Raw genomic sequence first — 50880 nt, 5'->3', positions numbered from 1 at the left:
GAGGTTCTCGGCTGCGTCAGCGATGACCGCCGAGATTCATTAATCAGCGTTTCCCTAGCGTGCTGCCGTCTAGCTGGAGCAGTTCGAGATCCTTCGATGGGAGGGAAAGAGCGAGTGTCTTGTCAACCACGATGCCTGCGGCATAAAGGCGGGGCATGGTAACTTCGTCAATTACCAACGTCCCCTTAACGCGGCTTCCTTCAAAGGAAGGAGCTTTTTCAAAACCGCCTCGCTGGAATTTCAATGAGCCGTTACTCGTGACATCCCCAAAGCTCGCGTTATCAAAATAGAAGCAGTCGAATTCCATGTTCCCCGGAATTGTGCGACCTGTAAGGTCCAGATTGCCCGTTATTCTTACGCCCGCCAGCTTAAAGCCTTTATCCGCGATGCGCTCGCGGTACGGGCTTTGTGTAAGTAGCGCAGCCAGGAACTGGCCTGAGATGGCGTCCACGTAGCCGCACTCACGCGGAAGAACTGTTTTCACTAGGCGGCCGGAAAACGATTGCATCGCGCCGCTTACTACCGCTGCACCCCCAAAATCCGGAATGTCGGCAAAGCCCGGGAGGTACCGCTCAAAGCAGCGTACGTACGCATCGCCGCGAACCGTCTGGAGGGCAAGTTCCGGTGGGCTGGTAATTTTGAATCCAAGTTGGAACAGGCCGGTTCCGACAGCGCGCTGACGCTGTGAATTTCGGTGGGTGAACTCGCCTCGGAAGCTCTGTTCGCCGCATGGGCGCGGGTAGGCGGATTGTCCCGTTTGGCAAATCGAACCCCAAACTTGGCGCTCGGTCGCTGTCCAGTTTGACGCATATTGCTGGCACATGTCCTGACCCACGGACGCGGAAGCGTGTGCAAGATTGAACTGTCCGCTCCCGAAGAGCCAGAACAGCCCCAAAACCACGCAAAGCCGGAACGTGCGCATCGGGTCCTCCTGCATCGACGGGTGCTGTAACCGAGTACTGTTACGAACAATAGCGCAGGCTGGTGTACTGCGAGCGACTAGACGACGTCGCCTCCCGTCAAGGAAGACGATTGCAGAGAGCCGCTTTTGCTGACCTTTCATATCGCTATCGTTACGCTTCCATTTTGACGAGAGGTCGTGTTGTGACTACGCTGAGATTCGACGATGGCTTAAGGAGAAAGCGAATGGATTCCATACCTGGCGTGAGCATGTGGGCCATTTTCATGAATGGCGTTCGGGGTCACTTGACTATTGAGTCGCTTAGTAACGGGGTTGTCATCGGAACGATTGGTGATTCTGAGAACGTTACGCAACCTCTGGAGCCCGTATCAGGCGCGACCACCCCCACCTGGAAACAGAATGCGAAGCAGTTTCAATTTGCAAGAACACTTCAGGATGGCGAAGTTCAGACATTTACTGGATATCTGGATGACTTTGACGCCGCGGTCAGTGACGATGTACGAGTGGACGGACAGACCCCGCGCGCTACATTAGCCGGAACGTTCACAGCAAGCAGATACGAAGACCGGGCGGAATTTGGCTGGTTTGCTTTCTTGTTGAGGCTTGGCTAAAGACGGGACGCTGCCGCCGGGTCGGCGACGCTCATGTGCCGGGAACCGGACTTCACTCATTGGCTTACGCGGTAGTCGCATCCGCCCGCTGGATGCACGCCCTCCAAGAGAAACTCCGGCCGATGTGAATGGACCCCGCCTCACGACGGGTCGTTGCCGCGGTACCCAGAATCAGCGCGAACGAAACCAGGCAAGCCAGGAAGCAGAGGGAATTTCCGAGCATGTGCTCCCGGTGAATGCAGGTGAGTGCTTCTACGAAGAAGCACCTTCCAGCACGTTCATCCAGTCCATAACGGGACCTCCTGCCTATGTCCTCGAGGTATAGCGAGCGGGACAGACAGGCGCGCGCCGAACTGTCGGGTCGATAGGCGCGGTTGCCTAAAACAGAGGAACTTCCAAGCCTTGGTACACGTTGTACCCCAAAGTAGTCGTGCGCGCCGAACACTTGGTATGGTTTCTGTGGTTTTCAACTGTTGCACCAAGCCAACCTTTCTCTCTGAGACGGCGCTTTGCACCAGGCAATGCGCACCTCAGCCTGCGGCAGCTCGTCGCTCCATCTCGTTTGATAGTTGGCTCTCGCGGAGGCTACCCGTCTGCACGTGCATATTCATTTCTGGTACGCTTGACTTTACGTCGAGAACATCAAGAAATTCCGCCGAGGGTGACGATGGCAATTCAGGGGTTTGACGAGGCGACATTCACGGATGTCGTGAAGTCATGGCTGCACGTCAGCAAGCCGATAAGTAGTCTAGAATATCTGATGGGCCGTGAACAACAGCGCGAACAGATCAAGCGCGCATTGGTCTTTGATGGCAGGCATATTTTCATCTATGGCGACCGGGGGGTTGGCAAAACGTCCCTCGCGCGCACCGCCGCATTCGAGAACTGTGGGGACTTCGATCCGATATTAGTCGGTTGCCAGCCCAGTACAACATTCCAGCAAATCATCAGCAACATCGGCGGCGTTGTTCAAGAGATAACGACTCAGGCAAAGCCGGTTTCCCGAACACACCGGTTGAAGCTCGGCGGCAAAATTTCTCCTACTATGGCCGCTGAAGTCGGGTACGAATACGAAGTAAAGTACGATGCAGCTGTTGATCTCGGGACAACCTTCGATCTGAACCAGGCGGTTTCCTATTTGCGCGGCGTTTCAAAGAAGGCTTCCAGTAAGCTTCTTGTGGTCGTCGACGAATTTGACCGAATCGAAAAGGCCGACGAACGCAAGCTTTTTGCGGATTTCGTGAAACAGGTAAGCGACCAAGAGGCTCCCGTTCAGTTCATCTTCTGTGGGGTTGGTAGCTCACTTGAGGAGTTGTTAGCCGCCCACGAATCCAGTCAGCGGTATTTCGAGGGAATCCCACTTTCACGACTGATGTTCGGCAGCAGGTACGAGATTATTGAGAAGTCTGCTGGCGCTCTAGGAATAGAAATCCCCGAGAATATTAAATTCCGCATCGCTGCCATCAGCGATGGCTTCCCCCACTACATCCACCTGATCTGTAGCAACATGTACTGGGAGATATTTCAGGACGAGTCTGAACTGGTAGAGACAAACTCCGAGCACTATTTCGCTGCAATACGAAGCTCTGTTGCCAGCATGGAAGGCAAGCTTAGGCCCGGCTACGATCGCGCGATCGCCAGGGATGATAAGAACTTCGAGTTAGCGTTGTGGGCCGCGGCAGATCACTCGGATCTGCAACGAAGCCTTGCGTCAATATTTGAGTCCTACAAGCGCATCGCCGAAGTGGTGCAAATGCCCGTGGTAGGCTCGAAGGAGCTGACCAATTATCTCGGCCGCCTGCGTACACCCGCTCACAACAAAATTCTGAAACTTTTCAGGAGAGGATGGTATGAGTTTTCCGAGAATGTGATACGGGGTTACGTGCGGCTTCGCGCCGAGGACGCGGGTTGTCCGCTTGCACTCGAGTTCGACGCACCCACGCTCACGCCCTCTGCAACCGTTGGGATTTCTAGGGTTAAACAACGTCCGCTGCCGATACCTCGCTCTTCATTTGGACGCGGACCACGCTGGTGAGATATGTATTCTGCATGCCTGCAGAGCCCGCCTACGAACCCAACGGGCTGTCGGATGCGGAGCTCGATCTCAGCGGCCTGGTAGCGGACCGTAACGTACTAGACGATCGTCTCGCGCCGACTCTCATACGCTCCATTCACCAAAAGACCATTTGGCAACGAGAGAAGAGGCCTGAGTGTCCCGCTCCACTGAGCCTGAATCAGGAACTGTGAGTTCGGTGGACCGGGGCAGGTATCGCAGTTGGAGACAGACTGGTCGACACTTGGAAGAGGGCCGAATGTCTCGCCACTCCAAGCCGGACCAGCCAATCTCGTTGCGAAAGAGGCCTCTCCGCCAAACAAGCCGGCATCGCTCATTGACCCGCCGGCGAATGCAGGGGTTTGGCATCACGATCGACGCGCTGGCCGAATCCATTCAGCATGACTTCGCTCACCCGACGCTCAGCCCCGATTAGGGGGCGGTGTGCTGTATAAAGAAACGGGCTGTATGAGCGAACACTCACTCCCCGCTGTCCCTTACTGGACGGGCGTCTCGCAGTACTGCACTTTCCGAAGAAAGTACAGTACATATGGGGCCAGATGTGTCGCCGCTTTCTCAGTTCTGGTGAGAACTCGTGAGAAACGCACAACCGCGATGTCACCGACAGTATCGAGCGGATCTTCTTTGAGGGCTATTTCATAGTCGGCGAGTGCGCCATTTTTCACCCTGCCGATTTTCGCCGTTGCTATCACGCGCCTCCGGCTTTCCCTGCCACCCGGCCAGAGTTCTACTGTCGCTCTCAGCATTTTCCACTCGCTAACTGTTTTTGAGATTCACGATGTTCGACGAAACGGCAGCCCGTCTGATGGAGATGCGGAACGGTTACGACTATCCGCGGGCGTATATGCAATACGCATCTGGTCGGACCGCATTCAAGGTCACACCTGATGCTTCGCTGAACCTGTACATCCCGCGCGAGACGAAATTACGGACACGGCGCTCGACGAATACCGTGCCCGGATGCTCAATTCGAATGAAGCGCTCGACAACTGCTCGGTACACTATCGACGGTCCTTTTGGGCTTCTACACTTTTAGCTCAGGAAATGCGCTGGTGCGTGTACAACGGCACCTTGAGGGTTACAACTGCCAGACCACCGATAGCGAGTCCACACAACTCGCCTTGCGATAAGCTATCCCGCAGCAGGTATGTTCCCCCAACCAGGTCTGCCCATGCGCATAATCCGCCTTAGCATCGACAACTTTCGGGGCGTAAAGCACGCGACACTGCTTTTGCCCAAACACGGTGTTGTTATTGGAGACAACAACACCGGGAAAACGACGGTACTCGAAGCACTTGACCTTGTACTCGGTCCCGACCGGCTCAATCGAGTACCACCGATAAGCGAACATGACTTCTTCAACGGCCGCTACTTCAGCAAGCCGCCGGTGGATGCCACCGCGGCGCTGCTGGCCATTGATGCCGAACCGCCGCAGGCGGCTGCATCCGGAGGTGATATCGCGGAGCAGCCCAGGATTCAGATCGAGGCGGTCATCGTCGACCTTAGTCTTGAGCAGAGAGCGCGGTTTGGCGACCACATCGAATTCTGGGACTCAACGGCAAGCAAGCTTTACGACACACCGAACCCGGCTGGTGTGGATGCTGCGTCAATAGCCGAGGCTCTACGAGTCACCTTTCACGGCTGGTACGATGAGGAGGAGGACGACTTTGAAGGTAGGACATACTTCTCACGCAGCCTCGCGGAAGCCGCCCGTCCCGAGCAGTTCTCCCGGAAAGACAAGCAACTGTGCGGTTTCCTGTATCTGCGCACCATTCGCACCGGCTCGCGGGCCCTCAGCCTTGAGCGAGGAAGTCTTCTCGACATCATCCTGCGCCTCAAAGAGGTAAGGCCGCAGATGTGGGAGGACACCCTCGGTACGCTTTCAGGGATGGCAGTTGCCAGCGACCCCGCCCTGGGCATATCGCCTGTTCTTGAGAGCATTAACACAGCCCTCAAGAAGTACGTACCAAAGGAATGGGGAGTCGAGCCACACCTCAAGGTTTCCGATCTCACTCGCGAACATCTGCGCAAAGTCGTGACAGCATTTATTGCCACCGGCGACGGCCAGCACGCCGCCCCTTTCTATCGCCAGGGGACGGGCACGATTAACATGCTTGTGCTCGCCATGCTGTCGCAGATCGCGGAAAGCAAACAGAATGTCATCTTTGCGATGGAGGAGCCGGAGACCGCGATACCGCCTTATGCACAGAAGCGTATCGTTCACGAAGTGCGCAAACTTGCATCGCAAACTCTTTTCACTTCGCATTCACCGTATGTGCTGGAGGAGTTTACAACTGATGAGACGCTGGTTCTCGCGCGCGATGCACAAGGTATGCTGGCGCAGCGGACGATTGAACTGCCCGATAATGTGAAGCCAAAGCGTTACAGGCAAGAATTCAGGACGATTTTTTGCGAGGGGCTGCTTGCTCGCCGCGTCCTGATCGCAGAAGGTCCAACGGAGGCGTCGGCCTTCCCAGTCGCCTGTCGACGTCTGGCAGAACTCAATCCTGAGACCTACTTCTCGCTCGAAGCGTTGGGCATATGTACCGTTGATGCCTCCGGGGAGAAGAATGTTTCCGGCATGGCAAAACTATACAGGGGCTTGGGGAAACGGACTTTCGGCATCTGTGATAAACAAGACAACGAAAATGAAGCGAAGATCAAAGCAGAGGTCGAACTACTGCTGATGCACGAAGAGAAGGGATTCGAAGATCTTGTGATCAAGGGGACAACCAAGGCTGCGCTAGAACGCTTCGCCAGTCAACTTGACTGGCCGCCTCACATCCTGAAGAACTATCCGGATCCAGTCGCCCAGGTCGTCGATGCACTCGGCGAGTATTTTGCGTGGTCGAAAGGGAACTGGGGCATTGCAGACTTCCTCGCGCAGTGCAGCGAAGCTGAGACGCCCGCGTGGATCAAGGAAGCCGCCAAAACGCTCAAGGAAGCGTGTGCGCCGTCTCCACCATCTGCCCAAAAAGTTGAACCTGCAGACGAGAATGCGCATCCGGAGACCGGCGTCGATGGAATTGACTAAGGGGCAGCAGGAGGTTTTAGATGCCGACGGGCATCTCCTGGTGGTCGGAGGACCGGGCTCAGGCAAGACCACGGTTTCAATCCTCAAAGCTGCGACGATCGCGGGAAGTGAACTCGCCGCTGGGCAGAAGATCCTGTTCGTCAGTTTTGCGCGTGCAACTGTGTCACGCGTCGTGGAGGCCATCGAACACGAACAAAGGATACCGTCTGAGCAGAAACGCCTTATTGAAGTCGAGACGTATCATTCTTTCTTTTGGCGCATCCTGAAGTCTCACGGGTATCTTGTCGGATTGCCAAGACGGATTGACATTCTGACGCCACCAGGCGAAGCCATCGCGCTCGCGAGCATCCGCGCGAAGTTTCCCGTGAGAAAGCTGACTGATGTGCAGAAGGAGGCAAAGCTTGCTGCCGAGGAGGCGGAACGCACACGCCTCGCCATCGACGATGGGCGGATCTGCTTTGACCTGTTTGCAACGTATGTAGGTGAAATTCTGTACGGCAGCGACCGCGTGTGTCGTCTCATCTCGGACATGTATCCTGTGATCATCCTTGACGAATTCCAGGACACAAACGGTGCCCAGTGGCGAGTGGTGCAGGCACTGGGTAAGTACTCCCGGCTGATCGCGCTTGCCGATCCAGAACAGCGAATATATGACTGGATCGGTGCCGACCCCGCTCGCCTTGACCAGTTCCGAAAGACATTCAAACCGGTCGATGTCGATCTGAGCACGGACAATCATCGGAGCGCTGGAACCGAAATCGGCATGTTCGGTAACGATTTGCTCACGGGGAAATTCCGTCAGCCGGCGTATGAGGGCGTCAAGTTCCGCCTCTTCGAACCGTTCACTGACCCGGCGATGACGATGCTTGTAACAACAACCTACGCCGCGCGACAGCGCCTCATAAAACTGGGCATCAAGGATTGGTCGCTCACGATTCTGGTTCCAACAAAAAGGATGACTCGCCTCGTCTCAGATGCACTTCGCCAGCCCCCAGCCGGTATGCAAGCGATTTCGCACACCGCGGTAGTTGAGATGGAGGCTGCCATTCTTTCGGCAGAAGTCATCGCACTGCTGATGCAGCTCGCCGGCGAGCCCCCGCACTTCGCGCAGCTGATCGATTTGCTTTGCCACTATTACCAGGGCAAAGGTGGCGACGAGCCGTCCCAGGAAGCATTGAACGAAGCTGTCAGCTTACGCAAGGCATACGACGAGCTTGTCGCAGCTCACGCGAAGGGGAAAGCGGTCCGTAAGAACAGCATCATCGTCAACGTTCTGGCGGTGTATGAGCAAGTTTGTGCTTTGCAACTGACAGGCGACCCCGACGCCGACTGGCGCGCGGTCAGAAACGTGTTGGAGGTAGGAGCCTGCAAGCGCCTGCGTGAAGTTGCCGAAGCGGCGAGGAGCATTCGTGTTCTCGACCGCGGCACACAGCTCCGACAAGACCTGTCGCAAGACTGGCGGAACAATGGTGGGTACCGGAACGCCCTGGAAATTACAAGGCAGGCTTTCGTCCAGCAGCATTTCTCAACCGGCACAAAACCTGAATCAGGCGTTGTCGTCATGAACATGCACAAGGCAAAGGGCAAGCAGTTCGACGAGGTAATCACCTTCGAAGGATGGCCGGTCAAACGCAAGGGACTGCCCCCTTTCAATGGCGATAGGATCGTCCGATTTAATTTGCGCGAAAACGTTGATGACCAGGCCCGTCAAACGTTTCGCGTTAGTGTCACAAGAGGTAAGCGGCGGGTAACCATTCTGACGCCACGCGGTGACCCTTGTGTATTATTGGTCGGCGAAAAACTATGGACATGAGCCATTCTAGAGGCACGCAGCACGCCCTGTGCTGCGTTATGCGTCGAGTCCAATCGTCCGCCAGATCAATCAGCTCAAGGACGAGATGACTAGATCTATTGTTAGGGACGCGGTTTCACCCGCCGAATAAAACGCGCGGCGTCATCACGCCGCGCATCTGTCAACCGTCAATCAATGAAATCAATGGAACAGGCCGGCCCCTGCACTACCTGCCGCCGTCGCGAACACCGGCTTCTGCGGGAAGAACTCCACACCTGTACGCTTTCGCAGACGCTTTGTCGCCAGCACGTTGACAAGCACGTGCTCAAGCGCGACTCCGGGAATATCGCTTGTAGCCTGAAGTTGCATCACGCCGCTCGTCGCCAAATCTGCCATCTGGTCCCAGATGCCTTCGGGAATTTCCGGAGTCACCCGGTCCCGGAATTTCGAGATTTTCGGCGCCTCGGCAGAGATATCAACTGTTCCGAGCATGCAGTCTTGCTTCGTTCGGGACGCGAATCCGAAGCAGAACGGTACCTTGCCTGCCTTTCTCCATGCGTCGATGGCCGCCCAAACTTCGCCATCGCTCATGTCTGCAAGCCAGTACACCTGCAGACCGTCGAGCTGGAGCCTGATGGTCATCACTTTGTCGCCTAACATCGGCACGCTGCCGAACCCAAAGCTGTGTCGTTGCATGCGCAATCCCATGAGGATGCGTTGGTCACTCTGTTCTACTGGGCAGGTCAGCACGGGTAGCGCCGGCGGTAACGCCCGCGCGAGTTTAGATTCCCTTTTAAAATCACGCGCGCGATTCAACGACCCCGCTGCGAAGAAGACAAATTCGTGACAGTCCTTCACTTCAACCTCGTTTCCTGAAAAATGAGAAGGCTGCGCATGTTCGGATGCGCAGATGCGGTTGCAGCGGAAGAAACATGGCGATTTGATGTCGGCCGTCCGGCGACGTGCTGCTTCTTCAATCGCTGCCCAAGGTATAGCGAGGGGGATTTAGGTTGAGAGAATCTAAAACGGTTTTAGGTGGTTAAGACTGGATTTTCTCGGTCGGACACCAGAACCGGTCCTCGGCTCTGTGTCAGACGCGCGTGGAGTATCCTCCCGGCGAGACGCGCGTCTTCCGCGGCCAATATCAAGTCGGTCGACGCACTCTTGTCATACTGCAGAAACCCCAAGAGCCCCGATTGCACCTTTCCGCCGATTGCAACAAGCGACAAGGCAAGGTAAAAGAGCACTCGCTGGTTGACTACGACGCGCTCTTCTTTGCGCTCTTCTTTGCGCTAGTCTTGACGGGTGTTTTGGCTTTAAAGTTGGCGAAAAACTCGGCAGGCGACGAGTTTGGTTGGCTTTGCGCAGCCATGTGCTCCCTGATCAATTCGGTCTGGAAGCGTGTGATGGTGTCCGGATCTGTGATTACGCAGGCTGTGTTGTTCTGTGCTTTAAAGCCCGGCCCACCTGCAACGGCCTTCCCGTCTGCGCCCACCACAAAAATTCCTTCTCCCGTTGTCGACCAGTTCGTCGACCCCTCTACGGCCACCCGTCCGTCGGCCACAAATCCCTTCGTGTGACTGATCTGATGTGTGAGTGATTCGCCAATAACAAAATGCGTATTAAAAGCGGCCGCATTCTTAATGAAGTCCGCGTCAAGGATACCCGCCTCCGCAACTCCTTTGGCCTGCGACCGGTCCAGTGTAACGAGCATCGTAACCGACGGATCCTTTGCCAGCGTCATCAGAATGTCATTTAGCTCACTATCGTCGTATCCGTACATATTGATATACAACGAGATGCTCACACGCGAAATGATGTACTTGAGGATATCGTGAACATCATCTCGTCCGACGTAAAAAAGGTGGACGTCCGAACTTGCATTGGCTGAGTACGCCCCCTCGGAGGTGTACTGTTCCAGATCCGAAAGCTTGAACGTCTGTAACGTCTGCTTCGGGTCGTTTATGACGTTTGACGCGCTTACTGGGGACTTGCCTGTCTTCCTGGTAGCCATTTGAGTTACCTTCTTGAAAGTCGAGGACGGATCGAATACATCTCAGGCAGAGACATTCTAGGTGAATCGGCAACCGACGCAGCAGCATTGTTTGACTCTCCTCACCAGAACGGATGTGAACCTGACAACCCCACTGCAAACCCGTGGTACGTTTAGTATCTGAGCGGAGTCCCGTCCGCGCCCTGAATGGTCCTGAGAAACGGGGTTTAACGGCACATCAGATAATGTAATTGGCTGGAAAGGATTTTGAAAGTGCAAGCACTTTTGAGAGTCATTCTTCGCCCAAATCCCCTCTTTTGGCACTCCGATTTGCCACGCTCCTGCGCCGAAAAGCGATGTCTAGTTCACTATGTGCGCTAGCGAACAATTCAAGGAATCACCCAGCTTCGAGGCTCCTTTCCACGCCTATATTCAACACGACGGGGCGGCGGTAGATACCCAAGCTTTACGGATGAGCACTCGCGTACCGGACGACAAAAGGGAAGTATTCTTCACGAGCACCCTCTTGTACATGCGCGGTTTTCATTCGCTTTTCGAAATGTGGTAACCCGACAGTGAGAGTGAGGGCTGCCCCTTATTTAACAGTCGATAACGGAATCTATGATTTTCTGGGACCAGTGCAAGCAGGAATAATACCGTAGGCGACTCCCACCGGTCGTTGTTCGCAGATCGCTATGTAGACGCATTGAATTAAGAATAATCTCGTATGCAAGAGGGCAATTATGCACAAGTTCTCAAATATCCAGGCGCTCTTCCCAGAGCCGGTATTTCTATTCCTGCGCGCACATCAACTCAGCCCATCCGCGCTGCTTGAGCGGTTCAGCGGAATCAGCACCGCAATCTGGCTAACACCCTACACCAACTAACGCCTCTTCGGACGATGCAATCGCGGACTCGCTGTCTGAGTGTGTGTGCGCTCGCTCGCGCGATTCCTTAGTCCTATTCACGTAGTGCTGCGGCGCCCATTTCGGTAAGCGCACCTCTATCTCTATCCGAACCATCGCGAGGCGACCATGAAGGGCGATTTCTCTCCCGCGCTGAACCTGGCGCGGTCGCTATGTGGTCATGTGTACCGGCGGTGGCTGCACCCGATATTTACACTGGGTCAAGCCGAGCGTCTCTACCCCGCCCTCCGTGAGAATTTTTCCGCATCGATGTACAAGATCGGCGACCAGGTCTATGTAGGCCGCGGCTACCCACTCTCGCGTGAGGAAGATGTCGTCGAAGTCGTACGCCATTGCAATGCACAGCCGGCCCCCGAACTCGTTGAGCGAGCGGTGACACAATGGCGCAGCGTCGCCGCGGGACAGGAAATAACCAATAACATTCCGATTGTCGAGCAAACTGCGTTCGATGGATTTTTGTACCACAATAAGCTGCCGGCCATGGCTAAAGAAGTCAGCGCGTGGTTTAGTTCTCTTCCTGCCATGCCAGTCGGCAGGTTTGAGCACGGACTAGCCACTCCATACAGACATCTTTCGCACGACCTACAGGTCATCACTCTTTATCTCGCGTACCGCGTCGGCGAACACCACTGGCCTTCGCTGCGCCAACTTTTAGTCGAGCTCGATTGGCAACAGATTGTTCGCCTCATTGCGCGGCCGACGAGAGTGCACGAGTTAAGGATGGCCTCGGTCATGCAGCTTTCCGCGGTGCTCAAAAATCCCGCACGTGCATTCATTTTCGAAGTGCTCTGCTCGAAGCCCTCGGTCGGCCATCGCGCGCTCGCGCAAGAGTATGAACACATCGTCGGCGATCCCACCCGCTTTAAGTCCTCGAATAACATTCAGGATGTCATGTTGGCACACGGCGGCACTGAGGGCACCGGGTTGACCGCCATCTGCCTGTCAGGTGGCGGCATACGGAGTGCTTCATTCTGCCTCGGAGCGCTTCAAGTGCTGGGCACATATCGGATCTTTGGTCAATTCCACTACCTGTCCACAGTGTCCGGCGGTGGCTACATCGGAACTGGGCTGATCCGCTGGATGGCTGCCAAGGTTCAAGACGACGGCTTGACTCCCAGAGAGGCGCTTGCCTTCGCCGAGTCCGAACTGACGCGGTTGCGCACCGCGGACTACGTTCAAGACCGAATGACCGGCACAGACTTCGACGATGAAGGCCCGCTCACGTGGCTCAGAATGAACAGCAACTATCTGGCGCGTCAGCTTTCGCTGTTTTCGGCCGACGCGTGGACAATCGTCGCGACCTATCTGCGCAACTTGCTGATCGTGTGGTTTATCTTCTGGCCGTGGTTCGCAGCCTTCCTGCTTGTCCCCTGGTTTTCCGTCTGGTTGGGACGTTTCGGCGTGGCAAGCACACCAATACCGCAATGGCTAGCTGCGCTGGGCGGAAAATGGTCGGCATTGGTGAGTTACATGGGCTGGACGCGACCACACTGGATAGACGTTCTGGATTCGTGGTGGCAGAACTTCATGGGCTTGCTTGGCCCAGATTGGCCCACTCGGGTGGGAGTTCTAGGCGCCGCAATCGGTGTACTCGGCGCGAGTTACTTCTATCAGGGCAATCTTCCAGGACAAACAGAGCGTCGCTATGCCAATCGTATTCCCGTTCCGAAAGGCGGCGGGAACAAGCGCGCAGCATTTGGCGCTTTACTACTGACCATCGCTAGCTTCTGTCTCTCTTATGCGATGTGGATCGACGTGGATAGAAGCGGGTCGAGCTTCGGCACCGACAGCGTCTTAAAGTACGGGTACGTCTTCCTCGCGATAGCGGCGACCCAGATCACGCTCGGATTCTGGAACATTGACTGGCGCCCCCGCCGATTCTGGGCGAGCTGGTGGACCATGATATTCGCCGCGATCTTCGCAGGCCTGACACAGATGGCACTTATCATCTGGATCCGCGGGGGCCTAGCCTGGTGGGGTCCGTTTCAGCCGGACCACCCGGCTGTAATTCCGAAAGCGTTCAACGTTGCATCGACGGTGCGGTCGCTGATCACGCCCGCACTCATGCTCGTCGCGTTGCTGATCGGAGAATCCGTGAAGGCTGCGGTGCGCTCTTACACCGAAGGTCCAGAGCGGCGGGAGCACCAGGGCCGTGCTCACGCCTTTGTCTTCATGTTTCTTTGCGCCTGGGCGGTCACGGCGGCACTGGTCATCGCGGCGCCGGGCCTGCTCACGTACTACGGCGATTCAGTACCGACAATCACGGCTGCTGGAAGCGCGCTTTCACTGGCGGTTACTACCTGGCTCGGCTACCGGAAGACAAGCCCTGGCAAGCCTGAAGCACACACGCCAGTCAGCTTCACGATGCTCGGGAGTGTCGGCATGATTCTTCTCGCACTCCTTCTTTCCATTGGCGCATGGAAGGTCTTCGAGCACGAGGCACCTGACAAATCGTTGATCCTCCCGGTCCGCTGCGAATGCGCAAACCTCACTGCCGCCCAGAAGCAGCACCCTAGCGATCCCGCAAAAGCCGCTTCGGGCGCGCTAGATACGCCAATAGAAAGTCGCTTCTGCTCGATACCGTCCGCTCAGTGCGTCGACCGCTCTTTCGAAGACTATTTCGATGAACTTCTGGGGCAGTTCGAGGCATCTGCTCTCACTACTTGCCTTCTTATTCTCGTAGCCACAGCCACTTTCTTCTTCGGCCTCGGCTTCGTAATCAGGATGAACGAGTTCAGCCTGCATGGGTTCTATCGCGACCGTCTTATTCGAGCCTTTTATGGAGGCTTTCGGGGCTTACGCAAACCGCGAACGCCGGCGCTCTTCACAGGATTTGACGCTAACGATGACCTGGCGCTAGGACAAATCGCAAGACTTTATCGTCGCAGTTCGCACAAGTACGAAGTTGATGTGCCGACCAAGCCGCCGTTTCTCGTGGTCAACGCCGCACTGAATCTGGTCAAGGGCACTGCTCTCGCGTGGCAGGAGCGTAAGGCAGACAGCTTCACCTTCACAGCACTCAGCGCGGGTAACTATCGCATCGGCTACCGTGCCATCGCCCGTTTCGCAGAGGGCGTGAAACTAGGCACCGCAATGGCCATATCCGGCGCTGCCTTCAATCCCAACATGGGATACAACAGCAGCACGCCTCTCGCGTTTCTGATGTCAGTGTTCAACGTACGACTGGGGTGGTGGCTCGGCAATCCGAAGTTCGATCACTGGCGACACCGTGATCCTTCATCCTCGAGTTGGCAAATGCTGCAGGAGGCAGCAGGTCAGACCACCGACACCGACAGATGGATTCACCTTTCCGACGGCGGGCATTTTGACAACATGGGTTTGTGGGAAATGGTGCATCGTCGATGCCGCCGCATCCTCGTGATCGATGCGAGCCAGGACGGCCTCTTCACGATGAGCGACTTCTACTGCACGATTCGAAAGATTCGGATCGATATGGGCATTGAAATCAGCTGCGAAGAGGATCCTGTTTTACTGTTCCCGCGTTCCGCCCGAGCCGCCGGAAAGTGTCACGCACGCTTTCGCATTCGGTACTCCAGGATGAACGGCGGGGACGCTGATGAGAATAAGGACGGAATTATCCTTTACATCAAGCCGTGCTTCTATGGAAGTGAGCCACCCGACATCCAGGAATATGCAGAGAAACATTCCGACTTCCCGCACGAGTCGACGGCGGACCAGTTCTTCAACGAATCCCAGTTTGAGAGTTATAGAAAACTCGGCGAGTGGGAGATGCTGCAAGTGCTGACTGAGGTGCTCCGACCCACTGATCAGCATCCAATTACGGCCCCTGTGCCGATTCACAGGTTGTTCGCCACTCCACCCGGATGAACATGAAGTGCTCGCAAATCCGTGATGCGTGTGCATTCGTCCTGGTGCTGATGCTCGGATGTGGCGCGGCGCACGCGCAGACAACGTCGCGCTCCTTCGCGAACAAGGTAGCCGCCCCGCACACAGCCGCCGGGTCACACCTAATCTGCACGCTGGATCCCGGGGGGAACTGGGAAGAACTCGACTGCCCCGGGTCGGTTGATTGCAAGGCACGCTGCCAAGCGCTGGCTCACTGCGAGCCAGGCGTTGTGCGGGAAACAGTCAACAATTGCGCGAAAGAATCTACCTGCACGCCCCTTGTCCTTCATCGCAGGCTGGACAGGCTAGGCTGTACTTTTGCGCCTGACGCATTCTGGGCGGCGACGAACGCACACCCGCAGTTCATGCCGTCGCCAAGAGGGCCGAAAAAGGCAGACAAGCCTTCGGGCAAGGTGTCAATCGAGTGGGATCCACCTTCATGCAAGCTTAAAGACATCCGACGTGCCGTGAACACCTTGCCGACACGAAGTGATGCCACTGGCCGGCGCAATGCGTATGCGGAACTCATCAGGCGCGGGTGCAACGTAAGCCTGGATCAACTGGGGCCAGACGGAGCCTATGATCGTGCCGATATTGATCAGGACCCGCCCACACAATTCGACCGTTCTGGACTAGCCCTTCAACCACCATTGAAGGTGCGTTTCTCCCCTAATCCACCGGATTTTCCGGGACCCACGTGCGATAAACACGGGACAGTACCTGTCTGCATGCCTAAGGTCCCGCAGACTCTTTCAGACGGACCGCTCTGCGATGCGCTCGCACACCTACATGATGCCGGGCGTTTCGCAGTGTGTGCTTCGCCCGGCAGCGGCGATAGCATTCGGATTCATTTTGTTCACGACGGCGCTGGGAGAGACAACTTCACCCAGGAGATCGACGCAGCGGCGAGTCCGGTTATCGAAACCGTCGTGCAAGGTCCGCAGGCACCGCCGCCCGCTGGCACTTCTCTGCCCGCCGTCGCCGGTTCAGCTGGTCTCGGCGCTGCACTCGCGGGCCTTGCGAAATGGCTCTTCGACCGCTTCATGAAAAAACGTAGCCAGCTCGGCGGTTCCTCCCTGCCCTCCACCCATGAGGCGCAAGACGTGCATGTGACAGCGGGCTTACGCGCACCGCCGAAGAGACGGATTCGCAAAGCTTTTGGCGAAAATGCCTAGCACCCTGAAGGAGCGTTGACCATGGACTCGGCAGTGTCCCGGCCACCACGAACCATTCCGCCGCAGCCTACCATCGCATGGTTCCTGCGCGACCTCATTCCGGACAAACTATGGAACGACTTCGATATTGGCAACGTCAGGGATGGGCAGATTGCCGCGATCCAGCGGGCCCTGTTACGTCACGGCGGTAGAGATGCGTGGTTGCGCTTCGTGGAGCAAACGCGCACTGTGTTGCCGCAGTTATTGTCCGTTTCCATCTTCGATGAGATGTGCGGTGCAGTCGGCGAGTTCGATACCTGGCCTCGCGACCTCAGGCTGGACTGTCATCCAGTACTTTCCGTTTACGTATCTGGGCGCTTGCTGCACCCGACCATTACGTTACATTGTTACGCGAAGTTTGAGTTTGCGAATGCTGGGCAGCGTCGCTCCGGGGAGTATACGATGGCCGTCACCGAAATCGCGCTGCGGCACGCCAATCAATTCCTCATCGAAAGCGTGCGTGGGCGGCACTTTGTGCGTGCGCCTCCGGTGCAGCCCGCACAGCCAGTTTTGCCGCAATAGTGACACCAATGGCTGCACGCATGACGCCCCGATATTCGTGTCTTCGACGAAAGGTTCGCAATCGTACGCGCCGACTCCAAAGAGTTCGCGATTTGGCCGGCATTGGGAATCTGCATTAACGCGGAGAGACAAGCTGGCGCTCTTCTCGTCGCGATGAAGGATGATGGAAGCCGTCAAGAATCCGACATCGAAATGTCACAGCGTACGAAACTTCGACGCACTATGCTTTTGTGGCGATCTCATGATCGCTGTCGCATGCCCGGACAAAAGGCTGGGCTGCGCGAACGGGAGTTAGAGGGCCATTCCGCAGTGCACCCGCAGTCAAATCCAAAAAAGCGAAGGAGCCGTGATGACACAGGTTTTTAATGCAGCAGCGTCCGCACAAGGCCTTACCGTTAAGGCTTATTCGGGTGATCGGTGTGTCTTGCTGGCGTTCAACCTTGCCGACCATCTCACTGATCGCCTGGCGGGCTTTGCAATCCGCAGAACGCCAGCATCAGGAGTCAATTGGACGTGGCTTGGAAACCGTCTGAATTTCGACGGAGCGCACACGAACCCAAAGGTATCGAAGGACGGGAAGTTCTTTTTATCCGACGATGCGCCCTTCCAGAAGTTCTGGTGGGTAGATTTCCCACCCGATGGCTCAACAGGGAGCTTTCGTTACGAAGTTGTTGTCAAGCGATTCAAGGACCAGGACAGCATCGATCTCACGGATGACCAGCACGTCGACCTGGAAATCGACGTTGGACCGTTTAAAGATGGTCAGATCGAAATCGCGTTCACCCGAGGTTATCTTTCGTCGCAGGCATACGCCGACAAGTTCCACAATGCACCTTTTGAGCCGCGAAAGAACGCAGACGGCTGGAACTTTTCCACGGCGCCGTTCAAGGAGGAATGGGCGTGGCTCGGAGGCCACGGCCGTCAGGCAATCATCGATTTTCTGAACGACTGCCACGGCGACCCGACATGTTCGCTGGATGCGATGGTGTACGACCTGAATGAGCCTGACCTCATCACCGCTCTGGAACTGATGGCGCAGGCTGGACGACTGCGATTGCTTTCAGACGATGACCCCAAACAGCACGGCGACCAAACGACGGCTGGCAAAGCCTACGCGGCTATCACAAGCGCCGCAGGCGCCGAGCAGGAGAGCAACTTCAAACGGGGACGTTTCGGACGTTACCAGCACAACAAGGTGCTGATCAAGCGTGACGGAAACGGCAAGGCGATACGTGTTCTTACAGGATCGACGAACTTCTCGATCACCGGGCTTTACGTCAATGCTAACCACGTCGTAGTCTTTGACAATGAAGCTGTCGCAGAGATGTACGGTGCTGCCTTTCAGGAAGCATTCGTCGCGGATTTGCATCGGCCGCCATTCGAGCAGCAAAAGGTCTCGCAGCAGGAGTTCGACATTACAGAAGCCGGTCTACCGGCTCTGAAACTCTCGTTCGCTCCACACAAGGAGCCAACCTTTTCATTAAGTACTCTCCTCGGTGCTTTAGAGCATGCCGATAGTTCAGTGATCTTCGCAGTTATGGAACTCAGCGGAAAGGGAAATGTGCTGGCAGCGCTGCGCAAAATACACGAAGAGAAAAATGTATTTTCATACGGCATCTCGGACAACGTCGACGAAAGCGACAACACAATCGACGGAACCACCGTTTATAGCGCGGGGCAACTCGGCGGCGAACTGGTTTATTCGAAGGAGAATCCGGAGAAATTCCCTCCTCCATTCGACACTGAACTCGAAGTTCATGGACCTGCCGCACACGTCGTGCATCACAAGTTCGTGGTCGTCGACTTCAACGGGACCAATCCAGTGGTATTTGGCGGATCGTCCAACCTGTCTGAAGGAGGCGAACAGCTGAACGGTGACAATCTGTTCGCAATATACGATCGAGCCATTGCAACAGCTTTCGCGATCGAAGGTCTGCGCTTGATCGACCATTACGCGTTCGCTGCAGCGCTTAAACGAGCGGAATCCGACGGAGCAGCACCGAAGCCACTTTCCCTGAAAAGAGATAAAGACAAGTGGTACGCCTCTTACTACGAAGACGGCAACATACGGCAGAAGGAGCGCCTGCTTTTTAGCCGTTGAGGTATTGCGAACAAGTCACCGACTGCGATCGGGGGGGGAGGTGATTTGGCCGTACTTGACCAATCAACCTGTGCGCGGAGCCGCGGCCAACGTGCCTGTTCTTCGAGATGCCAAGTTCTACCCGCACCTTGTAGCCCGGTCGCCGTCTGATGAGCCGGCGGCCGGAAATGCTTCCTGCGGCATCGAAAGCGAAAGGGTCTCCCGCACAGAGCCTGATTTTTCTGGTGTGCCTTTAATCAGAAGGCAGACCACCTACCGAATTGGGGAAATGCAAAAATGGCTACGCAGAAGATCCTTATCCTCCGCCATGCGGAGAAGCCGAACCATACAGCCGCTGGCGTCGATGGGAATGGGCAGCTCGACGCCAAATCGCTAACGCCGCAAGGCTGGCAGCGCGCCGGCGCATTGGTCCAGTTTTTTGCACCGGGCGACAAAGGCGAGCCGCTGGCACCGCTCGCGCGCCCGAAACATCTCTTCGCGGCGTATTACGACCCTGCGGCAGACGACGATAGCAAGCGTCCATGCCAAACGATCGAACCGCTCGCCGCACATCTCGGTCCGTCTTCTCTCATTGACGACTCTGTCCGCAAAGACGACGTCGACAAGTTGATCCAGAAAGCCAGCGCGATGGACGGCACGGTGCTGATCGCCTGGGAGCACAAGAAAATACCTGCTATAGCCCGGTTACTTCTTGCACAAAGCGACCCGGTTCCAGACTGGCCGGACAATCGGTTCGACATGGTCTGGGTTTTTGATCGGATCGGTGCGGTCTGGCGCCTCACTCAGGTTCCGCAACTCCTCCTTGCGGGGGATTCACCCGCGACGTTCAATTGACCCACCTGCGCCTTGCACAACGGAGCTTTTACGATGGGACATATCCAATACAGTACCCTGAAAGGTAAGATAGACCGGTTCAAGCCAGCACCTTCCGGCAACCCTCATTTGTGGATGCTAGTCGATGCAGGCCCCGACTCGTTTTTCGCCACAGTCAACGTTCAGTCGTCCAAAGACGCGCCAGGTTCACCAGTTGCGGAAACCTATCTTTACTTCTACATCGACGAAGACTACAGCCACCCGATCGTCAGCCGCATCCGCGGACTAGAGCCCGGCCTTAACAATCAGACCAGCAGCTACGAGGACGGTGCTCTCGACTACATCAAGGGGAACCTGTTCGATCCACGTAAGATGCGTGTGCTCCCGAGCCAGAGTCGGGGCGGAGACGATCTGGTCCACCGTCTCTCGGGGTTGCTTGCCCTCGCCCGAGAGCAGAACGACGACATCGTCATCTTTGGCAGTCAGTTCCGCACTTCGCCACATCAGACCGACTCTGTCTTCGGTGAAACTCCTCGATTTGGCGTCGATAACACGCATATGGCGCAAGGCGATCCGCCTGACATCGACGAGCGCCTCCACGAGAACGGCACGTGGCACGATGGCGCAATCTTCCTTTTGAGCACCAACACCGATCGTGTTACTGCGATTTTCCTCGCCTTCCAGACACAGTCCTGGCAGACAGATTCGCAAGGGCAAAAGATAGATGAAACCACCGGTTTCGAGGCCCCTCGTTACGATTTCACCGGGGGCGGTCTTGGCAATCCGGTGCCCGCTCCTTCGCCTAAAGCTGAACTCACCTCGCTCCATCGGCTTGCCGATGGCACCGGAACGCTTGTAATCGCGAACATGTCCGCCAGTCCATTGAACGTTTCTGGCTGGTCAGTTACGACGTCGATCGCCTCGTTCCCGCTGCCCGATACAACGTTTGACCCAGGCCAACCACTTGCAGTCGGGCTGACCAGAGACCACGTTAATGACTCTGGCGGTATCCTTTCTCTACTCGACGACCGCGGCCTTAAGATCGACGGTGTAGCGTATCTCGGCGGCCCCGCCACAGGATGGAGTACTAGTTTCCCAACTTGACCCCATTCCTTTCCGCCTCTTTGCCTTTCCGTTCTGGCTATCAATGAACGAAGTATGACCGGCAGCGTTTCGGCTCGACGCTGTCGGCTAACGCGGCCTGATTTTGGGAAGCCTTCCTGGGTGACTCGGCTTTGAGGCTCGCGAAGAACTCGGAACGTGTCAAATTTTTCTGGTCATGCGCAGCCATGCCATCGTGGCACCTCAAACGAAGCGTGGGCGTGCGACCCGACTGACGAGCGACGTGGTCGCCTACTACCACGAGGTCCGGGTATCGGCTTTCCTTTCCACCGGCAAAATCCTGGCGAGTCGTTAGTAGGCGCACCCTCCCCCTGTTTGCAGAGCAGGTGTCGTGCTCGGCTACCAGGATAGTCGACCCGAATGGCTGGCCGCAGGCGTGTTCCTCTTCAATTGAGGATCGTGTAGCGATACTCATAAGGTGAGGTTATCTTCCCCATCAGATATGGCTCTGTGGACCATAGGCAGTATCGGGTAAGATTTTGGGAAGCATTGCATGAGATTTACCGCCTCTACACCGATCTCGCCACGTCACCCTGGGCTAGCAGCTCCCACGATACTGCTACCATTGTCAGCCGCGGCACTTTCGCTTCGATTGCCAATTGAAAATCCCGTTTGCCGTTGATGAGAAAGGACGCATCGTCGATATCCACGACGTGCCGCCACACGTCGAGGGCAGCTTTCGCTGCGCCGAGTGCGCACAGGTCGTGACGAGAAAGCAGGGCGACGTGCGGGTCTGGCACTTCGCGCATAAGCGCCGACACTGCCTGCACAAAGGCGTTCGAAACGGCACTGCATCTTCTCGCCAAGTAAATTCTGGTAGAAAGCGACGCCCTGCGCGTGCCCGCGCTGGTGTGCCAACTACAGGAGCGACCTGCCCCGGAAGACATTACGCTATGCGCCGAGCACATTCTCCTCTGGGACACGGCGGGTAAGGCCGAAGTATGGGTCGACGGCATCCGGCCGGACTTTCTGGGTGTTTGCCAGGGCAATGCCATCTTTGTCGAGGTGACGGTCACGCACGAGCCTGACGCTTTAAAACTGGAGGTGCTTAAGCGACTTCAGACGCCGACCCTGGAAATCGATCTGTCGGCCGTGCCGCGCGACGTGACGGCGCTGGAAGTTCGGCGACGCGTGCTTGACGCGACAGAGGGCAAGCGCTGGGTGTTCTGTCGCCTGATGCCTCCCGTAATCTTACCCAATGGGTTCCCGCTACAGTCGTTGTGGACGCACGAGTTCCATTGATGCCATGCTGGCGAAGCACGATCCGGAAATGACGGCCAACAAAAAAGCCGGCATTCACCGGCTTTCGTTAGAACAGACGCGTGTATCAGGCCTCGGAAGCCTGCCGGAGGGAATCCTCACGCTGGTCCTGCGGCATGCTAGAAGGTACGTGGACAACCAGAACTTCCTCGACAGCCTCGTGCGTGTCGGCCGACATGAGCACCACCCGGCTGCCCCGAACCACGCCTCCAGGCTGCTCGATAAGGAAATCCTTTGACCTTCCTACCGTGAGCGTCTGGTTACGATGTGGCTCTCGCAGCAGACGGCCGAGAAGCGTCCCTGCCAAGGCCGCGCCAAGCGGAATCAGCAGTAACAGATAGTTCTCGGTGACAAAAGTTGCCAGACTCATGGTCGGACTCCATTAGGACGAAAGCGCACAGGACGCTTACAGCATAGTGTATCAAAGCAGCCCCGAGAGCCGAGCTGAGGCTGCCGAACCGGGTGTGCTCCATCTGCGCCCACTCTGGAACGATGTCCGGGTCCACCGACCATGCATTACATCGTTAAGAATTTCCCACATAACGGGATGCAAACGGGACTTGCCGATAGCAACACAGTGCTGAAAGGATCCCTTTTCCGCGTCCAGCGGCCATGCTCCTGGGCAACAGCGTCCGTGGAAGTCTGATTAACGGCACAGCATGAGTCAAGAAGACGATGCCGAGCGGCGCCGAGCAGAGAGTCTGTTGCAGCACGGCGACATGCGCTTGCATCAGGCTCATAAGGGTTTGTACTTAGTGCGTCTCCTCCATGTCTCCTCCTGATATGGATTCGGCCCGCCGCTTGGTGGGCCTTTCTTTTTGTCCAGCCATTACCTGCAGGGCTGGCTGCATGAAACGTCCAATCGGAACGCCCAAGTTTTCGGTTGCGGCACCGTTTACCCACAAATCGACAAGCAAACCGCCCAGTTGAGAGTGCGCTCTGACCATTATGCGGCGCAGGCAATCCGACGCGCGCTTCGATCTTCCTGTTGCTCCCGGTACCAGTTGTCTAACCGTATAACCTTGGCCTGCTCGAGAATTACATGGGCGGTGACAACGTCCTGGTCTTACCGGCTACTCTCGGCTGCAAGCCCAAGACCACCGTCTCGAAACAGGGCGCGCACATCGGCGTCGCAGAAGGATCATGTAATTGGACATTACGACGTTGTCGCTGTAGCCAAGGAGAGCGGTCTGTGCGGCGCGCCGATATAAGTGCCCACCCTACACTCTTCGAATCCCGTCGTGCTCTGCGGTCACACCACGTACTGAATCATTCCGCAGCGTCGTCCGTGCCGCTCTAATCAACATGCTCTGACCGCCAGAAACTTGTCTTCCATGCACACATCTACGCAAAACCCCTTGGACCCGTTCCATCCGCTGTTCGACGCGTTCCGCGTTGCAGGAAATTTTCCGCACGTCGTCTGCGGTACCTCGACATCGGAAAGTCTCGACGCCATCCTGAGCCATGCTCGCCAGACGGAGCACCTCTCGGGATATCAATGTCGTCGGGAAGAGCTTCCTCTGGATATGCAGGCGGCAATGAAAGCCGACAAATGCATTGTCCTCACTGCAATCAGTGTCGGGAACATCGACTGGGCCTCGACCTTTCTGAACAGAATCAGAATCGGGATGGTTTGCGACGAAGGGTGGAACATTTCCACCCTATTGACGTTCGGGAAGGGACCGTGGCAACTCGACCCACACCACTTCCATTACACATTGCTGAACCTTCAGCAAACCTTGGCAGTCGCCTTTATCTCTGAAGGATCATGGATTGTGGTGAACTATCACTGGAGCCGCGAGAAAGTGACGCAGCTTCATACGTTTGCCTGGGTCAGCGGACTCAACATCCTAAGTGCGCTACCGGAGGATCACCAAGAATATCAGGGTCTTCTAACAGTTCATCACCGTGATTATCATAACGCCACGTCCGGACAGATAGGCGAATATGAATACGATTCCTTGCCTAGCCTCTACGTGTCGGAGGATTATTCGAATAGCAATCTGCTGTTCCCTATCGAAACTTTCGAAAGTCCGGCAGTACAAGGTTTTGTCGATGGAATGCCACAACCGACCGTTTTTGGAACGCCGCCTCCCTCCTTGCCGTGGGACGAGTACGTCGCGTACGCTGCCACGCCAAGCGATATTCCAATAGCCCGACCGGAAACCGTCGAATCTACCGCTCCAGTCTTTGCAAGTTGCGACTACCTGTTGGCGCACGACGATGACGCAGGCAAATCGCCTTCCGGTCACGAAGCAAGTGAAACCGAAGAATACTTGATGAGCTATCTCCGGGTGCACAAGAGCTTCACGTTTCACAACAAAACGTTTCAGTAGTAGCCACTCTGAGCTAGCGTTGATGCACGGTGATCTCGCGATGCAGGTCGCGTGGCTTCGCCCACAGTTCGGGAATTCTCACCTGTGACCCAAACGGAATGACCGATTTAAAACGCCCAACCTGAGTGAAGATTTGAGTCGACGCCTTACACTCATCAGCATCCTGGCCGAAGTCGTTGCAGACATATCTCTGTAACGAACGTATCGAGCCCGAGAGGAAACACGCGTCCTGCATCCTGGGTTCATCAGGCCGGATTGCCATCGCGAAAATCAATTGCCCTCCTCGCAGCAAGCCGGGGAGACAGACGGGAAGCTGGACCTGAACTGGCTGAAGGGCACATCGATATCCGAGGTGATGCCGGCTGGCGACGGACATTACACTGTGACAACACAGGCGCGTGGCGGCATGACACCGTGGGGAGAAGTCAAAGCGTCGAATCTGAAGCGCGCCGACGAATACTGCAGGCAGCAAGGCAAGCAGATGCTCAGGTCGACATGCAAACGCACGGCGTTCGCGGCTGGACGCCGCACAAGAAGCTGAACTGAAATGCGCGTGCGTGACGGGCAGGAGGTCGTCGCAAAGCGAACCCGGGCAGCTTCCCCGATACGAACTTGGTGCTTGGGTAGCTGCACGGCACGCCCGAGGACATCAGGACAGATTTCATTTGCAAATCGGTTTTGCAGCGCGCCGCGCGCCAGACCATATTTGTTTGCAAACGGGGAATTGCGGGGCAAGACGAATAGTCATACAAAACAGTGACTTAGCCAGTTGCGTCAGGACACGTTTTGTTTGCAAACATCCAGGAGCCGCTCCGCATGTCCCTCACCTCACGTCAACAAGGCGCGATCACACTCGCGAGCGGCGGGCTGCTGATGGGCACGATCGGCGTGTTCGTCGAAGAGGCGCGGCTCGACGCGCTGACACTCGTGTTCTTTCGCTGCCTGTTCGGCTTGCTGTCGCTCGCTGCGTATTGCGCGTGGCAGGGGTTCTTCACGCGAGCGCATTTCACGCGCCGCACGGTCGTGCTGGCGCTCATCTCCGGCGTGCTGATGGTCACGCAGTGGGTGGGTTTCTTCGATGCGATCCATCGCACCAGCATCGCGGTGGCGACCGTGGTGTTTCATGTCCAGCCGTTCTGGGTCGTGCTGATCGGCGCGGCGCTGTTCAACGAGCGCCTCGGCGTGGACCGGCTCGGCTGGATCGCAACCGCGTTCGTCGGACTCGTGCTCGCATCGGGCGTCGCCGCTGCGCAGAATCTGCAGGGGCATGCGAGTTATCTGATCGGTATCGGCGAAGCGTTGGTGGGCTCGCTGCTGTATGCGAGCGTCACGTTGATTGCGAAGGGACTCGGCGAATTGCGGCCGCATCTGCTGACGCTCGCGCAGTGCGCGGTCGGCGTGGTGTGCCTGCCGTTCATCGCACCGCTGAGCGCCGTGCATATTGGCCCGATGCAATGGTTCTGGCTGATCGGCATGGGCGTGTTGCACACGGGCCTTGCCTATGTGCTGATTTACGGCGCGCTGCCGAAGCTGAGCACGCCGGTCATCGCGGTGCTGCTGTTCGTCTATCCGCTCACTGCGATCGCGGTGGATGCGCTCGTGTACGGCCGCGCGCTGTCGCTGCCGCAACTCGCGGGCATGGCACTGATCGTGGTCGCGAGTCTGGGGGTCAATCTCGGCTGGCCGCTGCTGTCGTTGCTGCATGTTGGCGGCCGGGCGCGGACAGAGGCGGATTGAGGACGAGGCGGATGGAGGCTGCATGGACCACGCGGGCCCATGCGGGACCATGCGGGACCACGCGGTCCCATGCTGGGACCATGCGCCGGGCAGCCCTCCCCGCCTCTCGACCCAACACCCGCCCTCACTGCGGCAACTCTTCCCCTTTCGTCTCCGGCGCGAACGGAATCACGAACAGACCGATCACGAACGCGAGCGCCGTCAACGCGACCGGCACGCCGAGCGTATGCATGTGCAGCACCGCCGCGCCGAGCAGAAAGTTGACGCCGGCGCCGATGAACCGCCCGAACGATGTACAGAACGCGAACGCCGTTGCCCGCACGCGGGTTTCGAATTGCTCCGGCAACCACAGGCTGAACAGCGCGAAGTTGCCGCCGAAAAAGCCCAGCACGAAGAGCCACGCGATGAACGGAGCGAGCCCGTTCGGCAGATAGAACGCCCAGCCGAAACTGCCGGCGATCGACACCGCCATGCCCGCGAAGTAGATCGCCAGCGTATTCTTGCGCCCGACGCGCTCGGCGAGCGGCGGCAACGCGAGACAGCCGAGAATGGTCCCGATCGACAACAAGCCCGTGGCCAGCGACGCCGTCCTGACCGAATCGATCTTCGTCATGCCGGCGCGAGTCGCCAGTTGAATCACTGCGGACGGCTCGTACACCGCACCGGCCCATAGTCCGATGATCGCGATCGTCAACAGGATGCACGCCACCCAGGTGCGGCGCCGATAGGTCGGGCCGAAGATTTCGCGCAGCGGTTTGGTCGGCACGGCGCGCGCTTCGGCCTTCTGCCACTTGTCCGTTTCCTTCACGCGCAGCAAGATCAGAATCGCGACCACCACCGGCACCGCGCCGGTCAGGAACATCGCGCGCCAGCCGTAATGCACGCCAATCGTGTAGTTGAGCGCCGCGGCGAGGAAGAAGCCGGCGTAGTAACCCGTTTGCAGATAACCCGCGCCCATCTTGCGGCGATCCTCCGGCCACGCTTCCGCCACGTAAGTGCCGGCCAACGCCCATTCGCCGCCAATGCCGACGCCGGCAATGAAGCGGTAAATGCCGAGCTGCCACACGTTGGTCGAAGTCGCGGCGAGCCCCGTGAAAATCGCGAACGTGACGATGGTGCCGGCCAGCACCTTGGTCCGGCCGAAGCGGTCGGCGAGCGGCCCCCAGATGAACGACAGACCCCATCCGACCAGGAACAGCGCGAACAGAATCGAACCGGCGAGACCGACGTTCGACGGCGTGGCCGCAAAACCGGAGCGCGGCAGCAATTCGGTCAAGGCTGGCGTCAACACGAGCGCGTAGATGAACGAGTCCATCCCGTCGAGTGTCCAGCCGGCCCATGCTCCCCAGAATCCTGCAATCTGCGAACGATTGAGCGGCGTGCGGCGCCGCGCGACCGACGTGCGGTCGGTTACTGAATTCATCATGCTCCTCCGGCCTTTAATGGCTGACGTACATAACGGAAACAACAGGAACAACAGGAACTACGGGAACTACGGGAACAACGGGAGATGGCGCGCGTAGCTGAGAGTTGATCCGAGGCGTCCTCGTAGCGCGAAGGAGCGTCCTCTGCGGCCGGCCCGGCAAGCAATCTTTCCGGGTTTGTCCGCGTGTAAAGCGCGTCTTTTTATATATAATATTTGATACCATGAGCGACACAACAGATGGTTTTCCCCTGGACGCCCCGGCACGCAACCCGCTTTTGCCTGCGGCGGCACCGCGCGAGAGCACTTCGCGTGTGATCGCGGAGGCACTGCGCGCGGCGATTGTCGACGGCACACTGGCGCCCGGCGCGCCGCTGCGCCAGGACGCGATCGCGCGGCACTTTTCCGTCAGCGCGATTCCGGTGCGCGAGGCGCTGCGCCAGCTCGAGAGCGAAGGCTGGGCGAGAGTCGCGGTGAACAAGGGCGCAACGGTCGCACCGTTGTCGGCGAATGAAGCGCGCGAGATCTATGAGATCCGTTCCGCGCTCGAGAGCCTCGCGCTCAGCCTCGCGATTCCGAATCACACCGCCGCAACGCTGCGCGAAGCCACCCGCCTGTGCCGCGCCGCCGAACTCGAGCCGGACCCGTCGTTGTACGTCACGCGCAACGCGGCGTTCCACATGAGCCTGTATGCGCCCGCCGGGCGGCCACAACTCCAGGAGATGATCGGCACGCTGCATCGGCGTGGCGACAGATATCTGCGCCTGAAGTTTGATTTGCCGTCGCACAAGGGCGAGTCCGACCGTGAGCACGCCGCGCTGCTCGACGCCGTGCAACGGCGCGACATCGCCGCCGCGCAGTCGCTGGTGGCCGCGCACCTGCTTGACACCGGCAAGCTGTTGCATCGTTTCCTGACTGAACGCACGCAGGCGGAAGCCGCGCTTGCGAATCAACCGAAGCCGCGCGGCCGACGCCCGCGCACCACCACCGGGAGTTGACTGAGCCAATGAACCGACCCGCCGAAGCCGCTACGTCCCCTACGTCCCCTGCGTCCCCTTCGTCATCACCCGCCGCCCGCTCATGGACCACGCGTCGCGACGAAAAGAATCGTCGTCTCGCGGCCATCGCACCCTGGCTCGAAGACGGCGTCCTGCCGGCCCGCCGCATCGTCGATGCGCTCGAAACGCTGATCCAGCCGGGCGAGCGCGTCGCGCTGGAAGGCGACAACCAGAAGCAGGCGGACTTCCTGTCCCGCTCGCTCGCCAAAGTCGATGCGCACAAGCTGCACGACGTGCATCTGCTGATTTCGAGCATCAGTCGTCCTGAACATCTGACGCTGTTCGAGCGCGGCATCGCGCACAAGGTCGATTTCTCGTTTGCCGGGCCGCAGAGTCTGCGGGTGGCGCAACTGCTCGAAGACGGCCAGCTCGAAATCGGCGCGATCTATACATATGTCGAGCTGTACGCGCGCATGTTCGTGGACCTGACACCACACGTCGCGCTGCTGTGCGCGGAAAAAGCCGACCGTCACGGCAACCTGTACACCGGCCCGAATACCGAAGACACCCCGACCATCGCCGAGGCCGCCGCGTTCCGCCACGGCATCGTGATCGTGCAGGTCAACGAGGTCGTCGACGAACTGCCGCGCGTCGACATTCCCGGCTCATGGGTCGACGTGGTCGTGCAGGCGGACCGGCCGTTCGCGGTGGAACCTTTATTCACGCGCGATCCGCGCCACATCGGCGACCTGCAGGTGCTCACCGCGATGATGGTGATTCGCGGCATCTATGAACCGTATGGCGTGAGCTCGCTGAATCACGGCATCGGCTTCGACACCGCGGCGATCGAATTGCTGCTGCCCACTTACGGCGAGTCGCTCGGTCTGAAGGGCAAGATCTGCCGTAACTGGACGCTCAATCCGCATCCCACCATGATCCCCGCGATCGAATCCGGCTGGGTCGACAGCATCCATTGCTTCGGCAGCGAAGTCGGCATGGAGGCATATATCGAGGCACGCCCCGACGTGTTCTTCACCGGCAACGACGGCAGCCTGCGCTCGAACCGCGTGCTGTGCCAACTGGCCGGGCAGTACGGCGTCGATCTGTTCATCGGTTCGACGCTGCAGATCGATGCCGACGCGAATTCGTCGACCGTCACGCGCGGGCGGCTCGCCGGCTTCGGCGGTGCGCCGAACATGGGCCACGATCCGCGCGGGCGGCGTCATTCGAGCGAAGCGTGGCTCAAGCTGCTCAAGGACCAGGGCCCGGTGTCGCGCGGCCAGAAGCTGGTCGTGCAACTGGCCGAGACGTACAAAAAGGGCGGCGAGCCGACCTTCGTCGATGAACTCGACGCGGTTGCGGTCGGCGCGAAAAACGGCATGCCGGTCGCGCCGGTGATGATCTACGGCGACGATGTCAGCCACGTCGTCACCGAGGAAGGCATCGCGCATCTGCACAAGGCCGAAGGCATCGACGAGCGGCGCGCGGCAGTGGCCGCTGTCGCCGGCGTGACGCCGATCGGCTTGCGCGCGAAGCCGGAGAAGACCGCCGAGTTGCGCCGGCGCGGCATCGTCGCGTATCCGGAAGACCTCGGCATTCGCCGTGGCGAAGCCAAGCGCTCGCTGCTGGCGGCACGCAGCATCGACGATCTGGTGACGTGGTCGGGCGGTCTGTACGCGCCGCCGGCGCGCTTCAGGAGCTGGTAACGATGGCGCCCGCTGCTTTGCGCGAGCATGCGCAGCCATCGTCCACGCCCGCTGCGCGCGGCACGCTCACCGATGCGCCGCTTGCCGATGCGCCGCTTGCCGATGCGTCGCTCACCGACGCGCAGCTGGCGCGTTACGCCGTCACCGCGCTGATCGAGGAAGCGCAGCTCACGCCGAAGCCCGCGCTGGTCGACCAGCGTGGCAGCGGCGCGCATCGCGACCTCGATCTCGCGACGATGCTGCGCTCGGCGCAAGCGCTCGAGCCGACCTTCGCGGCGCTCGCGCGGGTGGCGCGCCGCCGTGGCGAACCGTCCGCGCTACTGCGCACCGAACTCGCGCAGATCGGCCGCGCTGGCGAGCAGCAGATGCTACGCGCCACCGGCGGCAGCAATGCACATCGCGGCGCAATCTGGATCGTCGGCCTGCTGGTGGCCGGCGCGTGCGTGGACGCAGCGATACCTGGCAATCCTGTGTATCCCGACGCGGCGCGAATCTGCATGCGCGCCGCGCAAATCGCGTGCCTTCCCGACCGCTTCGCCGCGCCATCGGACAGCCATGGCGAACGCGCACGGCAGCGCTATCAGGTGGGCGGCGCGCGCCGCGAAGCGCAGGAGGGTTTCCCGCACGTGATCGACGTCGGCCTGCCCGCGTTGCGCGCGGCGCGCGATCAACGGATCGACGAAAGCGCTGCACGCGTCGACGCATTGCTCGCGATCATGAGCTCGCTCGACGACACCTGCCTGCTGCATCGCGCGGGCCTGGCCGGTTTGCACGCCGGCCAGCACGGCGCGCGCCGCGTGCTGGCCGCCGGCGGCAGCGCGACGCCAGCGGGCCGCGCCGCGCTGGCCGCGCTCGAACACGAACTGCTGTCGCTCAACGCATCGCCTGGCGGCGCGGCCGATCTGCTCGCCGCCACCCTCTTTCTCGACATGCTGGCGCATCACGACGCCGGCCGGAGCCCAGAGCCATGGAACATCTGACCTTCGACTATCCGGCGCAACGCGCCGTCACGACCCGCGCGCATGTCGGCGTGGTGGGTTCGGGCGATCTGGAGGTGCTGCTGTCGCCCACCGATCCCGCCAACGCACTCAACGCACACGTGGTCGTGCGCACTAGCGTCGACGGCTACAGCCACATCTGGAAGAGCGTGCTCGACCGTTTTTTCACGCGCTACGACGGCGCCGCGCGCATCGAGATCAACGACTTCGGCGCGACACCCGGCGTGGTCGCGTTGCGGCTTGCGGAAGCGGCCGAGGCCGCCGAATCAGGAGACGACGCATGAATCACGCCGCCAACGCTCATCGCGCGCCGCTGCTGCGCGAGAGTTTCATCGAACTGCCGGCGCGCGAACGCGCCCGCGCGCTGCTGGACGCCGGCAGCTTTCGCGAACTGCTCGGCCCGTTCGACAAAATCGAATCGCCGTGGCTGCCGATGCAAGACATCGTCTGTCAGGCGGATGACGGCTGCGTGATCGCACGCGGCACGCTCGACGGCGAGCCTGCCGTGATCGCCGCGATCGAATCCGCGTTCCAGGGTGGCAGCATCGGTGAAGTGTCGGGCAGCAAGATCGCCGCCGCGCTCGAGATGGCGCTGCGCGACTGCGAACGCGGCAAGCTCGTGCGCCCAGTCGTGCTGTTCGAAACCGGCGGTGTGCGTTTGCAGGAAGCCAATCTGGGCCTCGCGGTAATCGCCGAGATTCAGGCCGCGATCGTCGCGTTGCGTCGGCACGTGCCGGTGGTCGGCGTGATCGCGGGCATGGTTGGCTGCTTCGGCGGCATGTCGCTCGCGGCCGCGCTGTGCTCGTATCTGGTCGTGACGAAGCAGGGGCGGCTCGGCATGAACGGCCCCGAAGTGATCGAGCAGGAAGCGGGCATCGACGAACTCGACGCGAGCGACCGGCGCCGTGTGTGGCAACTGATCGGCGGCGAACAGCGGGCGGCGACCGCGCTCGCCGATCAATTGGTCGACGACGCTACCGACGCGGTGCGCTCCGCTGTGCGTGCCGCGTTCGCGCAGGGGGTGCCGGCCGCGCATCGCAGCGAACAGGTCGACACCTTCCTGGACCGGCTCGCGCAAATCGACCCCGCCAGCGTCACGCCGCAAACCATGCGTGACGTGTACAACCCGCCCTCCCACCACGCCACCAGCAAGGAGCAGGCATGAGCGACATTTCCATCAGCCGCGGCGCGCGCTGGTTCCATGCGCTCGCCGGCGAACCTGCCGGCAAGGCGCCCGTATGGAGCGGCGATGCGCCGCTCGGCGGCGAGACCGCGCGCTTCATCACGGTCGTGCCCGATCCTGCCAACCGCTTTCCACGCGCGATCGATAACGTGGTCGGTCTCGAACAGGGCTGGCGGCTCGCACGCGCCGTGCGCGAAGCAATCGCGTTCGACGCCGCGAGCGGCACGCGCCGCCCGATCGTCGCGATCGTCGATGTGAAAAGCCAGGCGTATGGCTATCGCGAGGAAATGCTCGGCATCCACCTCGCGTGCGCGGCCGCCGTCGATGCGTATGCGTCGGCGCGCGACGCCGGCCATCCGGTGATCGCGCTGATCGTCGGGCCGGCGATGTCGGGCGCGTTCCTCGCGCACGGCTACCAGGCCAATCGCATCGTCGCGCTCGACGCGCCCGGCACGATGGTCCACGCGATGGGCAAGGAAGCCGCCGCACGCGTCACGCGCCGCACGGTCGAAGCGCTCGACGCGCTCGGCGAAACCATCGTGCCGATGTCGTATTCGATGGCGTCGTTCGCCAAGCTCGGCCTGCTCGACCAGTTGATCGAAGGTATCGATGCCGATGCGCCGGACGCCACGCAGATCGAACGGGTACGTCAGGTGCTGTGCGAGCAGATTCGCGGCGCACGCGAGGGTGGCCGCACGCTCGCGCATCGGCTCGAATCGGCTGCGGCGCACAAGCATCGCGCGGCATCGATCGAGGTGCGCCGGCGGCTCGCCGAACAATGGGATGCAGAGTGATGCGCGTTTGCGCGGCCCCGCCGTTCGTCGCCACGCGCGTGTTGTCATGCGACCCGCGATGGCGGCCGCACGACTTGCTGTGCCTGAAACGATTGGCTGCATTCGATGACGAACCGGCATGGGTTCGCGAGGCTTTCGAGCGCGCGCCGTATGCGGTCGTCAGACGCGCGCCGGCCGAGGCAGGCTATGTGGCGATCGGCGTACGCGGAGTCGAGCGCGCGCAGCGCTACGGCACGTGGGCACGGTCGACCGATATCGTGTCCGCCGTGCCGCCGGAGACGTTGGTGCAAACGTCCGCGCCAGCCGGACGCGATGCATTGCCGCCGTTCGTCGCCCTCTGCGCGTTGAGGAGCGACGCGGCCAGCCTGCTACGCGGATTCGTTTGGGGACCAACGGGCAGTGCCGGTTTCGAACTGGCCACACGAACGCCGACCGTGACCGGGTCGAGCGATCTCGATTTGCTGATCCGCACGCCCGCACCGCTCGCGCACGACCTTGCCCGTGAACTGGCCGAGTACCTGCAAGCGCTCGCTCAACGCGTCGGCATTCGTGTGGACGCGCAACTCGACACGCCCGCGGGCGGCGTCGCGCTGGTCGAGTGGGCCACGGGCAAAGCGCGCGTGATGGCGCGCCATGCAAGCGGCCCGCAGCTGGTCGCCGATCCGTGGGCGATCGCTCGCGGCGGCTACGCGTAATGCTCGCGCTGCTATTCCCCGGCCAGGGCGCGCAGACCGACGGCTTCCTGCACCGTCTGCCGCAACATCGCGCGGTGCGCGACACGTTTGATGAGGCCTCCCAGGTAATTGGCGCCGATGTCCTGACGCTGGATACGCTGGACGCGTTGCGCTCGACCGTCGCAGTGCAGATCAGCTTGACGATCGCGGGCGTGGCCGTGGCGCGCGCGCTCGCCGACGAACAACTCACGGCGGACATCAGCGCGGGCTTGTCGGTTGGTGCGTATGCGGCGGCGGTGAGTTGCGGCGCGCTGCGGTTCGATCACGCGTTGAAGATGGTACGGCGGCGCGCCGAGTTAATGGAGGCCGCGTATCCATCGGGTTATGGTCTGGCGGCAATCTCGGGTTTGACCGAGCATCAACTGGAAACACTCGCCGCGCGGCATGCGGATGAGGACCGGCAGCGCGTCTATATCGGCAATGTGAATGCGCCGCGGCAGATCGTGATGGCGGGCAGCAACGATGCGCTGGACGCCTTCATCGCCCGCGCGCTGGCGGCCGGCGCGCGCAAGGCCACGCGGCTCGCGGTGAGCGTGCCGTCGCATTGCGAACTGCTCGCGCACGCCACCGACGAACTGCTCGCCTTTGCACGCGAGTTGCCGTTTCACGCACCGCACAGCGTCTACGTCGGCAATCGCGGCGGCCGGCCTTTGTACACGGCGGATGCGATCCGCGACGATCTGGCGACCAACATGCGCTACACCGTGCGCTGGTTCGACGCGGTCACGGCGATGCAGGAAATGGGTGCCCGCGTGCTGATCGAAGCGCCGCCAGGCGAGGTGTTGACGCACATCGTGCGCGATCACGTTCCGGACAGCACCGCGCTCGCTGCCAGCGCCTTCGCGTTTGGCCGGCTCGTGGCGACGGCCCGAAGACGCCTCGCTACAGATTGACGGCGTGCGCGCCGTGCCCACAACGGTGCGCACGCCGCGCGATCATGCCTGTTCCGGCGCGCGTCCAAGCACTTGCGAATCCGACGCCGTCGTCGACGTGTCGCTATGCGGTCGTTCACGTCCGGTGGTCGCCACTGCGCCGGTGCCGCCGGTACGCCCCACCGACTTCGCATGCCGCTCGATCAGCCGTTGCAACAAGCAGAACGCGCACAGCAGCGCGCCGATCACGATGCGCGTCCACCACGAGCTGAGCGTGCCGTCGAATGTGATCAGCGCCTGGATCGTGCCGAGTATGCCGACGCCGAACAGCGAGCCGATCACGTAGCCCACACCGCCCGTGAGCAGCGTGCCGCCGATCACGGTGGCCGCGATCGCGTCGAGCTCCATGCCCTGCCCCTGCAGGCCGTAGCCCGACAGCACGTAGAAGGTGAACACCGCGCCGCCGAGCGCGGAACAGAAGCCGCTCAGCCCATATACGCCAATGCGCGTGTGCGCGACCGGCAGGCCCATCAGCAACGCCGAACGCGGGTTACCGCCAATCGCGTACACGTTGCGGCCGAAACGCGTGAAGTGCGCGACGTAGATCGCGGCGGCGAGCGTCACCAGCGCGATCAGTACATTCGCCGTCACGGAGCCGATGCCGATGTTCAGGCGGTACGCCGAGATCTTCTGGAACGTCGGATCGCTGATGGTGATCGACTGCGTGGTGATCAGGAAACACAGGCCGCGTGCGAAGAACATGCCGGCCAGCGTCACGATGAACGCCTGCAGGCGAAAGAAGTGAATCAGCGCGCCCTGCACGACGCCGAACACCGTACCCATCAGCAGCACGATCGGGATGATTACCCAGACGGACAGATGCATGTGCTCGGCCAGCACCGCCTCGACGATGGTCGTCAGCGCGACCACCGAGCCCACCGACAGATCGATGCCGCCGGACACGATCACGAAGGTCATGCCGATCGCGACGATCAGCAGAAACGCGTTGTCGACCAGCAGATCGAGCAGCACCTGCCCCGAGAAGAAGCCGGTGTACATCACCGAGCCGAAACCGAACAGCGCGCAGAACAGCAGGATCGTGACGGCGATCGGCAGCGTGCGCGGATCGACGACACGGGCCAACGCTTCGAGCAGTCGTTTCATCGTGCCACCCCGCGTTGCCTGATGATCGAGCTTCCGACCGACATCGCCAGCGCACGCGCCGCCGGCGACTGGATCACGCTGACCGCGAGCACCACCGCCGCCTTGACGACGAGCGTCGCTTCGGGCGGCACGCCAATCGAATACGTCGTATAGGTCAGCGTCTGGATGATCAGCGCGCCGAGCACCGTGCCCGCGAAACTGAAGCGGCCGCCGAGCAGCGACGTGCCGCCGAGCGTCACCGCGAGAATCGCGTCGAGTTCGAGCAGCAGGCCGGCATTGTTGCCGTCGGCGCTGCGCACATTCGAGCTGATCAGGATGCCGGCCATCGCGGCGGTCAAACCCGAGAAGCTGTACACCGCGAACACGAGCGCCTTGGAGCGCAGGCCGACCAGACGCGTCGCGACCGGATTGACGCCGATCGCGCGAATGAAAAGCCCGAGCGCCGTCCCTTCGACGAGCGCGGCGGTAGCCAGCACGGCCACCGTGGCGATCCAGACCGAACAGGGCACGCCGAGCCAGTAGCCGCCGCCGACGAACAGATAGCCGGCCGCGCCGATCGGAATGATCTGCCCGGCTGTCAGCAACTGCGCGATGCCACGACCGGCGACCATCAGGATCAACGTGGCGATGATCGGCTGCATGCCGACGAACGACACCAGCAGGCCGTTCCACATGCCGCTCAGCAAGCCGACGAGCAACGCGGCCACCAGCGCCTGCACGATCAACCCCGCGCCCGGCACGGGTTGCGTCGCGAGGATCGTGGCTGCGGCGGCGCCCGCGATCGCCACCACCGCGCCGACCGAAATGTCGATGCCGCGCGTCGCGATCACGAGCGTCATGCCGATCGCGACGAGCACCAGCGGCGCGGCGCGATTCAGCACGTCGATCGGCGCGCCGAACAGATGGCCGTCGAGCATGCGCAGCGACAGGAAATGCGGATTGACCCACAGGTTCAGGATGCACAGCAACGCGAGCGTGACGCACGGCCAGAGCAACGGACGCTCGACGCCGTCACGGGCGAACCAGTTCGATAGCTTCATTCGCCGCTCCCCGCGATGAGTCGATAGATGTTGTCCTCGTTCGATGCCTTGCCGGCGACCTCCGCGATCTTGCGACGGTCGCGCAGCACCGCGACGCGATGGCTGACCCGCAGCACCTCGCCGATTTCCGACGAAATGAACAGGATGCTCAGACCATTCGCGCACAGCGCGAGCAGGCGATCCATGATGTCGAACTTGGCGGCGACGTCGATACCGCGCGTGGGTTCGTCGAGAATCAGCAGCTTGGGATCGGTCGCGAGCCAGCGCGCCAGCAGCGCTTTCTGCTGGTTGCCGCCGGACAGCAGGGCGATCGGCTGCTCGGCGTCCGCGGCCTTGATGCCGAGCCGCTCGATCCACAGATCGGCCAGCTCGCGGGCGCGCTGCCGGCTGATCTTGCGCAACCAGCCGCGCCGCGCCTGTAGCGCCAGCATGATATTTTCGCGGATCGACAGCTCGGCGACGATGCCCTCTTTCTTGCGGTCTTCCGCGCAATAGCCGATGCGGTGATGGACCGCATCGCGTGGCGAACGTAGCCGCACCGGTTGCCCTTCCACAAGCATCGTGCCGCTGTCCGCGCGGTCCGCGCCGAACAGCAGGCGCGCGGTTTCCGTGCGGCCCGAGCCGAGCAAGCCGGCGAGACCGAGAATCTGCCCGGGCTGAACCTCGAGGTCGATGGGCTGAAGCGTGCCGCGCCGTCCGACGCCGCGCAGCTCGACGAACGGCTGACCCGCCTGTGCGTCCTGTGCGTCCTGCGCATCTTCGTGGGAGTCGTGCGCGGCGTGCGCGGCGTGCCCTTCGTGGGCGGCTTCGCGCAAACGCGCGCTCATGCGCTCGTGGCCGACCATCTTCGACACCAGCTGATCGGCCGGCAGATCACGCGCGAGGTATTCGCCTTCGCGCTCGCCGTTGCGCATCACCGTAATGCGGTCGGAGATCGCGTAGGTCTGTTCGATGAAATGCGTGACGAACAGAATCGCGATGCCCGATTGCTTAAGATGCCGAAGTATTTTGAAAAGCTGCGCGACTTCGCTGTCGTCGAGACTCGAAGTCGGCTCGTCGAGAATCAGCACGCGGGCGTCGACCGACAGCGCCCGCGCGATCGCCACCATCTGCTGCACGGCGATCGGATACGCGTCGAGCGAGCGCGTCACGTCGAGCGTCACATCCAGACGCGCCAGCGCGGCCTGGGCGCGCCGCTTGATGTCGGGCCAGTCGATCGCGCCGAAGCGGCGCGGCTGCCGTCCGGCGAAAATATTCTCCGCCACCGACAGGTTCGGGCACAGGTTCACTTCCTGATAGAGCGTGCGCACGCCGGCCGCTTCGGCCTCCTGCGGCGACGCGAAAGCGACCACCTCGCCGCCGAGGCGGATCGTGCCGGCATCCGGCGCGACCACGCCGGTGAGCACGTTGATCAAGGTGGATTTGCCGGCGCCGTTCTGTCCCATCAACGTATGAATCTCGCCGGGAAAGAGACGGAAATCGACCTGCTGCAGCGCCTTCACGCCGGGGAATGTCCTGCTGACGCCAGAGGTGGCGAGAAGGGGTTCGGGCAAAGATACGGCGCGCCCGGTGCCACTCGCGCCCGGCGCGAGCGCGCCGTGATGCACCGGCTGATTCGGTTCTGAAGCGGGATGGGTCATGGACCTCGCTCGATCGGCTATGCGTGGTTCGGCAGGCTCCGGTGGCGTTCATCTGAAAAGAGACCGCCCGCTGCCGAAGCAACGCGGGCGGCCAGGCACCACTGGAGAAACCTGTTCGATCTGTCCGTACTGTGCATCTCCCGGGCGCCGCGTGAGCGGCGCCCTTCGTTAGGACAACCTGATAGTTCGCCTCAGTACTTGCGCGTCGGCAGAGTCTGCGCGGCAACGCTCATCGGGAAGACGGTCTCTTCCGTCAGGATGCGCTTGGGCAACGGCTTGCCGGCCACGACGTCCTTCACCGCGGACATCAACTGCGGCCCGAGCAATGGGCTGCACTCCACATCCACGTTCATCTTGCCCGCGGCCATCGCCTGGAAGCCGCCTTTGGTCGCATCGAACGAAACGACGATGGGGTCCTTGCCCGGATGCATGCCGGCCTCTTCCATGGCCTGGATGGCACCGAGCGCCATATCGTCGTTATGCGCATAAACTACGTTAATTTTATTCCCATAGGTTTTTATAAACGCTTCCATGACCTGCTTGCCGCCGGCCAGTGTGAAATCACCGCTTTGCGACGCGATGATTTTGAACTTGGGATCGCTCTTGATCACTTCGATCAGACCGGAGTGCCGGTCGTTGGCAGGTGCCGAGCCGACCGTGCCCTGAAGTTCGGCGATGTTGATCGGCCCTTTGTCGTCCTTATAGTGCTCAGCGAGCCAATGGCCGCCGCGCCGACCTTCTTCCAGGAAGTCGGAACCAATCATCGTCACATACAGCGATGTGTCTTTCACGTCGATGTTGCGGTCGGTGAGAATCACCGGAATATTCGCGGCTTTCGCTTCGCGCAACACGGGTTCCCAACCGGATTCGACGACCGGCGAAAATGCGATCACATCCACTTTCTGCGCGATGTACGAGCGGATCGCCTTGATCTGGTTTTCCTGCTTCTGCTGCCCGTCGGAGAATTTGAGCTTGATCTTCGCGTCCGCTGCGGCGGACTTGATCGATTCGGTGTTGGCGGTTCGCCATGCGCTTTCTGCGCCAACCTGCGCGAAGCCGAGGGTAATCTGTTTGTCTTGCGCGAAAGCGCCCGGCGTAGCCAGCGTCAGCGCGCCGATGCCCGCGGAAAGTGCGATTGCGCCCAACGCACGACACGCGGCACGTCGTGTATTCGCCATGACTGTCTCCTGTTCGTTGTTGTGTAGGCGACCCAGCGAACCTGCCCAGCGCTTGCGGCCCGTACGGTGCATGGATCGTGATGTAGCGTACTGTGTGAGGCGTTACCCGTCCAATCATATGATTCGCATCGACGATACCAATTTTGGTATAGCGCGCGGGATCGATATGGCGGGAAATGAGCGCTAGTTTGTTGGGCGTGAAACGCACGCAGCGCGGCGGCACGACCGGGCGTTGATGTGCTGAGTGGAGCCCGCCGCTGAACCACCGGACAAGCCGGTGCCCGTCCGATTGGATGACTCACTGGGCAGCCGCGACCGCTCGCGGCGTCACCCAGCGAAACGTCAGGTTGATACGCTCGCCACTCACGCGCGGCTCCTTCGGCACCCGATGCCGCCACTGTGCCTGCGTGTCGCCCTTCATCACCAGCAGACTGCCGCCCTTCAGCGAATAGGACTGCACGACGCCGGTCTTGTTGTGTCGCAAATCGAAAGTGCGCGCGACGCCCAGGCTGACCGACGCGATCACCGGCCGGGCGCCGAGCTCGGGTTCGCGGTCCGCGTGCCAGCCCATGCTGTCGTTGCCGCTGCGGTAGCGGTTGATCAGCACGCTGTTGAAGCGCGCGCCGCAGACAGCCTCGGCGGCGGCCTTGAGCTGCGCGACGGCAGGCGTCCACGGCTGGGGCACGTTGCGAATGCCCGAGTAGACGTACACCGCGTCCGGCTCGCCCTGCCACGCGGTCAGACGCGGCAGCGGCACGCGGCCGGCGGGCGTGCCGATCATGTCCTGACGCCATTGCACTTCGTCGATCAGTTGCGTCAACGCCTGCGCCGCCGCGTCGGGCGTGAGCCAGTCGGGATACCAGTCGACCTCGGGCGTCGGCAGGTGGTCGAAAAGATCGGTCATGAGTGTCTGGATGCGATCGTGCGGGCAAAGCGAGCGTGGGCGGGAACCCTGGCTATTATGGCGGCAACGGCGAATACGCTCATCCGCACAGGTTGCGCTGTTATTCCAGTCTCACTTCTGATTTTCAACGGACCACCATCATGACCCTTTCCGATCAGGCGCTCGATCAACTTTTTCGTGAAGCGCGCACGCATAACGGCTGGCAGCCCAAACCAGTCGACGATGCCATGCTCAGGCAGCTCACCGAACTGGCGCTGCTCGGCCCGACCTCGGCCAATTCGAGCCCGGGCCGCTTCGTTTTCGTCAAGACGCCGCAAGCCAAGGAAAAGCTGCGCCCGGCTTTGTCGGCAGGCAATCTCGACAAGACGATGGCGGCGCCGGTCACGGTGATCGTCGGGATGGATATGGCGTTTTACGAGCATCTGCCGAAATTGTTTCCGCATGCGGACGCGCGCAGCTGGTTCGTCGGCAACGACAAGGCGATCGCGGATACCGCGTTTCGCAATTCCACGCTGCAAGGCGGCTATCTGATTCTCGCGGCCCGCGCGCTCGGTCTCGACACGGGTCCGATGTCGGGCTTCGACGGCGCCAAGGTCGACGACGCGTTCTTTGCCGGCACGACGGTGAAGTCGAACTTCCTGATCAATCTCGGCTACGGCGACCCGTCGAAGCTGCACGCACGCGGCCCGCGCTTCTCGTTCGACGAAGCGGCCCGGATCGTCTGACGCACGGCGCGTGGCGCGGCGGCGCGTGCGGGCCACTAGCTCAGGTCAACAGCGCCACGTAGAACACCATGGCGCCGATCAACGCGCCGATAAAGCAGAAGCCCTCTTCGGCCTCGTCGCCGTTCGAACGCAACCACGCGCCGACGACGCCAAACAGCCCCGCGATGCCCAGCGCGACGCACACCATCACCACATCGAATAGCGCGCTTTTGCCCAGCTCGGAGAAGTCGATGTTGCGCACGCCGAAGTACAGCGCGAGGGCCATCAACGAAATGCCTACGAGAGGCAGCATCACATGACTGCCCTCACGTCCGACATGATGCGCATGGTGCGCATCATGCGGGTCGCGCAATTGATGGCCCGATCGGAGCAGCTTCATGATGTGCATCCCCCTTCGCCTTGTGCCCTTTGGCGGCGACTAGACCAGTCGCTGTCGCCCCGCTGCGGGGCTACGACATGCTGGTTTATTTCGAGCATAGTCCACTCGCGAATACAATTCAAAGCCCATTTAATTGGGCCGCGGGCGACGCCTGAATAAGCCCTGGTATCGAGCCCATGCGCACAGGTGGATTGCTGCAATGCATGGCCCGCCTGCACGCCTTTTCACGCACTGAAGCATATGGCTTGCCCGCTGCAAATCCGGCAGCGTCGGCAAGCGCTGCGACATGCCGGTAGAATGTTTCGCCACGGCCGCCAGCGCATCGGTGCCGCCGACGATTCGCCGCCGCTCGTCCGCGCGTCGGCTGCTTCCCGCCTTGATCCTCGCTATGCGCCGCTCACCGTTCTTTGTTCGCATCATCGCGATTGGCATTCTGCTGCATCTCTACGTCGGCTTGCGTCTGATCCCGGACATGCCGATCGACAGCACGGGTCGCTGGCTGAGCGCGCTGTGGCTCGTGATGTCGATCTTTCTGATCCCGCTGGGCATGTTGGCACGCAGCATCAAGCGGCAACCGCTCGCCGACCGGCTTGCATGGGTCGGGCTGCTGGCGATGGGCTTCTTCTCGTCGCTGCTGGTGCTGACATTCGCACGCGACCTGATGCTCGCATCGCTGCTGACCATCGATGCAATCTGGCCTGGCACCATCGCCATCGGCCACTGGCGGATTGGCTCGGCGGCGGCGGTGCCGCTGCTCGCGCTGCTGTCGACGCTGGTCGGCCTGTTCAACGCACGTCGCCGCGCCCGGGTGGTGACGATCGCGGTGCCGATCGACGATTTGCCGGCTGCGCTCGATGGCTTCACGATCGTCCAGATCAGCGATATTCATGTCGGACCGACCATCAAAGGCCGCTATGTGGACGCGATCGTCGACGCCGTGAACCGGCTGAAGCCAGATCTGATTGCCGTAACCGGCGACGTGGTGGACGGCACCGTGTCGCAATTGACCCGACACACGCAACCGCTGTCGCGGCTCAGCGCGCGTCATGGCGCGTTTCTCGTCACCGGCAACCACGAGTATTACGCTGGCGCCGATGCCTGGATCGACGAATTCCGGCGACTGGGACTGAACGTACTGCTTAACGAGCACGTGATCGTGGACCACGACGGCGCGCGCGCGGTGATTGCGGGCGTGACCGATTATTCCGCGGGTCATCACGACCCGTCGCATCGCAGCGATCCCGCTGCGGCGCTGGCCGGTGCGCCCGGCGATGTGCTGATCAAGGTGCTGCTCGCCCACCAGCCGCGCTCCGCCGAAGCCGCTGCGGCAGCGGGCTTCACGCTGCAGTTGTCGGGTCACACGCACGGTGGCCAGTTCTTCCCGTGGAATTTCTTCGTGCGGCTTCAGCAGCCATTCACCGCGGGTCTTGCACGTCTGAACGGATTGTGGGTGTACACGAGCCGAGGCACCGGCTACTGGGGGCCGCCGAAGCGTCTGGGCGCGCCGTCGGAAATCACACGCTTGCGGCTTGTACCGGGCGAGCCCGACTAACGCCTCGATTACTGCGCGGGCGTCACCGCCACGCTGACTTGCGGCGCGAACGTCACGGCCATGCGCATGCCCGGCGTGACATTGGCGACCGCTGCCGGCTCACGGCTCCGGATATGGAACACTGCGCCGTCCGTGCGCTTTAGCGCCAACACGCCGCTTGCGTGATCAACCACCTCGACCTCGGCGGCCACGTACTGCGTCGTGTCACGCTCGACCGACGGGGCAAGCTTTGCTTGAGCGCCAACGGCATGCGTGGGCCGGATCACCGCGTTGCGGATCATCCGGACGTGGACCTTGCCACCTTGCCTGATCTGCGCGAGATTGCGGGCGTCCGTGACCGTGAATGAACCTTCGCCGCCGTGCATGTCGATCACGGTGAGCGACTGCTTCGCCAGGTCGACCGATTTCACGACGCCATCTGCCTGCAACGTGCTGCTGCCTTCGAACGGTGCGGGCAAATCCGCTGCGCACGACAGGAGCGGAGCAATCGCGATCAACACGCCGGCAACGATGCCGGAAGCTTTGACTTTCATACATTCCTCAATTGGGCCGAGCGGTGGACAAGCGGCGATGTCATGCGGGTGGAGTGCGCGGGATTCATTGCACGAAGACAGTCGAAACATGCGCGAGCGGAATCGCGAAAATCGCAAAACGCACAAAGCAACGTAAAACGCGTGCAAGAAAACGCGCAACCTGACTTGAACTCCGCAGCGACACGACGCGTTCAGAAATATCCAGCCAGTGTGTTTTCCGGGATGAAGGCCGTCAATATTCGGAGTCCGTATTGATGATAGGATTGTTCTGCGGCGCCAATGGAAACTTCTTAGACGCGCTGAGGATTTGGACGCGTCGCTGTCACGCTCCCGATTCACACGGCGCGAAGTGAGCCGCACGATCTACTCGGCGCCGGCGTCGAGCGCGAACTCTGGTTCGCGAACATGGGTTGCCAACCGTCTTGCCGCGAGGCCAACGCCGACAAAATCCACATTAGCACTCCATCTCCGGCGTCAGTTGAATCGCGAGAGATGTCCAACCGACGCCCGAGTGAGCGACCGTGCCTTACTCCCCATGTGTGCGCGCATCGTCTACACTTAGCTTGCAACAGATTCAGACAGTGTTAATTCCGCGTCCTGCTCATGGACTGTCCCATGACCTTCGACTAAGCTCTATCACCGTGATTTGCTCACACTCAACCATGGAGTCTCGAATATGGAACACGGCATCATTGCATGGCTCATCATCGGCGCGATCGCGGGCTGGCTCGCAGGCGTGCTGGTCAAGGGCGGAGGCTTCGGCCTGATCGTCGACATCATCGTCGGCATCGTCGGCGCGTTCATCGGCGGCTGGCTCGCCGGTGTGCTGCATATTTCGCTTGGCGGTGGCTGGATCGGCTCGATCATCACCGCTGTGATCGGCGCGGTCATTCTGTTGTTTCTTATCCGGCTCGTCCGACGAGGCAGCTGAGCCCAGCATCTGATGTCCCGAAGCGTCAGGGGCGAATGCCACCTGACGCTTCGTTCGTTCAACGACCTGCTTTCATTGCCGGCAACATCGAGCCGGTGTCACGCAGCCGCATATGCCAGGCGAAAGCCTGATCCAACTGATGCGGTGTTTGCCCGCCCCACTTCAATGCGTCCCGATAGTAGTCGCGCAACAGATCGCGATACAGCGGATGCGCGCAGTTTTCGATGATCAACGTCGCGCGTTCGCGTGGCGCCAATCCGCGCAGATCGGCCAGACCCTGCTCCGTCACGACCACGTCCACGTCATGTTCGTTGTGGTCGCAATGCGGCACCATCGGCACGATGCTCGAAATGCGGCCGGCCTTCGCGATCGACTTGGTGGCGAAGATCGCACACGACGCGTTGCGCGCGAAATCGCCCGAACCGCCGATGCCGTTCATCATGTGTGTGCCGCCCACGTGCGTCGAATTGACGTTGCCGTAGATGTCCAGTTCGAGCGCCGTATTCAACGCGATCAGACCGAGCCGCCGAATCACTTCGGGATGGTTGCTGACTTCCTGCGGACGCAGCACGAGCCGGTCCCGGTAGCGCTCGAGTTCGCCGAACACCTGCGCCTGGCGCGCGGCCGACAACGTGATCGATGCGCCCGATGCAAAGGTCACCTTGCCGGCGTCCATCAGATCGAAGGTCGAATCCTGCAGGACTTCCGAGTAAATTTCGAAGGCGTCGAAAGGCGCATCGACGAAGCCGGCCAGCACCGCGTTCGCAATCGTGCCGATACCCGCCTGCAACGGCGGCAAGTGCCCGGGCATGCGACCACGCGACACTTCGTGCTGGAAAAACTCGATCAGATGACCGGCGATCAAGCGGGTTTCCTCGTCCGCCGGCAGCACCGTCGACGAACTGTCGGGCATATTGGTGATGACGATGGCGGCGACCTTTTCGGGCGCAATCTCGATGGCCGGTGTGCCGACGCGATCTTGCGCACGAACGATCGGCAGCGGCTCGCGGTGCGGCCGGCGGCCCGGAATCCAGATGTCGTGCAAGCCCTCGAGCGCGAGCGGCTGCGCAAGATTGATTTCGACGATCACCTTGTCGGCGAGAATCGCGAAGCTGGCCGAATTGCCGACCGACGTGGTTGGCACGATGCCGCCGGTTTCGGTGATCGCGGCGGCTTCGATAATGGCGACGTCGAGCTTGCCGAGCTGGTTCGCGCGCAGCATCTCGACGGTTTCCGACAGGTGCTGATCGACGAACATGACTTCACCGCGATTGATCGCGTCGCGTAGCGTCTTGTCCACCTGGAACGGCAGTCGGCGCGCGAGCACGTGCGCCTCGGTGAGCATGCGATCCACGTCATGGCCGAGCGATGCGCCGGTCATCAACGTGATACGTAGCGGCTCGCCTTCCTGACGCGCCCGCTCGGCCAGCGCGACCGGCACGACCTTGGCATCGCCCGCGCGTGTGAAGCCGCTCGCGCCAACGCGCATGCCGTCCTGGATCAGAAGCGCCGCTTCGGCGGCCGAGGTAATTTTTCCGCGCAGCGCGGCACAACGAATCCGGTCTTCGTACATGAAACTGAGTCTCTCCATGGTCACCAGTCCGGGCTGCCGGTGCGCACGTCTGTGGTGTGCTTGTCCCGGTAGCCGGAGTGTTGTACCCGCCGCGGCGTTTCGATAGAACGGCGTCGCGGCCAGGTGTCGTGTCGCGCTCGATGTGCGCGCGACGGGTCTTGCGGGTGCTTCGGGTGCTTCGGGTGCTTGGGCAGCGCTGCTTAGCTGCCGAAGTAAAGGCTACAGAAGCTCACGGGACCGACGCACTCTTCGGCCGTGGTCTTCGGCGCGGCAATGCGGCCTCGCGCAGCGCCGTCGTCGGCGCGTTGCGCGTGGGCATCGGCAAGCTGTTGCTCCGCTGCGGCCGGCGCCGTTTGCGCATGCGCGACAACGGCGCACAACGAGCAGGCGATCAGGAGCATCTTCAACACTTTCATTTCCTTCTCCAAAACCCACAGCTATCGCGTGGCACCGGTGAGACTATATGGCTGTCACCTGCGCGGATTAACGGGGCTACCCGGAAATGATCTTTCCATCTAGCAGAAAGATCGATGTAAGATCGACGTGGAATCGACGCGAGGGACGGCTTTAGCACGCGTCGCTTAGCGTGCGTTGAACGGTGCGTCCTTGTCGAGCAACGCGGTACGGATGAAGTGCAGGCAACTGAGAATGCGTTGCAGGTCGTGACGCTTGTCGCGATCCGTGTGCACGGTTTGCAGCATGTCCTGTGCAATCCACGTCGCCAAACGCACCGAGACGAGCGCGCGCTCGAGCGCGCGTGTGCCGGGTCGCGCGAACAGCCGCGCGAGGTCTTTGCAGGTACGCTCGATGGCGCTGCTCCAGTGTGGATGAAGGACCCGCGCGTAACCGGCGAGTGTCGCTTCGTTGCGCAGATCGATCACGGCGTGACCGACTTCGAGTGTGGCGAGCATCCAGCGCAACGCGTCGCGTCGACGCCGTGAGCGCCGCGTCAATAGCATGCGCAGCTGCGACGTCAGATCGTGCGTGCTCGACTGGAAGCGCTGGTTGAGTCCCGGCAATTCATCATTGCAGGCGGCCACGACTTGCGAGCGCAAGTCGCCCATGATTCGCTCGATGAGCCACGGCATGTCGGATGGAAAGACCACGGCGAAAACGAGCGCCGCCAGCAGCATCGACGCAGTGAGCGCGATGCCATTGTTGATCAGCAGATCCGGCGCATAGTCGAGCACGTTGTCCGGTCCGGCGAGCAGACAAAAGAAGACCGAAAAGCCGATGCCAAATCCCGCTGCGCGTTTGCGCGTCGCGATGAACGCGCCCAACGCAAGCACCGGCGCGAGCATCGTGCAAAGCAACGGGAAACCGTCGATATTCGGATACACGTAGCACATGAAGAGGTAGCCGGTCAGCGTCGCCAGCACGGCGCCGAACGCCATCTGCACGGCCATCTTCGTCGGGTTCGGCGCGGTGGAGGTCAGCGCGCACGCGAGCGCCGCACCGATCATCGCCAGGCCTCCTGCTGGCCAGGCGGTGACGATCCAGAACCAGCCGGCAATCGCCATCACCACGGCGGAGCGCACGAACACGACCGCGACGACGAAGCCGTTCGTGTGGCTCACGTAGCGACCGGGGCTGCGCTGCGCGCTTGCGACCTTGCGTTGTGCCAACGACGCGTATGTCTCCGAGTAGCGCCCCCACTCGTCGATGAAACGGTAGAGCAGTTCCGCCGCCGTATCGAAGTCCGCCAGCGATTCGGGGGGTGCGGCTTCGAGCGGCCGTCTGGTTTCGCGCACGCGTCGTGGCAGGTTCGCCTGAAAGAGACGCAGATGGCCCGCGACGTGCGATGCATCGAGGGCGGCCCCGGCCCGTGGCGTCAGCAGCGCGGCCAGTTCGTGGAAGTATGGCCTGAGTGCCGCGAGCATCGATGCCGACCCCGTTGCGCGCAAGCGTTTGAGTAGTTGATGCAGCGCGTGCAGACGTGCGCACGCATCCATGAACTCACTGTTCAGACGGCCGAGATGCTGACTGCGGGAACGCATCGCCGGATCCTCGAAGGCGGCAAAGATGCGCGTCGCCTCGAAGCCGACGATCTCGTCGACGAGATCCGCGAACCGGCGCTCGAATTGACTTCGCGCGATGCCGCGATCGAGCACGTCGGCAGCGAACGCAGTAAAATTTGCGAACCTGTTCTGCAACGCGCGTCGCAGTGCAAGGCTGGAGCGTTGGGGCACGATCGACGCACTCACTGCGCTCGAACACACGATGCCGATGGTCACCTCGGCCGCACGCGTGAGCGCCGCGAGAAACAGATCGTGAGGCGCCGTGACATTCGGAATGCCGATCAGCGCAGCGGTGTACCCCGCCAGCACAAAACCGTACCATCTGAAATGCCGATACCGGACCGCCGCAGCGATACAGGCGCTCACCCACCCGATCATGCCGAGCATGTACAGTTCGGGCTGCTGGACGAACAGCGCGCCGAGCGCGAGCGCGGCGATCGTCCCCACCGCCGTCCCGAGAATCCGGTAGAAACTTTTGGCGAGGACCATCCCGCTGAACGGTTGCATCAACACGAACACTGTGGTCATCGCAATGCGCGGTTGGGGCAGATCGAGCAGCATCGCAATGCCCAGCGCCAGCAGACCTGCGGTGACGGTTTTCAGCAGATGCAGCCAGATCAGACCGTCGCTGAACGCCCAGTCGCGAATGGCGGCACTGAACGTTTGCCGCCCGAACGCATGTCCCATGACGCGCCACGGCCGGAGGGTGTTCGCCATCGGTTTGATCGCGTGTTGGCGTTTCATCTGCAGGCAATTCACCCCGGTTGATCGCTGAAAGAAGCGCGGGCGAAGACTGCACGCACCGGCCGACAAGGCGCCGATTTTAGGAGCATGCTATGGGCGCATTAAGAGGACAGGCCCGGAACGTCCCTTCCAGAACCGACAACAATGCGGCCCCAGGGCAGGCGGACAATACGGCTTCTGCCGTGAAACAGAAGGATTGATGGATACGTTACAAAATATGCGCGTGTTCGTGCGCGTAGTCGAAGCCGGTAGTTTTACGGCCGCCGCGCAGTCGCTCAATTCGACGACGGGCGCCATGTCTCGCGCGGTCTCGGAGCTTGAGGCCCACCTGCGTACGCGGTTGCTGAACCGCTCGACGCGACGGCTCGCGCTCACCACCGCCGGCGAGCGCTACCTGAAGCGATCCCAGCAGATACTCGCCGATGTCGACATCGCTGAAGAGGAAGCCAGTTGCGCGCACGAGCGCCCCACTGGCGCTTTGCGCATGCATAGCTTCGCAAGCATCGGCCAGCATTATGTGCTGCCGGCGATCTCGCGCTATCGCGCGCTCTACCCGGAGGTGACTGTCGAGTTGACGTTGTCGCAGCGCATGCCCGATCTTTTCGAAGGCAGTGCTGATGTCGCCGTGATCGGTGCATCGATTCTGCCGAATTCGGATCTGGTGTCGCTGCCGCTGGGGACGACTTTCAGCATCCTGTGCGCATCACCGGCGTATGTGCGCGCGCATGGCGCGCCGCAAAAACCGGGCGATCTCGCTCATCACGAGTGTTTGATCCTGCATACGCCGGCGTTTCCGCCGCACGAATGGGTACTCGATGGCCCAAATGGCAGCGAAATAATGGAAGTAAATGGTCCGGTGCACGTGAACATCGCGGAGTCGTTGATTGTCGCGATTCGCGAAGGGATGGGTATCGGCATGGTGCCGCTTTACGCGGCCATTTCCGGATTGCGCGATGGCACGTTAGTACGCGTGTTGCCGGAATATACGCTGCAAAAGATGAACGTTTATGCGCTGTATCCATCGCGCAAGTTCATTGATGCAAAGACGCGGACGTGGGTCGAGTTCCTGCGCACGCATCTGCCGAAAGTCATTGCGCGTGATGAAGCGTTGCTTGCTGAAGTGGGGCAAGCTTATTCTGGCGATGCCGAGTTGCCTGTCGGCGCAAACGGCCTCGGGGATATTGCCACGCAATGATTCGGGATTGACGATGTGCACTAACGCTTGCGGATAGGCACGGCGGTGCTGAGAGCAGAAGCGTTGTTTGCTGTGTATGCAACGCTTATGCGCCAGGAAGTGTCGTGTACGGTGTTTTTCCGGCCGCGTTTCCGTTTCGCGCTCGCGCTGTCGTTGCGTGAAGCGCCGGCTGCAGGGTCCTGCAGGATCTGCCGGTACCGCTTCGCGCCGCGCGCCCGGCGCGCGTAAACGCAGAAACCCCACCGGCGGTCCGGTGGGGTTTCTGGTTGCTG

General features: G+C 60.6%; 43 protein-coding genes. 26 read left to right on the top strand and 17 right to left on the bottom strand.

The features are described from left to right. Positions 1–43 precede the first annotated feature (43 nt). Positions 44–922, bottom strand: a complete 879-nt coding sequence (locus BN2475_RS25670; RefSeq protein WP_143325900.1) for a hypothetical protein — start codon at positions 920–922, stop codon at positions 44–46. A gap of 224 nt (positions 923–1146) precedes the next feature. Between BN2475_RS25670 and BN2475_RS25665 the strand changes: the two genes are divergently transcribed. The 4 genes from BN2475_RS25665 (at position 1147) to BN2475_RS25640 (ending at position 8454) form a co-directional block, all read left to right on the top strand. After that, positions 1147–1533 carry a hypothetical protein gene (locus tag BN2475_RS25665; RefSeq protein ID WP_094782276.1) on the top strand — a complete coding sequence of 129 codons (387 nt, stop codon included), beginning with the start codon at positions 1147–1149 and terminating at the stop codon, positions 1531–1533. A 667-nt stretch (positions 1534–2200) separates the two neighbouring features. After that, positions 2201–3568: an ATP-binding protein gene (locus BN2475_RS25660; RefSeq protein WP_094782275.1), complete on the top strand. Its 1368-nt coding sequence runs from the start codon at positions 2201–2203 to the stop codon at positions 3566–3568. A gap of 1186 nt (positions 3569–4754) precedes the next feature. After that, positions 4755–6641: an ATP-dependent nuclease gene (locus BN2475_RS25645; protein WP_245841578.1), complete on the top strand. Its 1887-nt coding sequence runs from the start codon at positions 4755–4757 to the stop codon at positions 6639–6641. Continuing rightward, positions 6628–8454, top strand: a complete 1827-nt coding sequence (locus BN2475_RS25640; RefSeq protein WP_094782272.1) for a UvrD-helicase domain-containing protein — start codon at positions 6628–6630, stop codon at positions 8452–8454. Before BN2475_RS25645 ends, BN2475_RS25640 begins: the two co-directional genes overlap by 14 nt. A 180-nt stretch (positions 8455–8634) precedes the next feature. On the opposite strand, the gene BN2475_RS25635 is transcribed toward BN2475_RS25640, so the two are convergent. Together BN2475_RS25635 and BN2475_RS35795 are read right to left on the bottom strand one after the other, a co-directional pair. Next, positions 8635–9291, bottom strand: a complete 657-nt coding sequence (locus BN2475_RS25635) for a hypothetical protein (RefSeq protein ID WP_094782271.1) — start codon at positions 9289–9291, stop codon at positions 8635–8637. A gap of 400 nt (positions 9292–9691) precedes the next feature. Further along, positions 9692–10447, bottom strand: coding sequence for a phospholipase D-like domain-containing protein (locus BN2475_RS35795; protein ID WP_245841576.1), 756 nt, complete (start codon positions 10445–10447; stop codon positions 9692–9694). Positions 10448–11460: 1013 nt separating this feature from the next. On the opposite strand from BN2475_RS35795, the gene BN2475_RS25615 reads away from it, so the two are divergent. The 6 genes from BN2475_RS25615 (at position 11461) to BN2475_RS25590 (ending at position 20973) form a co-directional block, all read left to right on the top strand. Next, positions 11461–15201: a patatin-like phospholipase domain-containing protein gene (locus BN2475_RS25615; RefSeq protein ID WP_245841573.1), complete on the top strand. Its 3741-nt coding sequence runs from the start codon at positions 11461–11463 to the stop codon at positions 15199–15201. A 746-nt stretch (positions 15202–15947) separates the two neighbouring features. Further along, positions 15948–16394, top strand: coding sequence for a hypothetical protein (locus BN2475_RS25610; RefSeq protein ID WP_143325898.1), 447 nt, complete (start codon positions 15948–15950; stop codon positions 16392–16394). A 21-nt stretch (positions 16395–16415) separates the two neighbouring features. Next, on the top strand, positions 16416–16955 hold the full coding sequence (locus BN2475_RS25605) for a hypothetical protein (RefSeq protein ID WP_094782267.1): 540 nt from the start codon (positions 16416–16418) through the stop codon (positions 16953–16955). 349 nt (positions 16956–17304) lie between these two features. After that, a complete protein-coding gene (locus BN2475_RS25600; protein ID WP_094782266.1) occupies positions 17305–19056 on the top strand; it encodes a phospholipase D-like domain-containing protein in 1752 nt (583 codons plus the stop codon). Positions 19057–19332: 276 nt separating this feature from the next. Next, positions 19333–19890: a histidine phosphatase family protein gene (locus BN2475_RS25595; protein ID WP_094782265.1), complete on the top strand. Its 558-nt coding sequence runs from the start codon at positions 19333–19335 to the stop codon at positions 19888–19890. Between the two features lie 33 nt (positions 19891–19923). Next, the gene (locus tag BN2475_RS25590) at positions 19924–20973 is read left to right on the top strand and encodes a DUF2278 family protein (protein ID WP_094782264.1); all 1050 of its coding nucleotides are present in this window, start codon (positions 19924–19926) and stop codon (positions 20971–20973) included. A 527-nt stretch (positions 20974–21500) separates the two neighbouring features. On the opposite strand, the gene BN2475_RS25580 is transcribed toward BN2475_RS25590, so the two are convergent. Beyond that, the gene (locus tag BN2475_RS25580; protein ID WP_094782262.1) at positions 21501–21740 is read right to left on the bottom strand and encodes a hypothetical protein; all 240 of its coding nucleotides are present in this window, start codon (positions 21738–21740) and stop codon (positions 21501–21503) included. Here BN2475_RS25580 and BN2475_RS36710 point away from each other — a divergent pair. Both BN2475_RS36710 and BN2475_RS25575 read left to right on the top strand, forming a co-directional pair. Further along, positions 21645–21923, top strand: coding sequence for a competence protein CoiA family protein (locus BN2475_RS36710; RefSeq protein ID WP_483874392.1), 279 nt, complete (start codon positions 21645–21647; stop codon positions 21921–21923). The genes BN2475_RS25580 and BN2475_RS36710 overlap by 96 nt on opposite strands. After that, the gene (locus BN2475_RS25575; protein WP_094782261.1) at positions 21829–22233 is read left to right on the top strand and encodes a hypothetical protein; all 405 of its coding nucleotides are present in this window, start codon (positions 21829–21831) and stop codon (positions 22231–22233) included. Before BN2475_RS36710 ends, BN2475_RS25575 begins: the two co-directional genes overlap by 95 nt. A gap of 85 nt (positions 22234–22318) precedes the next feature. Here the strand turns inward: BN2475_RS25575 and BN2475_RS25570 are convergent, their stop codons facing one another. After that, positions 22319–22621 (bottom strand): hypothetical protein, encoded by a 303-nt coding sequence (locus BN2475_RS25570; RefSeq protein ID WP_094782260.1) that lies wholly within the window; start codon positions 22619–22621, stop codon positions 22319–22321. 988 nt (positions 22622–23609) lie between these two features. Here BN2475_RS25570 and BN2475_RS25565 point away from each other — a divergent pair. Both BN2475_RS25565 and BN2475_RS25550 read left to right on the top strand, forming a co-directional pair. Beyond that, positions 23610–24587 (top strand): hypothetical protein, encoded by a 978-nt coding sequence (locus BN2475_RS25565; RefSeq protein WP_143325896.1) that lies wholly within the window; start codon positions 23610–23612, stop codon positions 24585–24587. Between the two features lie 816 nt (positions 24588–25403). Further along, entirely contained in the window at positions 25404–26324 is a 921-nt protein-coding gene (locus BN2475_RS25550; protein WP_094782256.1) for a DMT family transporter, read from the top strand. Between the two features lie 124 nt (positions 26325–26448). On the opposite strand, the gene BN2475_RS25545 is transcribed toward BN2475_RS25550, so the two are convergent. Next, positions 26449–27747, bottom strand: a complete 1299-nt coding sequence (locus tag BN2475_RS25545) for an MFS transporter (protein ID WP_174642043.1) — start codon at positions 27745–27747, stop codon at positions 26449–26451. Between the two features lie 224 nt (positions 27748–27971). On the opposite strand from BN2475_RS25545, the gene BN2475_RS25540 reads away from it, so the two are divergent. The 8 genes from BN2475_RS25540 to mdcH are packed head-to-tail and all read left to right on the top strand — an operon-like array spanning position 27972 to position 35053. Beyond that, positions 27972–28745, top strand: a complete 774-nt coding sequence (locus BN2475_RS25540; protein ID WP_094782254.1) for a GntR family transcriptional regulator — start codon at positions 27972–27974, stop codon at positions 28743–28745. An 8-nt stretch (positions 28746–28753) separates the two neighbouring features. Beyond that, positions 28754–30451: a malonate decarboxylase subunit alpha gene (gene mdcA, locus BN2475_RS25535; RefSeq protein ID WP_094782253.1), complete on the top strand. Its 1698-nt coding sequence runs from the start codon at positions 28754–28756 to the stop codon at positions 30449–30451. A gap of 2 nt (positions 30452–30453) precedes the next feature. Continuing rightward, on the top strand, positions 30454–31431 hold the full coding sequence (locus BN2475_RS25530; protein WP_094782252.1) for a triphosphoribosyl-dephospho-CoA synthase: 978 nt from the start codon (positions 30454–30456) through the stop codon (positions 31429–31431). Then, positions 31419–31733 (top strand): malonate decarboxylase subunit delta, encoded by a 315-nt coding sequence (locus tag BN2475_RS25525; RefSeq protein WP_094782251.1) that lies wholly within the window; start codon positions 31419–31421, stop codon positions 31731–31733. Before BN2475_RS25530 ends, BN2475_RS25525 begins: the two co-directional genes overlap by 13 nt. Further along, a complete protein-coding gene (locus BN2475_RS25520) occupies positions 31730–32614 on the top strand; it encodes a biotin-independent malonate decarboxylase subunit beta (protein WP_094782250.1) in 885 nt (294 codons plus the stop codon). Before BN2475_RS25525 ends, BN2475_RS25520 begins: the two co-directional genes overlap by 4 nt. Continuing rightward, a complete protein-coding gene (gene mdcE / locus BN2475_RS25515; protein ID WP_094782249.1) occupies positions 32611–33426 on the top strand; it encodes a biotin-independent malonate decarboxylase subunit gamma in 816 nt (271 codons plus the stop codon). Before BN2475_RS25520 ends, mdcE begins: the two co-directional genes overlap by 4 nt. Next, positions 33426–34121, top strand: coding sequence for a malonate decarboxylase holo-ACP synthase (locus BN2475_RS25510; protein ID WP_094782248.1), 696 nt, complete (start codon positions 33426–33428; stop codon positions 34119–34121). Before mdcE ends, BN2475_RS25510 begins: the two co-directional genes overlap by 1 nt. Beyond that, complete coding sequence (mdcH, locus tag BN2475_RS25505) at positions 34121–35053, top strand: malonate decarboxylase subunit epsilon (RefSeq protein ID WP_094782247.1); 933 nt, start codon at positions 34121–34123, stop codon at positions 35051–35053. The genes BN2475_RS25510 and mdcH overlap by 1 nt, the downstream gene beginning before the upstream one ends. A gap of 42 nt (positions 35054–35095) precedes the next feature. Here the strand turns inward: mdcH and yjfF are convergent, their stop codons facing one another. From yjfF to BN2475_RS25480, 5 genes are all read right to left on the bottom strand, one after another. Continuing rightward, positions 35096–36196 carry a galactofuranose ABC transporter, permease protein YjfF gene (gene yjfF, locus BN2475_RS25500; RefSeq protein ID WP_094782246.1) on the bottom strand — a complete coding sequence of 367 codons (1101 nt, stop codon included), beginning with the start codon at positions 36194–36196 and terminating at the stop codon, positions 35096–35098. Beyond that, on the bottom strand, positions 36193–37236 hold the full coding sequence (locus tag BN2475_RS25495; RefSeq protein WP_094782245.1) for an ABC transporter permease: 1044 nt from the start codon (positions 37234–37236) through the stop codon (positions 36193–36195). The genes yjfF and BN2475_RS25495 overlap by 4 nt, the downstream gene beginning before the upstream one ends. After that, positions 37233–38876: a sugar ABC transporter ATP-binding protein gene (locus BN2475_RS25490; protein WP_094782244.1), complete on the bottom strand. Its 1644-nt coding sequence runs from the start codon at positions 38874–38876 to the stop codon at positions 37233–37235. Before BN2475_RS25490 ends, BN2475_RS25495 begins: the two co-directional genes overlap by 4 nt. Positions 38877–39067: 191 nt before the next feature. Further along, entirely contained in the window at positions 39068–40054 is a 987-nt protein-coding gene (locus BN2475_RS25485) for an ABC transporter substrate-binding protein (protein WP_094782280.1), read from the bottom strand. A 298-nt stretch (positions 40055–40352) separates the two neighbouring features. Beyond that, on the bottom strand, positions 40353–40958 hold the full coding sequence (locus BN2475_RS25480; protein WP_094782243.1) for an alpha-ketoglutarate-dependent dioxygenase AlkB family protein: 606 nt from the start codon (positions 40956–40958) through the stop codon (positions 40353–40355). 140 nt (positions 40959–41098) lie between these two features. Between BN2475_RS25480 and BN2475_RS25475 the strand changes: the two genes are divergently transcribed. Continuing rightward, positions 41099–41683, top strand: coding sequence for a malonic semialdehyde reductase (locus BN2475_RS25475; RefSeq protein ID WP_094782242.1), 585 nt, complete (start codon positions 41099–41101; stop codon positions 41681–41683). Positions 41684–41723: 40 nt separating this feature from the next. Here BN2475_RS25475 and BN2475_RS25470 read toward each other — a convergent pair whose 3' ends face one another. Continuing rightward, a complete protein-coding gene (locus BN2475_RS25470) occupies positions 41724–42062 on the bottom strand; it encodes a hypothetical protein (RefSeq protein ID WP_094782279.1) in 339 nt (112 codons plus the stop codon). 388 nt (positions 42063–42450) lie between these two features. On the opposite strand from BN2475_RS25470, the gene BN2475_RS25465 reads away from it, so the two are divergent. Continuing rightward, positions 42451–43614: a metallophosphoesterase gene (locus BN2475_RS25465; RefSeq protein ID WP_094782278.1), complete on the top strand. Its 1164-nt coding sequence runs from the start codon at positions 42451–42453 to the stop codon at positions 43612–43614. Positions 43615–43622: 8 nt separating this feature from the next. Here the strand turns inward: BN2475_RS25465 and BN2475_RS25460 are convergent, their stop codons facing one another. After that, entirely contained in the window at positions 43623–44147 is a 525-nt protein-coding gene (locus BN2475_RS25460) for a hypothetical protein (RefSeq protein ID WP_094782241.1), read from the bottom strand. Positions 44148–44823: 676 nt separating this feature from the next. Between BN2475_RS25460 and BN2475_RS25455 the strand changes: the two genes are divergently transcribed. After that, positions 44824–45078 (top strand): GlsB/YeaQ/YmgE family stress response membrane protein, encoded by a 255-nt coding sequence (locus BN2475_RS25455; RefSeq protein ID WP_084585457.1) that lies wholly within the window; start codon positions 44824–44826, stop codon positions 45076–45078. Positions 45079–45136: 58 nt separating this feature from the next. Here the strand turns inward: BN2475_RS25455 and scpC are convergent, their stop codons facing one another. The 3 genes from scpC to BN2475_RS25440 form a co-directional block, all read right to left on the bottom strand. Next, the gene (scpC, locus tag BN2475_RS25450) at positions 45137–46651 is read right to left on the bottom strand and encodes a succinyl-CoA:acetate CoA-transferase ScpC (protein ID WP_094782240.1); all 1515 of its coding nucleotides are present in this window, start codon (positions 46649–46651) and stop codon (positions 45137–45139) included. A gap of 200 nt (positions 46652–46851) precedes the next feature. Beyond that, entirely contained in the window at positions 46852–47067 is a 216-nt protein-coding gene (locus tag BN2475_RS25445; protein ID WP_094782239.1) for a hypothetical protein, read from the bottom strand. Between the two features lie 165 nt (positions 47068–47232). Next, positions 47233–49413 carry an FUSC family protein gene (locus tag BN2475_RS25440; RefSeq protein ID WP_094782238.1) on the bottom strand — a complete coding sequence of 727 codons (2181 nt, stop codon included), beginning with the start codon at positions 49411–49413 and terminating at the stop codon, positions 47233–47235. Positions 49414–49612: 199 nt separating this feature from the next. Between BN2475_RS25440 and BN2475_RS25435 the strand changes: the two genes are divergently transcribed. Then, positions 49613–50608 carry a LysR family transcriptional regulator gene (locus BN2475_RS25435; RefSeq protein ID WP_094782237.1) on the top strand — a complete coding sequence of 332 codons (996 nt, stop codon included), beginning with the start codon at positions 49613–49615 and terminating at the stop codon, positions 50606–50608. Positions 50609–50628: 20 nt separating this feature from the next. On the opposite strand, the gene BN2475_RS35085 is transcribed toward BN2475_RS25435, so the two are convergent. After that, positions 50629–50880 (bottom strand): hypothetical protein (locus tag BN2475_RS35085; RefSeq protein WP_218023723.1); only part of this gene is annotated, 252 nt, incomplete at its 5' end.

Source organism: Paraburkholderia ribeironis (assembly GCF_900019265.1).
GTDB lineage: Bacteria > Pseudomonadota > Gammaproteobacteria > Burkholderiales > Burkholderiaceae > Paraburkholderia > Paraburkholderia ribeironis.
The sequence above is the reverse complement of the archived record's forward strand: the minus strand, read 5'-3'. Positions and strand labels throughout refer to the sequence as shown.

What these genes read in the sequence shown, in the direction of transcription:
- BN2475_RS25520 (WP_094782250.1), top strand. Translation starts at nt 31,730, where the DNA reads ATGAATCACGCCGCCAACGCTCATCGCGCGCCGCTGCTGCGCGAGAGT.
- BN2475_RS25670 (WP_143325900.1), bottom strand. Translation starts at nt 922, where the DNA reads ATGCGCACGTTCCGGCTTTGCGTGGTTTTGGGGCTGTTCTGGCTCTTC.
- BN2475_RS25475 (WP_094782242.1), top strand. Translation starts at nt 41,099, where the DNA reads ATGACCCTTTCCGATCAGGCGCTCGATCAACTTTTTCGTGAAGCGCGC.
- mdcA (WP_094782253.1), top strand. Translation starts at nt 28,754, where the DNA reads ATGAACCGACCCGCCGAAGCCGCTACGTCCCCTACGTCCCCTGCGTCC.
- BN2475_RS25525 (WP_094782251.1), top strand. Translation starts at nt 31,419, where the DNA reads ATGGAACATCTGACCTTCGACTATCCGGCGCAACGCGCCGTCACGACC.
- mdcE (WP_094782249.1), top strand. Translation starts at nt 32,611, where the DNA reads ATGAGCGACATTTCCATCAGCCGCGGCGCGCGCTGGTTCCATGCGCTC.
- BN2475_RS25640 (WP_094782272.1), top strand. Translation starts at nt 6,628, where the DNA reads ATGGAATTGACTAAGGGGCAGCAGGAGGTTTTAGATGCCGACGGGCAT.
- BN2475_RS25605 (WP_094782267.1), top strand. Translation starts at nt 16,416, where the DNA reads ATGGACTCGGCAGTGTCCCGGCCACCACGAACCATTCCGCCGCAGCCT.
- BN2475_RS25445 (WP_094782239.1), bottom strand. Translation starts at nt 47,067, where the DNA reads ATGAAAGTGTTGAAGATGCTCCTGATCGCCTGCTCGTTGTGCGCCGTT.
- BN2475_RS25660 (WP_094782275.1), top strand. Translation starts at nt 2,201, where the DNA reads ATGGCAATTCAGGGGTTTGACGAGGCGACATTCACGGATGTCGTGAAG.
- BN2475_RS25455 (WP_084585457.1), top strand. Translation starts at nt 44,824, where the DNA reads ATGGAACACGGCATCATTGCATGGCTCATCATCGGCGCGATCGCGGGC.
- BN2475_RS25600 (WP_094782266.1), top strand. Translation starts at nt 17,305, where the DNA reads ATGACACAGGTTTTTAATGCAGCAGCGTCCGCACAAGGCCTTACCGTT.
- BN2475_RS25490 (WP_094782244.1), bottom strand. Translation starts at nt 38,876, where the DNA reads ATGACCCATCCCGCTTCAGAACCGAATCAGCCGGTGCATCACGGCGCG.
- BN2475_RS25440 (WP_094782238.1), bottom strand. Translation starts at nt 49,413, where the DNA reads ATGAAACGCCAACACGCGATCAAACCGATGGCGAACACCCTCCGGCCG.
- BN2475_RS25495 (WP_094782245.1), bottom strand. Translation starts at nt 37,236, where the DNA reads ATGAAGCTATCGAACTGGTTCGCCCGTGACGGCGTCGAGCGTCCGTTG.
- BN2475_RS25550 (WP_094782256.1), top strand. Translation starts at nt 25,404, where the DNA reads ATGTCCCTCACCTCACGTCAACAAGGCGCGATCACACTCGCGAGCGGC.
- BN2475_RS25545 (WP_174642043.1), bottom strand. Translation starts at nt 27,747, where the DNA reads ATGAATTCAGTAACCGACCGCACGTCGGTCGCGCGGCGCCGCACGCCG.
- BN2475_RS25460 (WP_094782241.1), bottom strand. Translation starts at nt 44,147, where the DNA reads ATGAAAGTCAAAGCTTCCGGCATCGTTGCCGGCGTGTTGATCGCGATT.
- yjfF (WP_094782246.1), bottom strand. Translation starts at nt 36,196, where the DNA reads ATGAAACGACTGCTCGAAGCGTTGGCCCGTGTCGTCGATCCGCGCACG.
- BN2475_RS25510 (WP_094782248.1), top strand. Translation starts at nt 33,426, where the DNA reads ATGCGCGTTTGCGCGGCCCCGCCGTTCGTCGCCACGCGCGTGTTGTCA.
- BN2475_RS35795 (WP_245841576.1), bottom strand. Translation starts at nt 10,447, where the DNA reads ATGGCTACCAGGAAGACAGGCAAGTCCCCAGTAAGCGCGTCAAACGTC.
- BN2475_RS25485 (WP_094782280.1), bottom strand. Translation starts at nt 40,054, where the DNA reads ATGGCGAATACACGACGTGCCGCGTGTCGTGCGTTGGGCGCAATCGCA.
- BN2475_RS25580 (WP_094782262.1), bottom strand. Translation starts at nt 21,740, where the DNA reads ATGCGCGAAGTGCCAGACCCGCACGTCGCCCTGCTTTCTCGTCACGAC.
- BN2475_RS25615 (WP_245841573.1), top strand. Translation starts at nt 11,461, where the DNA reads ATGAAGGGCGATTTCTCTCCCGCGCTGAACCTGGCGCGGTCGCTATGT.
- BN2475_RS25570 (WP_094782260.1), bottom strand. Translation starts at nt 22,621, where the DNA reads ATGAGTCTGGCAACTTTTGTCACCGAGAACTATCTGTTACTGCTGATT.
- BN2475_RS25610 (WP_143325898.1), top strand. Translation starts at nt 15,948, where the DNA reads ATGCCTAAGGTCCCGCAGACTCTTTCAGACGGACCGCTCTGCGATGCG.
- BN2475_RS25465 (WP_094782278.1), top strand. Translation starts at nt 42,451, where the DNA reads ATGCGCCGCTCACCGTTCTTTGTTCGCATCATCGCGATTGGCATTCTG.
- BN2475_RS25540 (WP_094782254.1), top strand. Translation starts at nt 27,972, where the DNA reads ATGAGCGACACAACAGATGGTTTTCCCCTGGACGCCCCGGCACGCAAC.
- BN2475_RS25665 (WP_094782276.1), top strand. Translation starts at nt 1,147, where the DNA reads ATGGATTCCATACCTGGCGTGAGCATGTGGGCCATTTTCATGAATGGC.
- BN2475_RS25470 (WP_094782279.1), bottom strand. Translation starts at nt 42,062, where the DNA reads ATGAAGCTGCTCCGATCGGGCCATCAATTGCGCGACCCGCATGATGCG.
- BN2475_RS25435 (WP_094782237.1), top strand. Translation starts at nt 49,613, where the DNA reads ATGGATACGTTACAAAATATGCGCGTGTTCGTGCGCGTAGTCGAAGCC.
- BN2475_RS25590 (WP_094782264.1), top strand. Translation starts at nt 19,924, where the DNA reads ATGGGACATATCCAATACAGTACCCTGAAAGGTAAGATAGACCGGTTC.
- BN2475_RS25480 (WP_094782243.1), bottom strand. Translation starts at nt 40,958, where the DNA reads ATGACCGATCTTTTCGACCACCTGCCGACGCCCGAGGTCGACTGGTAT.
- mdcH (WP_094782247.1), top strand. Translation starts at nt 34,121, where the DNA reads ATGCTCGCGCTGCTATTCCCCGGCCAGGGCGCGCAGACCGACGGCTTC.
- BN2475_RS25530 (WP_094782252.1), top strand. Translation starts at nt 30,454, where the DNA reads ATGGCGCCCGCTGCTTTGCGCGAGCATGCGCAGCCATCGTCCACGCCC.
- BN2475_RS25595 (WP_094782265.1), top strand. Translation starts at nt 19,333, where the DNA reads ATGGCTACGCAGAAGATCCTTATCCTCCGCCATGCGGAGAAGCCGAAC.
- BN2475_RS25645 (WP_245841578.1), top strand. Translation starts at nt 4,755, where the DNA reads ATGTTCCCCCAACCAGGTCTGCCCATGCGCATAATCCGCCTTAGCATC.
- scpC (WP_094782240.1), bottom strand. Translation starts at nt 46,651, where the DNA reads ATGTACGAAGACCGGATTCGTTGTGCCGCGCTGCGCGGAAAAATTACC.